Origin of the sequence: Mesorhizobium shangrilense, from assembly GCF_040537815.1 — a bacterium.
Taxonomy (GTDB): Bacteria; Pseudomonadota; Alphaproteobacteria; order Rhizobiales; family Rhizobiaceae; genus Mesorhizobium; species Mesorhizobium shangrilense.
Genome location: NZ_JBEWSZ010000005.1, coordinates 165,795 through 221,030, shown reverse-complemented (window position 1 = coordinate 221,030; position 55,236 = coordinate 165,795). Strand labels below are relative to the sequence as shown.

Below are 55,236 nucleotides of genomic sequence, written 5' to 3'. Positions count from 1 at the left end.
ATGGTGGCTGGCCTTCATCGCCTTCGTTGAAAGCTCGGTGTTCCTGGTGCCGGCCGACGTGCTCTATCTGCCGATGGCGCTGTCGCGGCCGGATCGCGCCTATCGCTATGCGCTGATCGCCACGGTCGCCTCCGTGCTGGGCGGCATCGCCGGCTGGTTCATCGGTCACTACGCCTATGACGCGGTGGCAAGGCCCATCCTCGAATTCTACGGCAAGTATGACGAGTTCGAGCAGCTGCGGGCTTCGGCGGGCGTAAGCATCGAGTTCATTATCCTGATGCTGATCACCTCGGGTGCCGCCCATCTGCCCCCGATCAAGGTGGTGACCATCCTGTCCGGCGCGCTTGGCGTCAATCTGGCGCTGTTCATCGTGCTGGCCATCATCGCGCGCGGCGGGCGCTTCCTACTGCTGGCTTGGTTGCTGCGCCGCTATGGCGAACCGATCCGAGAGTTCATCGAAAAACGCCTTGGCCTGATCGCGGGGGCGGCGGCCGCTGCCCTGATTTTGCTCTATATCCTCGTCAAATACGCCCTCTGAACACAGCCTATTTAGAGACGGACGGAGCAGATCGAATGACCGCGACCATGAATGCCGACACCGGACGCCAGCGCACACGGACGGCCTTGTTCCTCGCCGCCGCCATGGCCGCCACGGTCGGCTCCGCGCTCGGCTTCCAGCACATTGGCGGTTACATCCCCTGTCATCTCTGCCTGGAGCAGCGCACCCCCTATTATATCGGCGTGCCTTTGATGGTGCTGGCGGTGCTGGCATCGATGCTGAACGCACCCGCATGGATGACGCGCGGCCTGCTCGCCATCGGCGGCCTGCTGATGCTCTATGGCCTTTACCTGGGCGTCTACCATTCCGGCGTCGAATGGGCGTGGTGGCAAGGTCCGGCCGATTGCACGGCGGGTGCTGGCCCGGTCGACACCGGCGGCAAGGGCGTGCTCGACGCGCTCGACAAATTCGTGCCGCCGTCCTGCGACAAGGCAGCGCTGCGCATCCTCGGCCTGTCGCTGGCCGGTTGGAACGCCATCGCCAGCCTCATCCTGGCCGCCGTCGCCTTCCGCGGCGCGCTTTCCCGCGACTAAGCCGATTCGATTGAGCGGCACGGCGCAGAGTTCGAGCAAAAATTCGGTAGGCTGAGTCGCATGGCGCGGCTTTCGAGAACCGGAGCGGAGCGTACTTGAGTACGTGAGCACCGGAAGCGCAGAAAGCTGCGTCAGGCGGCCAGCATAGCGGATTTGTGCCGAACTCTATGGTTCGAGTTCGACATCCCAGTACAGATAATCCATCCAGCTTTCATGCAGATGGTTGGGCGGGAACAGGCGGCCGTTGTTGTGCAGGTCGTGCACCGTCGGCTGATAGGGTGTCTGCAGCGGCCACATCTTGGCATGCGCCGGCATCATGCCGCCCTTCCTGAGATTGCAGGGCGAGCAGGCGGCGACGACATTCTCCCACGTCGTCGCGCCGCCGCGATGGCGGGGGATGACATGGTCGAACGTCAGATCCTCGGGCGTACCGCAATACTGGCACTGGAAGCGGTCGCGCAGGAAGACGTTGAAGCGTGTGAAGGCCGGGTGCCTGGACGGCTTCACATAGGCCTTCAGGCTGACGACGCTTGGCAGCCTCATCGAGAAGGTTGGCGAAGAGACGGCATGCTCGTATTCGGCAACGATGTTCACCCGGTCGAGGAACACCGCCTTGATGGCGTCCTGCCAGGACCAGAGCGACAAAGGGTAATAGCTGAGCGGACGGTAATCCGCATTCAGCACCAGTGCAGGAAGCCCATCCGGAGATACGGCAACCGTCACGTGTTTACCTCCTTCGCCCAGTACATGACCCTGAAAACCGAATTCGATTTCGCAGGGCATCATGCGCAGATTCAAAAGTGCCACCGCGTCCTTTCGCATCTGACCGGATGCGTGGCGCGGTAGCCGAACGGTGCGGATACTGTAAGCCCGACATGACAGGGATGTGAAGCGGATTGTCGCTTGCCCGAAACGCCAAAAACGCATGATTTTTGTGCTTTTTAGCGAATTCAGGCCGGGGGCGCGGCGTCCCGCCCTCTGGTTTCACGATAATAGGACCAGAAAAGCCGCGATGCGACACCTCGCCACGGGCTCCATGATTCGGCCAAGGCGATCAGCTTTTTCTCTGGTGGACGCGGGTCGATGCCGAGCGCATGGCCGACCGCGCTCTGCAGCGCGACGTCGCGCGCCGGAAAAATGTCGGGATGCCCCGCCGCGAACAGCAGGTACACTTCCGCCGTCCACGGACCGATGCCGGGCACCGCCGTCATCGTCGTGATCGCCTGCTGGGCATCGAGCGAACAAAGGTGATGCAGGTCGAGCCCGTCGACCACGGCCTGGGCAACCGCGATGAGGCCGCGCTGCTTCGGTCGCGACAGTCCGGCTTCGCGAAACATGTCTTCGTTCGCGGCAAGGATGGCCTGCGGCGTCAGCGGATCGACGAGCTTGATCAGCCGGCCGAAGATGGCATCGGCGCTGGCGCGGGAAACCTGCTGCGAAACGATGATCGAGGCGAGGCTGCGGAACCCCGGCTCGGAGAGCCTGAGCGGCACCTCGCCGGCCATGCCCCGCACTTTCTCCAGACGCGGGTCGAGTCTGCAGAGCGCGTCGAGCCCTTGCGAAATATCGTCGAGCGTGGCGATGCGCTGCATGCTTGCTTGTTCCCTGATCAAGCGCAAGGTAGCAACCAGCCGAAGCCCCACACAATCCGATTGCCGCCGAAAGATGACACTCCTGACATTTCGCTTCGCACCAAGCCCCAATGGCGAACTGCATCTCGGCCACGCCTATTCGGCGCTGCTCAACCAGAAACTGGCGAAGGCGACAGCGGGCCGTCTCCTGCTGCGCATCGAGGATATCGACACGACCCGCTGCACGCCGGAATTCGAGGCCGGCATTTTCCGCGACCTGAGATGGCTGGGGCTGGATTGGGAAGAGCCGGTGCGCCGGCAATCCGAGCATTTTGACGTGTATGAAGCAGCGCTCGACCGCTTGATCCGGGAGGAACTGGTCTATCCTGCCTTCATGAGCCGCGGCGACATCCGGGCCTTCATCGCCGACAGCGAGAAGCGTGGTCGTCACTGGCCGCGCGACCCCGACGGAGTGCCGCACTATCCGGCGCAAGACAAGGCGTTGCCGATAAAGGAACGCAAGCGGCGGATCGCCGACAATGCACCTTTTGCCTGGCGGCTGGACGTCGAGGCGGCGGTGGCGCGGGCCGGCAAGCCGCTTGCCTGGGCGGAATTCACCGATGAAACGCTTGGCGCGATGCGTCCTGTCGAAGCCCGCCCGCGGGACTGGGGCGACGTGATCGTGGCGCGCCGCGAGATACCGACCAGCTACCATCTGGCCGTCGTTGTCGACGACGCCCTGCAGGGCATCAGCCGCGTCGTGCGGGGGCAGGATCTGTTTTCCGCAACGGGTGTGCAGCGCCTGCTGCAGGAAGTGCTCGGCCTTCCACAGTCAAGCTACTTCCACCATCGCCTCATCCTGGGTCCGGACGGGCGAAAATTATCGAAGAGCCTCGGCGACAGCGGCCTTGCCGCGCTGCGCGAGGCCGGCGTGCAACCAAACGAGATCAGCCGGCTGGTCGGTTTCTAGACCACACAGAAAAGTGAACCCGGTTGACTACCATCGGGCCAGTCCAGCCTTGATCAGCGCCAGGACGCTAATGAACGCAAAGGCCCCTCCCAGACCCCAGCCGACCGCGAGTTTGAGATCTTTCAGGTCGATGCCGTAGGAATTCGCGACCAGCACAGCCACGAAGAAGCCGAAGGTGAACAGCAGTGTGTTGCCGGTCGAGCCGAAGCCGTCATCCTGCATGATGGCATCGAGTATCGTACCGAAGAAGAAACCGAAGATCGCAACGCTCGCGACGGTCATCAGCAGCCAGCTTGTATCGAGACGCAACAGCATGCCCGCTTCCTCTCGAAGCCGAAACGCCATCTCGGATCAATCGATCTTCATCGTTTGCCCAGACGCCACCCCTTAAATTCGCTTGAGCTTATATACCAATTGTTTCGTTTTGCTTGTCGGGCCAAAGCGCATTAGAGCATTCGCGGTAATCAACCCTTCACCCAACACGCGACGGTCTCCCAAAATGCCAAGTTTAAAGCGGTTCATTCCCGCTTCCTTCGTCGTCCTGTGGGCGACGGGCTTCATCGGCGCACGCTATGCGATGCCGTGGGCGGAGCCCTTTACGTTCCTGGCCGCGCGCTTTGTCCTGGCGGCCGTTCTGCTGACGGTCGTGATGGCCGTGCTTGGCTCAAGGAGAGCCACCCGCAAGGAGGCGATGCATGCGGCGGGCGCCGGCATCCTGATGCATGGCGTCTATCTGGGCGGTGTGTTCTGGGCCATCCACAGGGGCATGCCGGCCGGGCTTTCGGCGCTGATCGTCGGGTTGCAGCCACTGATCACGGCGGTGCTTGCCGGCAAGTTCCTGCGCGAGGCCATCCTGCCGCGCCATTGGCTCGGTCTCGGCACGGGTCTGGTCGGTGTGATCATCGTGCTCTGGCCGAAGCTCGGAGCCATCGGCGGCGGCGTGACCGCGGAGACGCTCACCGCGTCGCTTGTCTCGGTGCTGGGCATGGCCGCAGGCACCATCTGGCAGAAGCGCTTCGCCTCCGGCGGCGACCTCGTCGCGGCAACCGCGTGGCAATATGTCGGCGGTGCCTCGCTGATGGCCCTGGCCTCGCTCGCTTTCGAAACACACACGGTCGTCATCAACGGCGAATTGATCTTCGCCATGGCCTGGCTGGTGCTGGTGCTGTCGCTCGGCGCCATCTTCCTGCTGATGATCATGATCCGCGATGGCGAGATGTCGAAGGTCGCGTCGCTGTTCTACCTGGTTCCAGCGGTCACCGCGGTGATGGCCTGGGCACTGTTTGGCGAACAGCTTAGCCTGATCCAGATTGCTGGCATGGCCATCACGACGCTCGGTGTTGGACTGGCGACCGCTCAGCCCACCCTCGCCCGCGCCTCAAGATAGCGGCTGATCGCGGCGTTGAGCTCACCACCAAGGATGAAGATCGCCGAGACGATATAGAGGAACACGACGGCAATCATGATCGAAGCCAGCCCCGCATAGGTCGTCACATAGGACGAGAAGTGGTCGAGATAGGTGGCAAACATCGTCGAGCCGATAAGCCATGCGGCCAGCGTGAAGACGATGCCCGGCACCAGCGAGATGAAGCGGCGCTTGCCGGCCGGCAGCCAATAATGCACCGCAAACAGCCCTCCGATGATGACGGTTGAGGCGATGACGTAGCGCCAAAGCGTGATCGTGCCGGTGTAGGGTCTGATCCATTGGAAATGGGCTTCCGCCAGCCGCGCCAGCAGCGGCGCGAAGACCAGCAGCACGCTGATCGCCAGGAACCCGGCGGTCGCGATCAGCACGAAGAAAATGCTCTGCACCCGGCGATAGATGATACCGCGCGTCTCCGTCACGCGATAGGCCCGGTTGAGCGACGTGCGCAGCGCTTCGATGCCGTTCGACGCAAAATAGGCGGCAAGCAGCACGCCGTAGGTCAACAGGTCGGTGCGCCTGACCGTCAGCACGTTCAGCACCTCGTGCGCGATCGGCTTGGCGATCTGATCCGGCCAGGTGTCGAAGACCAGATGCACGGCCGTGTCGGCAAAGGCCTGCGCCCCGAGAAAGCTGCCCAGCGTCGTGGCGAAGATCAGAAACGGAAACAGCGCCATCAGCGAGGTGATCGCCAGATGGCTGGCCATCGCCCAACCGTCATCGGTGTTGAAATGTCCGAGCGCGTCATAAAGAACACGCTTGAGGGCTACGATCTTCCGCATTGAGAGCCGCGTCCCTCCGATTGTCTCTGTGCCGGGAATATGGGAAGGGATTGCGGCAAATGGCAACCCTTCGCGAAACCACCATTCCTGCGGCAAAAGAGTTGCGCACCGTCATCGTCACCGGCGCGTCTTCCGGCATAGGCGCCTATTGCGCCCGCGCGTTGAGGGCCGAGGGCTGGCGGGTGTTCGCCACGGCGCGAAAACCTGAAGACATCGCCGCGCTCGAAGCCGGCGGCATCGAGGCGTTTTATCTGGACTATGGCGAGCCCGGCTCCATCGCGGCGCTGGTGGCTTCGGTGGTCGATCGCACCGGTGGGCGTATCGATGCCCTGTTCAACAACGGCGCCTACGCACAGGCCGGCGCGGTCGAGGACCTGCCGGTCGCGGCGTTGCGGGAACAGTTCGAGACGAATGTCTTTGGCTGGCATGACCTCACCTGCCGCATCGTGTCCTTGATGCGCCGCCAGGGGCATGGCCGCATCATCCATTGCTCCTCGATCCTCGGCCTGGTGCCGATGCCCTTTCGCGGCGCCTATTGCGCATCGAAACACGCACTCGAAGGTCTGATGCTCTGCATGCGCCAGGAACTGCACGGCAGCGGCGTTCATGTCTCGCTGATCGAGCCGGGACCGGTGATCTCGAAGATCGCAAGCAATGGCCTCCCGTGGTTTGTGAGGAACATCGACCACGAGAATTCCGTCCATCGTATCGACTACGCCGCACAGCTGGAGCGCTTGCGGGCTGGTGGCAGCAAGGCACCCGGCAAGCCTGGCCCGGAAGTGGTCTATGCCGCCTTGCGCCATGCACTTCTGTCGCGGCGCCCACGCCCGCACTATGTGGTAACAATGCCGGCCAGGATCGGCGTCATGCTGAAACGCATTCTGCCCGCATCGATGCTCTACCGCCTGCTTGCCAAACGCGCCTGAACGCAATCGAACTGGAACCTCACGATGGCAATCGTCTTTAAAATCCTCGCAGCCCTCGTGATGATCGCCGTGGTGATCGTCTTGATCCGCGGCCTCATCAACATGATGCGTGGCGGCTCGGGCATGACCTCGAACAAGCTGATGCAGGCGCGCGTGCTCCTGCAGTTCATGGCGGTGGTGCTGATCATGCTGGTCGTGTATTTCACACGCAAGTAACCACCGTTCTGGGGGCATTGCGTGGTCAAGCTCAACAAGATCTACACCCGCACGGGCGATGACGGCACCACCGGCCTTGGCACCGGCGAACGACGGCTGAAGTCCGATCTTCGCGTCGATGCCTACGGCACGGTCGACGAAGCCAATGCCTGTATCGGCCTAGCCCGGGTCCATACCGCCGTGACCGACCCGTCGATCGACGCGATGCTCGGCCGCGTCCAGAACGATCTATTCGACCTCGGCGCCGACCTTGCCGTGCCCGATGACGGCAAGCCGCTGGGATATGAGCCCTTGCGCATCACCGCCGCGCAGACCGACCGCGTGGAGAAGGACATCGACCTCCTCAACAAGGATCTTGAGCCGCTCAAATCCTTTGTGCTGAACGGCGGCACACCGGCGGCGGCGGCCCTTCATCTTGCCCGCACGGTGGCGCGGCGGGCCGAGCGGCTGATGGTGGCGCTGGCACAGGACCCGGGCGAGCACGTCAACCGCGACGGCCTGAAATACATCAACCGCGTATCGGATTTTCTGTTTGTCGCGGCCCGGGCGGTCAATGACAATGGAAATGCCGACGTGTTATGGGTTCCCGGCAAGAACCGCTGAATTTGCCGAGCGGGACAGGTCCTGGCACTCATGTTCATCCCGCTCTACGACAGCAACAGGCTTCGCCATATCAGGCTGCAATATGTGACGATCGGCCTGATCGCGCTCAACGTAGTCGTCTATCTCATCACATCGCTCAGCGGCGAGAATTTCACCAACGCGGCCGTACTCGGCCTGGGCTTCATTCCGTCCGTCGTCCACAACACCGCGGAACTGGATCCCCGCTTCGTGGTGATTCCCGAGCAGCTGAGCTACGTCACCTATGCGTTCCTGCACGCCGACATCTTCCACCTTGGCGGCAACATGCTGTTCCTGTGGGTGTTCGGCGACAATGTCGAGGATGCGCTCGGCCATATCCGCTATCTGATCTTCTATCTGCTGTGCGCCATCGCCGGCGCCCTGTTCCAGAGCCTTGTGGCGTGGGATTCGCAAGTACCGTTGATCGGCGCCTCGGGCGCCATCGCCGGTGTCGTCACCGCCTATCTGATCCTCTACCCGCGGGTAAAAGTGTGGGTTCTCGCCTTTGCCCGCATTCCCCTGCGCATTCCGGCCTTCATCCCCCTCATCCTCTGGGTCCTGTTCCAGGTCGTGATGTTCGCCCGCGGTGGCGAGGACCAGATCTCCTGGGCCTGCCATGTCGGCGGCATCATCGCCGGAGCCATTCTGGTGCTTGTCCTGCGCAGCCGCGGCGTGCCGCTTTTTGCTGCCGCTGACGAGGACGTCCCAACTGCAACGGTTGATCAGCGCCCTCCCGCCGCTGATCCGGCAACCGAACCGCCACCCGCCCCACCAGCGCCGCGCTGGGGCCGAGGAAGCATTCCAGGTCCTGACTGAACCGATTTGAGTCTTCTGGCTGTATTGACGTGCAGGATTGCCGCAACTACGGAAACGTCTCCGTCGCAGCCCAAGGCGGTCAAAGACCAGAATTTCCATCCGGAATGTCGGCTTTCGACAACTCAGAAGGGGCGCAGGCTGTTATAGCGCGCCCAACTATCGTGAAGAGGTGACAGGCAAATGAAGATCCTTGTGCCCGTGAAGCGGGTTGTGGATGCGAACGTCAAGGTTCGCGTGAAGGCTGACGGTTCGGCGGTTGAACTGGCCAATGTGAAGATGGCGATGAACCCGTTCGACGAGATCGCGGTCGAAGAGGCCATCCGGCTGAAGGAAGCCGGCAAGGCCGAAGAGATCATCGTCGTGTCGATCGGCCCGCAGCAGGCGCAGGAAACCCTGCGCACCGCGCTCGCCATGGGCGCCGACCGCGCCATCCTGGTCAAGACCGACGAACAGACCGAGCCGCTCGGCGTCGCCAAGGTGCTGAAGGGCGTCGTCGAGGCGGAGAAGCCCGGCCTCGTCATCCTCGGCAAGCAGGCGATCGACGATGATTCCAACCAGACCGGCCAGATGCTGGCAGCCCTTCTCGGCTGGGCGCAGGGAACCTTCGCCTCCAAGATCGTGCTCGACGGCGATCATGCCAAGGTGACGCGCGAAGTCGACGGCGGCCTGCAGACGGTGGAATTGAAGATGCCGGCGATCGTGACCGCCGACCTTCGCCTCAACCAGCCGCGCTATGCTTCTTTGCCCAACATCATGAAGGCCAAGAAGAAGCCGCTCGACGAGAAGAGCCCGGCCGACTACGGCGCCGACGTCAAGCCACGGCTGAAGGTGATCAAGACCGAGGAGCCGAGCGGCCGCAAGGCAGGCGTCAAGGTCAAGAGCGTCGCCGAGTTGGTCGACAAGCTCAAGAACGAAGCCGGCGTTTTGTAAGCGATCGGGAAAGGAACAGACAAATGGCAATTCTCCTTATCGCAGAACACGACAACGCAACGCTTTCGGACCAGACCGCCAAGGCGCTTTCGGCAGCACTGCAGATCGGCTCGGACGTCCATGTGCTGGTGGCCGGCAAGGGCGCCAAGGGCGCGGCCGATGCCGCCGCTAAGCTCAAGGGCGTGAGCAAGGTGCTACTCGCCGAAGCCGACGAACTCACCGAGCACCTCGCCGAGCCAATGGCAGCGCTCGTCGTTTCATTGGCCGGTGGCTATGACACGATCATCGCGCCGGCGACATCGTCGGGCAAGAACGTCGCGCCGCGCGTGGCCGCCCTGCTCGATGTGGCACAGGTCTCCGAGATCATCGAAGTGGTTTCGCCCGACACGTTCAAGCGGCCGATCTATGCCGGCAACGCCATCCAGACGGTGCAGTCGACCGACGCCAAGAAGGTGATCACCGTGCGCACGGCTTCCTTCCAGGCAGCCCCCGAGGGCGGTTCGGCTGCGGTCGAGACGGTTCAGGCCGCAGCCAATCCCGGCCTGTCGACCTTCGTCGAGAACAAGCTGTCGGAAACCGATCGTCCGGAACTGACCTCGGCCAAGATCATCATCTCGGGTGGCCGCGCGCTCGGCTCCTCGGAGAAGTTCCAGGAGGTCATCCTGCCGGTCGCCGACAAGCTCGGTGCCGCCGTCGGTGCAAGCCGCGCCGCCGTCGATGCCGGCTATGCGCCGAACGACTGGCAGGTCGGCCAGACCGGCAAGGTCGTCGCCCCCGATCTCTACATCGCGGTCGGCATCTCCGGCGCCATCCAGCACCTTGCCGGCATGAAGGATTCGAAGGTCATCGTCGCCATCAACAAGGACGAGGAGGCACCGATCTTCCAGGTCGCCGACTACGGCCTCGTCGGCGATCTCTTCGTCATCCTGCCGGAACTGCAAAAGGCGCTTTGACGCTTTCTGGCAAAGCGTATTAAATAGTGAAGGGTGGGGTAGACGAAGTCACCCCGCCCTTTTAGTTTGCACCGCACAAAAACAGGCCGCAAAGGCCCTTATGACGGGATCGGTGTAATGAGCAAGATCGAGACGATCGGCATTATCGGTGCGGGCCAGATGGGCGGCGGCATCGCCCATGTCTCCGCGCTGTCAGGCTACAAGGTGCTGATATACGATATTTCACCCGACCGCATCGAGAAGGGCATTGCCACGATCAGCGGCAACATGGCCCGTCAGGTCGGATCCGGGAAGCTCGAGGAAAAGGTGCGCAACGACGCGATCGCGCGCATTTCGGCGGCGCCCGCCATGGCCGACCTTGCCGGCGCCGACCTCGTGATCGAGGCAGCGACCGAGGACGAGACGGTCAAGCGCAAGATCTACGCGCAGCTTTGCCCGCAGCTCAATCCCGAAGCCATCCTGGCGACCAACACCTCGTCGATCTCGATCACGCGGCTCGCCGCCCAGACCGACAGGCCGGAACGGTTCATCGGCATACATTTCATGAACCCTGTGCCGCTGATGAAACTGGTCGAACTGGTGCGTGGCATCGCCACCGAAGACCAGACCTTCGAAGCGGCCAAGGCCTATGTCAAACAGCTCGACAAGACGATCACGGTTTCCGAGGATTTCCCGGCCTTCATCGTCAACCGCATCCTGCTGCCAATGATCAACGAGGCGATCTATACGCTCTACGAGGGTGTCGGCTCGGTCGATGCCATCGACACCGCGATGCGGCTCGGCGCCAACCATCCGATGGGACCGCTGCAACTGGCCGATTTCATCGGGCTGGACACCTGCCTGTCGATCATGCAGGTGCTGCATGATGGGCTGTCGGATTCGAAATACCGCCCCTGCCCGCTGCTGGTGAAATATGTCGAGGCTGGCTGGCTTGGCCGCAAGACCGGGCGCGGCTTCTACGATTATCGCGGCGAGCACCCCGTCCCGACGCGCTGAGCCATCAAGTCAGGCATAAACGGATTCCGCGAAATCAGGACGCCGCCGCCAGCGGCTTCGGCGTCTCTGAATTGCGGCTTGTATCATTCTCGTCCGGCGTCGCGAAAACGCATCCCCGGCCGGCGGCCTTGGCGGCATAGCAGGCCGCATCGGCCAGCGCGATGATCTCGTCGACTTCGCCGCAGCCGGCGCGGATCGCGGCCAGCCCGATGCTGGCGCCGATCTGATGGGGCCGGCCATCCCACACGAAGCCCAGACCCCGGATCGCATCGATGATCGACCGCGCGGCGATCTTGGCGCTCGCGGCCGAACCAGACTTCAGGATGACGGCGAATTCATCGCCGCCAAGACGGGCGACGATGTCGTCCGGACCGAGCGCGGCACGCATCGCACCCGCAACCAGCTTGAGCAAGGCATCACCCGCGGCATGGCCGCTCGTGTCGTTGACCAGTTTGAAATGGTCGAGGTCGACGAACATGAACTGATGCTCGGCGCCGGATCTGCGCGCCTGATCGACCAGATCCTCCATGGCGCGGATGAAGCTCGATCGGTTGGCGAGACCGGTCAATGCATCGTGGGCAGCGGCATAGGCGAGTTGGCGCTGCAGGGCACGCGCATCGGTAAAATCCTGGAAAACGATGACCAGCCCGCAGAACTCGCCGCGATCGTTGATGATCGGCGATACGACCTGACGGATGCTGCATCGCGTATCATCGCGCCGGATGAGCACCGCACGGCTGTTCGGGTCCGAGGGTGTGTTGCCACTGACTGAAGGCCGCGTCACGCCTATCCTTTGCCCCGTCTCCTCGTCGACCGCCCAGTAGACATGGCCAAGCATCTTGCCGAGGGCGTCGGAGCCCGCGACGCCGGTCAGCTTCTCGGCAACCGGATTCATGAAGGTTACGCGGTTTGCGGCATCCGTGCAGATGACGGCGTCGCCGATCGATTGAAGCGTTACCCGCAGCCGTTCCTTTTCACCGGCGAGCATCGCGGCGGACATAGCGAAGCTTTCCTCGGCCTGCTTGCGGCGTGTGATGTTGGTGAGGCTGCCGATGGCCCGGACTAACCGTCCTTCATCGTCACGTTCGATGGCCTTGCCACGGTCGAGAATCCATATCCAGTGGCCATCCTTGTGGCGCATCCTGAACTCGGCTTCGAAAAAGTCCGTCTCGCCCTCGATATGGGCCCGGTCGGCCTCGACGACCATTTCACGATCGTCGGGGTGGAGGATCGTCAGCCAGCGATCTGGGTCGCCGTCGAGCTCGCCCTCCGAATAGCCCAGCATCTTCACCCAGGTTCCGGAATAGGTCGTGCCGCCCTTGCGCCTGTCGAGATCCCAGACGCCTTGGCCAGCGCCCGCCAGGGCAAAGTTCCAGCGCGTCTCGGCTTCGGCTATCCGCGCCTCGGATTGTTTACGCGCGTCGATATCCTCGATCTGCGAGACGAGATAGAGCGGCCGGCCGCTGTCCGTATCGCGGATAACGGAGCCGGCAAGCTGGGCCCAGACAGACGTTCCATCCTTCCTGAGGTAGCGTTTTTCGAAGTGAAACGTATTGGCCGTTCCATCCGTCAGGCTCTCCATCGTTTCGCGTCCGGCCTGCACATGATCTGGATGCGTGATCCGCAGGACGGTCAGCGCCTCGATCTCCTCGCGGGTGTAGCCGAGCATGGTGGCGAAGGTGGAATTGGCCTTGAGAATGCGGCCATCGAGACCGACGACGGCGATGCCGATCGGTGAATCCTCCATCATCCGACGAAAGCGCTGCTCGCCCTCGGCGATCTGTCGGCGATCCAGGAAAATCCGTCGGGTGAACAAGGCTATAAGGATACCGGCGCCAGCGATCACCGCGAAGGATATTTGCAGGCAGAGTCTGAGGGTCTCGGCGCCGACGTCGAGGTGCCGCAACAGGACCAGCGCCAGGACAGCGATGAAGCTCGCCACCGGCAACGCCAGCAATGCCTGTCGGTCAGGCCTCAAGCCGAAGAGATGCCGCAATGTCACGATCCGAGCCACCCCAGCGCAATCGTATCTTCCGATAAAATCTTGACGGACCGATTTTAAGGAAATCTTGCGCCGTGGGTGTAAGCGGCACCACGAACCGGCAAACAATTGCCGGCATGATTAAGGATCGGTGTTTATTGGCCCCGATCCCCACCTGTCGCTACCAGCGCACGAAGAGGCGCCCCCCCAGCGCCCCTAGCGCGGCAAGGGCGCCGATTGCTATCGTGTACCAGGAGGCCACGAAAAGCGGCGAATCGTCGAAGCAGTGCGCGGCATAGAAGGTCGCCGCCAGCCCACCGGCAAGCAGGCCGGCAACAGCGCCGGCAAGCACCGGCCGTGTCGGTGCGCCGTAGCGCAGCATCCACAGGAAGATCGCAAGCGGGCCAATGCCGATCAGCGGAATGAAGGTCATGCAGATCATCATGTTGGTGCCGACAAGGCGCGTGCCCCAGTCGGCCGAGGGCACTGCGAACAGCTCCAGAATGACGGCCGCGGCCACGAGCAGCGGCGCGGCAATCATCCCCATGGCCGCTCGGCCCGTCGAGGCACCGGGTGTCGACAAGGCGCGGACCAGGGCAAAGGCGCTGATCGCAAGCACGATGGTGAAAACAAATTTGGAGAGGAAGCGCATCGTATGCGCTGCGGCCATGAAGTCCGGGCGCGGACCGATCGTCAGCAGGAAAACGACTGCCGCGATCACGGCCGCCGCGCCGGCCGCAATCCACCAGGCCGAGCGCAAAGGCATCGTCTTGCTGCGGGCATCGGCGTCCAGCGCCTTGATGAGATCGTCGGTCCTCATGTCATTCCCGCCCGAATCGCCCCTGTCCAAATCGCTTGGCAATGGCGGCGAGCCCGCGATGCAGCGACACGCGCACCGCCGTCTCGCTGATACCGAACTTGGCTGCCGTCTCGCCGATGGAACGGCCTTCCACCGACACCGCCGAGACCACCGATCGCTGCGCCGGCGACAGGCTGTCGAGCGCCCGGTTGATATCGCGTTCGCTGACGGTTTCCGCTTCCGGCTCGGCGAACGTCTCGGCGATATCGTCGACATCGATCTCGATGCGCCGTCCGCGCCGCCGGAACGCGTCGATCAGCTTGAAACGTGCAATGGCGTAGACCCAAGGCAACACCGGCGCATCCTGGCGCCAGGTATGCCGTTTCACATGAATGGCCAGCAAGGTTTCCTGCACGACATCCTCGGGGTCGACTCCGCCCTGCACGATCTTGCGCCGGGCAAAGCCCCGAACGAGCATGGCAACCCGGTGCAGAAAGTTGGCGTAAGCCCTTTCATCTCCCGCGATCGCGGCCCGCAGCAGCCGGGAAAGCTCGGCCTCGTCCTTGCCGGTCACAAGAGTCACTCCCCCGATTTTCGCGTCTCGGCGCTGATTTGTTACGTGGCCGGCGAAATAATGTCCAAGCCAAACTGCGGGCAAGTCACGAAAACCGCAGCTTCGGACAATTCCATGGTCGCGGCGTTCTCATCACGCTGAATTGTCCGCCGCCGCATCGCTCTTTCGCCCCGGCGACCGATTGAAGCAGCCTGCCAATGTTGACTATTGGTGTCATGTATTGATAGCTGCGGCCGTGCCAGACCCAAGACCATCAAGATCGAGGATTACGCAATGAAATATGCTCTTTCCACCCTTGCCGGCGCCACCGCGCTCGCAATCAGCCTGATCGTCGGTCCGGCGATGGCCGAAGATGCCGGCATCATCGTCTACAACGCCCAGCACGAGAGCCTGACCAAGGAATGGGCCGAAGGCTTCACCAAGGAAACGGGCATCAAGGTCACCGTGCGCAACGGTGGCGACAGCGATTTCTCCAACCAGATCGTCGCTGAAGGCGCTTCCTCGCCCGCTGACGTGTTCCTGACGGAAAACTCGCCGGCCATGGCGCTGGTCGAGAGCGCCGGCCTGTTCGCGCCGGTCGATGCCGACACGCTGGCCCAGGTCCCGCAGGACTTCCAGCCGGCAAGCGGCAAATGGGTGGGTGTGGCCGCGCGCAGCACCGTCTTTGCCTACAACAAGACCAAGCTCAACGCCGACCAGTTGCCGAAGTCGATGCTTGATCTCGCCGATCCGAGCTGGAAGGGCCGTTGGGCCGCCTCGCCGTCGGGCGCCGACTTCCAGGCGATCGTCAGCGCCCTGCTGCAGCTCAAGGGTGAAGCCGCCACGGCCGACTGGCTAAAGGCGATGAAGACGAATTTCACCGCCTATAAGGGCAACAGCACCGTGATGAAGGCGGTCAATGCCGGCGAGATCGATGGCGGCGTGATCTACCACTATTACTATTTCGGCGATCAGGCCAAGACCGGCGAAAACAGCAAGAACGTCGAGCTGCACTATTTCAAGAACCAGGATCCGGGCGCGTTCGTCTCGATTTCCGGTGGCGGCGTGCTGGCCTCGAGCAAGCATCCCAAGGAAGCACAGGCCTTCCTGAAGTGGGTTACCGGCAAGGGTGGCCAGGAGGTGCTGAAGACCGGCGATTCCTTCGAATACGCTGTCGGCAAGGGTGCCGAATCCAACCCCAAGCTGGTGCCGCTGGCCGACCTGCAGGCGCCGAAAGTCGATCCGACGACGCTGAACTCCAAGAAGGTCACCGATCTGATGACCGCGGCCGGCTTGCTTTAGCCAGCATACGTCCTAAAAGGGCAACGACTGCGCTCCCGCGGGATTTCGCTTTCCGCGGGAGCGCTCTGTTTTCGAGATGGCATTCGCCAAATGACGACACGCTGCGTTCCCAACCGCCTTGGCGGCATCGCGACCGTTTCCGCCACCGGGCGGCGGCGGAGCGTCTGAGCTGATGCAGTCCCCCGCCGATCTGGCACATTCAAGCCTGCCGTCGGGAACGGCGGACCGACGTCGCCGGCCGCTGTCGTGGATCGCGATCGTCGCCGCTTTCGTCTCGCTGTTCGCGCTGCTGCCCCTCGCCTTCATCATCTGGGTCGCCGTACAGACCGGCTGGGAAACCGTGGCGGCGCTGGTCTTCCGACCTCGCGTTGGCGAGCTCCTGGTCAACACCGTCCTGCTGGTCGTGTTGACCGTGCCGATCTCCATCGTTCTATCGGTGGCGCTGGCCTGGCTGACCGAGCGCAGCGACCTGCTGGGCGCCCGGATCTGGTCCTGGCTTTCAGTGGCGCCGCTTGCCATCCCCGCCTTCGTGCACAGCTACGCCTGGATCACCATGGTGCCCAGGATGCACGGCCTGTGGGCCGGCGTTCTGGTTTCCGTCATCGCCTATTTCCCGTTCCTCTATCTGCCGGTGTCGGCGGCCCTGCGCCGCCTCGACCCCGCCCTGGAGGATGCGGCGGCAGCGCTTGGCCTTGGGCCCCGGCGCGTGTTCTGGCGGGTCGTGCTGCCGCAACTTAGGCTCGCCATCTGTGGCGGCTCATTGCTGGTCGGCCTGCATCTCCTGGCCGAATACGGGCTCTACGTCTTCATCCGCTTCGACACCTTCACCACGGCAATCGTCGACCAGTTCCAGTCGACCTTCAACGGACCGGCGGCCAACATGCTGGCCGGCGTCCTGGTCACCTGCTGTTTCGTGTTGCTCGCACTGGAAGTCCTGGTGCGCGGCGAGGAGCGCTATGCGCGCGTCGGTTCCGGCGCGGCGCGCCAGCAGCAACGCACAAGACTCGGACGCGCCACAATCCTCTGCATGGCTCTGCCGATCATCACCTCGCTGCTGGCGCTTGGCGTGCCTTTCGTCACCATCGGCCGCTGGCTCGTGGCTGGCGGCGCCGATGTCTGGCGTTTCGACGAGATCGGCCTGGCGCTCGGCCAGACGCTGTTCCTGGCGCTTGCCGGTGCGCTGCTCGCCACCGTCGCCGCCATGCCGATGGCCTGGATATCGATCCGTGCCCCCAGCCGCCTGCAGCGCCTGCTGGAAGGCTGCAACTACATCGTCGGCTCGCTGCCGGGCGTCGTCGTGGCATTGGCCCTGGTCACCATCACCGTGCGCATTGCCATGCCGCTCTACCAGACACTGTTCACCATCCTGGTCGCCTACGCGCTGATGTTCCTGCCGCGTGCCCTGGTCAGCCTGCGGGCCTCGATCGCGCAGGCCCCGGTCGAACTCGAACGTGCCGCTTCCAGCCTTGGCCGGGCACCGCTCAAGGCTTTGTGGTCGACGACGATCCGCCTCTCGGCGCCGGGTGCCGCCGCCGGCATGGCGCTGGTGGCGCTCGGCATCATGAACGAGTTGACCGCGACCCAGATGCTGGCGCCCAACGGCACCCGCACGCTGGCGATGGCATTCTGGTCCTACAGCGGCGAGATCGACTATGCGTCGGCGGCGCCCTATGCCTTCATCATGGTGGCGATGTCGTTGCCCTTGACCTGGCTGCTCTATGTTCAATCGAAGCGGATGGCCGGGCGATGAGCTTTCTTGAACTCGAGGGCCTGAACAAGCATTACGGCCCGGTCGCCGCACTTGCCGGCGTCGACCTCAAGGTTTCCAGCGGCAGCCGCACCGCAATCGTTGGCCCGTCCGGCTGCGGCAAGACGACGTTGCTGCGGCTGATTGCCGGCTTCGAGGCGCCCGACCAGGGCCGCATCGTGCTCGATGGCGCGGTGCTGGCCAATGGCGGCAGCGCGGTGCCGGCGCATCGCCGTGGCGTCGGCGTGGTGGCGCAGGACGGCGCCCTGTTCCCGCATCTGACAATCTCCGACAATATCGGCTTCGGCATGGCGCGCGACGAGGACAAACGCGTGGAGCGCATCGCCGAACTCGCCTACACCGTCGGGCTCGACAAGGCGATCCTGAAACGCCATCCGCACGAACTCTCGGGCGGCCAGCAGCAGCGCGTGGCGCTGGCACGTGCCATGGCCATGAAACCCCGGCTGATGCTCCTCGACGAGCCGTTCTCGGCGCTGGATACCGGCCTGCGCGCCTCGATGCGCAAGGCCGTGGCCGAGCTCCTCGAGGCCGCCGGCATCACCACCATCCTGGTGACCCACGACCAGGCCGAGGCCCTGTCCTTCGCCAGCCAGGTGGCTGTTATGCGCGACGGCAAGTTCTCGCAGATCGGCACGCCGCGGGAACTCTATCTCAAGCCGAAGGACAGGATGGTCGCCGAGTTCCTTGGCGATGCCATCATCCTGCCGGCGAAGATATCCGACGGCTTTGCCAACTCGCCGCTCGGACGTATCGCCGTCGACACGAATGAGCATCGCGATGTCGCACGCATCATGCTGCGTCCCGAGCAGATAGGGCTGAAACGAACCTCGCGCGAGGGCATGTCGGGCACCCCGGACATGCTGTTCGGCGAGGTGACCGAGTCCGAATTCGCCGGCTCGATGTGCACGATCGCGGTGCGGCTTCTCAACAGCGCCGATCCCCCGGACGCCGCCGCGATCGGCAACACACCGTTGACCCTGCGCAAGCCCGGCATGGATGCACCGATGGTCGGCGAGATCGTCCGGCTGACCGTGTCCGGAAAGGCGCATGTTCTTGCCTGAACGCCGCGCGCGTTGCGCGATCAGAGTGCCGGTTCCAGCACCGAAGCCTTGAAGACATCGAGCCGGGCTCCGCTCGGCGACGCGAAGAAATGCATGTCGTCGGGCGAAAACTGAAGGCCGACCGCGGTACCAGGCTCGGGATGGATGGCCTCCGACGTCATGACCGAAAACGGTGCGCCGTCGAGATCGACATAGATGACCCGGCCCGCGCCCAGTTCCTCGACGAGGTCGACGGTCGCGTCGAGCGCGCCCGGCGTGCCCTGCGCGACCAGGCGCACGGCCTCCGGCCGGATGCCGACCGCGACCTCGGTGCCGACCGGCAGCCCGGCGCGCGGGATGGCCAGGCGCCGGCTGCCGCCCAGCAGCGAAAGTCCGTCGAGCGTGACCACGCCCTCCAGCATGTTCATCGCCGGCGCGCCGACGAAGGTCGCCACGAAGCGGCTGGCCGGGCGGGTGTAGACTTCGCCGGGTGTACCGACCTGCTCGACGCGGCCGCCATTCATGACGACAAGCCGATCGGCAAGCGTCATCGCCTCGACTTGGTCATGGGTGACGAAGACGGAGGTGACGCTGAGCCGGCGATGCAACTTGCGGATTTCAGAGCGCATCTGGACGCGCAGCTTGGCATCGAGATTGGAAAGCGGTTCGTCGAACAGGAAGACCTTGGGCTCGCGGATCATGGCGCGTCCCATGGCGACGCGCTGGCGCTGGCCACCCGAGAGAGCGGCGGGCTTGCGGTCGAGCAACGGTTCGAGCTCGAGGATGCGTGCCACGGCGCGGATGCGCTTCATGCGCTCCGCGCTGGGAATGCCCGCTACTTTCAGCGAGTAGCCGATGTTGTCGGCGACGCTCATATGCGGATAGAGCGCATAGTTCTGGAACACCATGGCGCAGCCACGCTCGCGCGGCTCGAGCTTGTTGACCACGGTGCCGTCGATAGCGATCGTGCCGCCGGAGATGTCTTCCAGCCCGGCGATCATGCGCAGCAGCGTGGACTTGCCGCAGCCGGACGGTCCCAGGATGACGACGAACTCGCCCGAGGCGAAGTCGAGGTCGACGCCGTGCACGACCTGCGTCTTGGCGTAATTCTTCTTGACGCCCCGAATGGTGATGGAGGCCATTTTTGTCTCCTGTTATTTCTCGGTGGCGACCAGGCCACGCACGATCCAGCGTTGCATGAGCACCACGACGACCAGCGGCGGCAGCATGACGATAAGCGTGCCAGCCATGGCAATGTGCCATTCCGGAGTGCCGCCGACATTGGGAATGAGAAACTTGAGCTCGGTGACCGCCATCGCATGTGACTGGTCGGTGGTGATGAGCAGCGGCCACAGATACTGGTTCCAGGCCCACAGGAACATGATGGTGCCGAGCGCCGCCATGTTGTTGCGCGAGAGCGGAATAAGGACATCGATGAAGAAACGCAGTGGCCCTGCACCGTCCATGCGCGCCGCCTCGGTCAGTTCATCCGGCACGGTGAGGAAGAACTGCCGGTACAGGAACGTGCCCGTGGCCGTGGCGACCAGCGGCAGGATCAGTCCGGGATAGGAATTGAGCAGCCCGAGGCTGAGCGAGACCTCCACGCCCGACACCTTCTCGATCAGCCAGCTCAAGCCTGTCACGTCGAGGATGGCCTGATAGGGCGACAGGACATTGGCGACGACCGCATAGGTCGGCACGATACGAACTTCCAGCGGCAGCATCAGGGTGACGAAGATCAGCCAGAAGATGAACATCCGGCAGGGAAAGCGGAAATAGACGATCGAGAAGGCCGTAAGCGCCGAAATGATCACTTTACCCGCCGCCACGCCGCCGGCGACGATGAAGCTGTTGAGCAGCTTGGGGCCGAGATCGGCCGTCACCCAGGCCGTCTTGATGTTGACCCAGAAGTCGCTGCCCGGCAGCAGCGACATCGGCACATCGTTGACATCCCTCAGATTGTGCGACGCGGCGATGGCGACGATCAGGAACGGCGCGACGCAGAAGACAAAGCCGATGAACAGGATCAGATGCGTGAAGAAATTGAGCAATGGGGTGCGCTCTACCATGTCATCCTCATCCGTAGTGCACGCGCCGCTCGATGAAGCGGAACTGGAAGATGGTGAGCACGATGATGAGCAGCATCAGGATAATGCTCTGCGCGGCGGCACCCGAATAATCCAAACCTTTGAAGCCGTCGGAATAGATCTTGTAGACCATCAGGTTGGTCGCGTTCGCCGGGCCGCCGGCCGTCATGATGTCGACGATGCCGAAGGAATCCTGGAAACTCTCGGTGATGTTGATGACCAGCAGGAAGAAAATCGTCGGCGTGATCAATGGGAACTGGATATCCCGGAAGCGTCTGAGGACGCCGGAGCCGTCCATTGCGGCGGCCTCGATCAGCGAGCGGGGTATGGCCTGGAACGCGGCGAGGAAGAAGATGAAGTTGTAGCCGACATATTTCCACGAGAAGGCGATGATGATCGATGCCATGGCATCCGCACCGTCGAGACCCGGATCCCAGATTCCCGGCCACATCCGGTTGATGACGGAAAGGAACCCCGCCTCCGGCGCCAGGATGAAGCGGAACGCCAGCGCCAGCGCGGGCGCCGCGATGCCATAGGGCCAGATCAGCACCACGCGATAGAGACGCGAGCCGGCGAGTTGTCGATCGGTCAAGGCGGCGAGCACGAGCGCGATGAACATCGCAAGCCCGGTGCTGATCCCGGCAAAGACAAGGCTGGCGGTGATCGAATTCCAGTAATCGGCACTGGACAGGATCGCGCGGAAATTCTCGAGCCCGACCCATATGTTGCCGCCGCCCCAGGGCTGCTGCAGCGTCAGCGACCAGTAAACGGCCTGGCCTGCCGGCCAGTAGAAGAACGTGAAGATCAGCAGCAATTGCGGCACCGCGAACAGGATGCCGATCGACCATTTGCTGAAGGTGACGCGCTTTTCCATTGGTCCGGTTTCCGCGAATATGAAACGGCCGCCCGCTGGGTGCCAGCGGGCGGCCCTGAAAACTCAGGCGATCAGGGCAGCGTCTTGCCCGGATAGGTCTGCTGGAAGCGGTCGAGGATCGCGTCGCCGTTCTTGACCAGCGTGTCGAGGCCTTCCTGGACGCTGACCTTGTTGGCGAAGATCGCCTGCATCTGCGTGCCGAACTCGGCGCGGATCTGGGTGAAATTGCCCAGACGGACACCGCGGGTGATGTCGGTCGGCTCGGACGCGGTCAGGCTGGCGATCGCGACTTCACGGCCCTTGTAAGGCGCCTTGTCGTAGAAGCCATCGGCCTTCATGTAGTCGAAGCCCGACTTGGTCACCGGGATGTAGCCGGTGTTGGTCGACCAGAACAAAGCGGTCTTGGGGTCGTGGATGAAGTTGAGGAACGCGGCCGCGCCCTTGTATTCCGCATTCGACTTGCCGGACAGGACCCAAAGCGAGGCGCCGCCGACCAGCGAATTCTTGCGCTCGGTGCCGGCATAGACAGGCAGTTCGGCGACATCCCAATGCATGCCTTCCTTCTGCGTCCTGGCAACCGAGCCATGGTCGCCGACCGAGGTCAGGATGATCTGGCAGGTGCCGGAAGCGAAAGCCTGGACCATGTCCTGGCCAAGATCCTTCGACTTGATCTTGATCAGGCCGGCGTCATACCACTTCTTCAGGTCGGTGACGTACTGGACGAACTTGGTCTTGTTGACTTCCAGGCGAGCGTCGAGCCCGTCATAGCCGTTGTTCTTGGTCGCGATCGGCTGGTTGTGGATAGCGGAGAACTGCTCCATCAGCTGCCAGCTTTCATTGGCGGAGATGTTGATCGCCATCGGGCATTCATAGCCAGCGTCCTTCATGGCCTGAAGGTCGGCGCCGACGTCTTCCCAGGTCTTCGGAGCCTCGGTCTTGCCGATCTTGGCGAATGCGTCCTTGTTCCAATACAGGAGCGCGGTCGAGGAGTTGAACGGGAAGGACAGCATCTCGCCCTTCGACGTCGCGTAGTAGCGTGCGATGCCGGGAAAATAGTCGTTGTAGTCGACCTTGTAGCCGTTTTCTTCCATCAGCTTGTCGGCGGGCTTGTAGGCGCCCGACAGCATCATGGTGGCGGTGCCGACGTCGTAGACCTGGACGACGGTGGGCTGCTTGCCAGCGCGGAAGGCGGCGATGGTGTTCTGCAGCGTGGCGTCATAATTGCCCTGGCTGGTGCAGACGACTTCGTAGTCCTTCTGCGACTCGTTGAAGTTCTTGCACATCGTGTCGACGACTCGGGCAAGATCGCCCGAAAGGCCGAACCAGAAATCGAACTTGGTGGGTGCGGCGGCGGCGGGCGACGCCAACGCAATCCCGATTGCGCCGGCGGCAAAGGCCGCAAGGCCGTGCTTGATGATCGACATGGGTTTCTTTCCCTCTTGAGTGGCTTTTGACAAGGGGCTCGCGCAAGTCCTTGCCCGCTCTCTTAGAGAAGGTATGTGACAGTTCTGCTGTGACTCTCCGGGCCTGTGGAGGTAGCCTAACCCGAGAGATGCAATGGCGTTTCGACAGACCTCGACGCCATCTCAAACGAGATCCAAGTCCTGCCTGTCCAAGCGACGTCGAAAACACAGTCCAGCCGGCATCGCGCAGAACAATGCGACCCTTTCCACCGCCTCCACAACCTGGAAAGCACGTTCAAGTTGCAACCGAATAACCAATTCTTCATCCGCCCGGTACTAATCAATTGTATTACCTTGATTTTCGCGGGCAGATCAGGTGAAGCAGAATGTTGACGGTTTATAATTGTATAATCCATGAGCATGATCTGAGATTGGTCGCTCTTGCTGCACTTATTTGCGGTATCTCTTCCTCTTCTGCGATTATTCTCCTTCGGCATATTGATAGATCGACCAATCGAAATCGCTATGCATGGCTGACTATTGCTGCGGCCTCGACCGGATTCGGGATCTGGGCGACCCACTTCATCGCGATGCTTGCGTTCTCGCCAGGCATACCAAACGCATACAATACGGAACTTTCGGTACTTTCACTTGCCGCCGCCATAGTCTTGACATTTGCGGGCATGTGGATCGCCACCTTGCGTGGTGGCATCGACCATTACCTTGTCGGCGGCGCGGTTCTCGGAGCCGGTATCGCGGCCATGCACTACACCGGCATGGCGGCATTCGAGGTACAGGGCCGGATCGTCTGGAACCAGCTGCTGGTCGCGGTCTCCCTGCTGGCAGGCATAACACTTGCCGCACTGGCGCTTCTTGTCGTGCTGCGCCGCCCGTCCACGCTGGGCACAATCTGCGCCGCCGTGCTGTTGACGCTGGCGATCTGCACCTTGCATTTCGTCGCCATGGCCGCGGTCTCCATATTCCCGGACTCCTCGATCGAGATATCGCAATACACGATCGAACCGGTGTCGCAGGCCTTTGCCGCCGCCGCCGCCAGTCTGGTTATCCTTGTGCTTTCGGCCGCGGCGCTATGGATCGACCTGCGATTCCGCCGCCACAAGGTCGAAGCCGAACGCATGCACGGCCTGGCGAACGCCGCGATCGAAGGCCTCATCGTCTGCGACGGCACCCGCATTGTCAGCGCCAATGACAGCATCGCGGCCCTGACCGGCATATCGGCCAACGCACTGAATGCGATGAGGCTTGGCGACCTTTTCGGCGAGCGTACGGCTTCCAACATGGCCGAGTTCGACGGGCAGGCACAGGAGGCTGAGCTCAGAAGCCGTGATGGAACCACGATCCCTGTCGAGTTGATCGCGAGAAGCATCGACTATTGCGGCAAACCGCATAGCGTGGTCGCCGTTCGCGACATCCGCGAGCGCAAGAAGGCGGAGCAGGAGATCCTTCGCCTCGCCCATTTCGATCCGCTCACCGGATTGGCCAATCGCCGGAGTTTTTCCGGTCGGCTCGACGCGGAAATCGCGGCCGTGGACCGGGGCGGGAGAGGTGGGCATCTTGCGCTGCTGCTGCTCGACCTCGACCGGTTCAAGGAGGTGAACGACATTTTCGGGCATGCCGCCGGCGACGCCATGCTGCAGAAGGTTGCACGCTGCGCGTCCAGCGCCTTGCGTCACGGCCAGATGCTCGCACGCCTTGGCGGCGACGAGTTCGCCGTCATCGCTCCGAACCTCCCCGACCCACAGGCCGCGGGCCGCATTGCACAGGCCGTGCTGGCGGCGATGCGCGAGGAGAACCGGCTTTCAGCCGGAGGCGGCCTCATGTCGGCCAGCATCGGCATCGCCCTCTACCCGCTGGACGCCGACGACCAGGCCGCGCTGATCAGCCACTGCGATACCGCGCTTTATCGCGCCAAGGCCGAGGGCAAGGACACTTACCGCTATTTCGAGGCTTCGATGGGCGCCGAGGCCCGCGACAAGCGGGTGATGGAGCATGATTTGCGCCAGGCGGTGGCACGCAACGAGTTTCGCCTCGTCTACCAGCCGCAAAAGGAAATCAGCACCGGCAAGATGATCGGGTTCGAAGCCTTGATCCGCTGGCGGCATCCGGAGCGCGGCGACGTGCCCCCGGCAGTGTTCATTCCGGTCGCTGAAGACAGCGGCGCCATCGTCCAGATCGGCGACTGGGTGATGGCGACGGCTTGTGAAGAAGCCGCCCGTTGGAAAAATCCCCTGACGATCGCGGTCAATGTCTCAGCGGTGCAGCTTCACAACCCGAATTTCAGCCGCAAGGTCCATGAGGTCCTGCTTCGGTCCGGCCTCGCGCCGGGCAGGCTCGAACTCGAAATCACCGAAACGGCGCTGGTGAAGGACATGCCGCGCGCATTGGCGACCTTGCGGCAGGTCAAGGCGCTAGGTGTGCGCGTGGCCATGGATGATTTCGGCACCGGCTACTCCTCGCTCTCCAATCTGCGCGCATTCCCCTTCGACAAGATCAAGATCGACGGATCCTTCATCAAGTCGGTGGACAGCAACGGCCAGGTCGCGGCCATCGTACGCGCCGTGCTGGGCCTGGGGCGCGGCCTCGGCCTGCCTGTCCTGGCGGAAGGCGTCGAGACCCTGGGCGAGCTGAAATTCCTCGATGCCGAGGCCTGTGAGATCGGGCAAGGCTACTATCTTGGCCGGCCGAGCCCGATTGAAACCTTCGGCGAACTGACCGGCGTGACGGCACCCGTGATCCAGGACGAAGATGCCAGGCATCGCAGCGGAAGCATCCTGATGCTGGAGCCAGCCGCCGCTTTGCGCTCAGCCTGATGGTGCGAGCGCCGCTTCCACCAGCCGCCGTGCGTCCGGCCCCGACCATTCGGCCGGGCCGTTCATATGGGCGATCAGGCAGCCCTCGCCATCGACCAGCATGGTGACTGGCAAGCCAAGCGCCAGGCCGCGCGTCTTGAGATCATTGAACAGCGCCATCGACGAATCGCGGTAGTAGCCGAGTGACTGGACGCCGGTGTCCTTGAGGAACTTCTTCGGCTTCACATCGTCGCCGGCATCGACATTGACGGCGACGACTTCGAACGCGTTGCTGCCTTTTTCCTTCTGCAGCGCGTCGAGCGCCGGCATCTCGGCACGGCACGGCGCGCACCATGTCGCCCACAGATTGAGCAGCACCGTCTTGCCGGCATGGTCGGCGATCGTCATCGGCTTGCCGTTGGGCCCGTTGAAGGCGAGGCGTCTCAACGATTGCGGCGGGTCGGCCGGCAAAAGTGCGGCGACCTGGCCGGTGGCGGAGGCGGCGACCTTCTTGGCGCGTTCGCTCTTGGCGGCGCAGGCGACATCGTCCTTGCTGTTGCCGACGGCGGCTTGCTGCGCCGGGGCGTTGTTGCCAGAACCGCTCTCCCTGACATATACCGCGACCGCGCCGGCAAGCACGCCCGCCACCAGGGCGGCAAGGATGAGGCGCGGGGCCGGGAAAAGTCTATTGCGGTCTGCCATTTCTGAAATTGCTCCGGGACACAGGTTTTATAGCGATGAACGACAAGAAGGCCAGCAACCAGATGTGGGGCGGACGTTTTGCCTCGGGTCCGACCGCGATCATGGAAGCCATCAACGCGTCGATCTCGTTCGACCGCAAACTCTACGCACAAGACATTCGCGGCTCGATCGCCCATAGCGAGATGTTGGCGCAAGCCGGCATTATTTTGGCGGCCGATCAAGAAAAAATCGCTGAAGGGCTGAACACGATCCTGAAGGAGATCGAAGCCGGCACGTTCGAGTTCTCGACCCGGCTGGAAGACATTCACATGAATGTCGAGGCCCGCCTCGCCGAGCTGATCGGCCCGGCCGCCGGACGGCTGCACACCGCCCGCTCGCGCAACGACCAGGTCGCCGTCGACCTCAGGCTCTGGGTCAAGGACGAGTGCTTTCGCGTCGCCGAGGCGCTGAAAGGTCTGATCGCGGCATTCCTGGAACGCGCCGAAGAGCACGCGGCAACCGTAATGCCCGGCTTCACCCATATGCAAACCGCGCAGCCGGTGACCTTCGGCCATCATTGCATGGCCTATGTCGAGATGTTCGGCCGCGACCTGTCGCGCGTCCGCGACGCCATCGAACGCATGGACGAAAGCCCGCTCGGTTCGGCGGCCCTTGCCGGCACCAGCTTCCCCATCGACCGGCACGCAACCGCGAAGGCACTCGGCTTCCGCGAGCCGATGCGCAATTCCCTCGACGGCGTTTCGGACCGCGATTTCGCGCTGGAATTCCTGGCCATGGCGGCGATCTGCGCGACGCATCTGTCGCGGCTGGCCGAGGAAATCATCATCTGGTCGACGCCGCAATTCGGCTTCATCAGGCTGTCGGACAGCTTCTCCACCGGCTCGTCGATCATGCCGCAGAAGAAGAACCCGGACGCCGCCGAACTGGTGCGCGGCAAGACCGGGCGCGTCAACGGCCATCTGGTCGGCCTGCTGACCGTGATGAAGGGCATGCCCCTGACCTATGGCAAGGACATGCAGGAGGACAAGGAATCGGTGTTCGACGCCGCCGAGACGCTAGACCTGATGCTGGCGGCGATGACCGGCATGGTCTCCGACATGACGGTGAACGCAACCGCGATGAAGAAGGCCGCCGGCTCCGGCTATTCGACGGCGACCGACCTTGCCGACTGGCTGGTGCGCACGCTTGGCCTGCCGTTTCGCGAGGCGCACCATGTCACCGGCCGCGCCGTGGCGCTGGCCGAGCAGAAGAAGGTGGCGCTGGACAAGCTGTCGCTCGAGGATATGCAATCCATTCATCCCGGCATCACCTCGGACATATTCTCGGTGCTCGCGGTGCAGAATTCGGTGAAGAGCCGCACAAGCTTCGGCGGCACCGCGCCATCGGAAGTGCGCAGGCAGATACGCTATTGGAAAAAGCGGCTAGCGAAGGCTTGAGCTAGGGTGCAATACACCGAAAACTCGGCTAAAAGCGGCGGCGGACAATAGTTTCGGACGGATGGATCGATGACCGGAAGCAGGATTTTGATGACGCTGACGCTTCTGGCAGCGATGGCCGCCGTGACGGCCTGCGGCAGGAAGGGCGGGCTCGACACGCCCTACGAGGCAGCCGTGCAGGCCCGCAAGGATGCCGAGAGGGCCAAGCAGCCCGTGCCGCCGGAGCCGGCAAAACCGGTCGAGGACAAGAAGTTCATTCTCGACCCGTTGATCTAGATTTCCGGAACCATTCTCGTGAACCATTTCGACTACCGCGACGGCGTGCTGCATGCCGAGGACGTGGCCATCCCCGATATCGCGGCCAGCGTCGGCACGCCCTTCTATTGTTATTCGACGGCGACCCTGACCAGGCATTTCCGCGTCTTCGCCCAGGCTTTTGCCGGGCTCGATGCGCTGGTCTGCTATGCCATGAAGGCCAATTCCAACCAGGCGGTGCTGAGGACGCTGGCAAAGCTCGGCGCCGGCGCCGACGTGGTGTCGGAAGGCGAATTGCGCCGCGCGCTGGCCGCCGGCATTCCTGCCGGCAAGATCCTGTTTTCGGGCGTCGGCAAGACCGCGCGTGAAATGGATTTTGCCCTCACCGCCGGCATCCTCTGCTTCAATGTCGAGTCGGAACCCGAACTCGAACTGCTGTCGGCCCGAGCCATGGCGTTGGGCAAGGTGGCGCCGATCTCGCTGCGTATCAATCCGGATGTCGATGCGAAGACCCACAAGAAGATCTCCACTGGCAAGGCCGAGAACAAGTTCGGCATTCCCTGGCAGAAGGCGCGGCAGGTCTATGCCCGTGCTGCACAACTTCCGGGCATCAAGGTCACCGGCATCGACACCCATATCGGCAGCCAGATCACCGAGCTGCAGCCCTTCGACGATGCCTTCGCCCTGCTGGTGGATCTGGTCGGCGCGCTGCGTGGCGACGGGCATGCCATCGACCATGTCGATCTCGGCGGCGGCCTGGGCATTCCCTACCGCGTCGACAACAACCCGCCTCCCCTGCCCGATGCCTATGCCCAGATCGTCAGGAAGCATGTCACCAAGCTTGGGCTGAAGGTGATGTTCGAGCCAGGCCGGCTGATCGTCGGCAATGCCGGTATCCTCGTCTCCGAGGTGATCTTCGTGAAGGAGGGCGACGCCAAGAATTTCCTCGTCGTCGATGCCGCCATGAACGACCTGATCCGGCCGACGCTCTATGACGCCTTTCACGACATCAAGCCGGTGGTGCAGCCGCCGGCCGAAACGCCGCGCATGATGGTCGATGTCGTCGGCCCGGTCTGCGAGACCGGAGACTATCTCGGCCTCGATCGCGACCTGCCCAGGCTGAAGTCCGGCGACCTGATTGCCGTGTCCACCGCCGGCGCCTACGGTGCGGTGCAGGCTGGCACCTACAACACGCGCCTGCTGGTGCCTGAAGTGCTGGTCGACGGCGACCGCTTCCACGTTGTGCGCCCGCGCCAGACCTATGACGACCTGATCGGATTGGATTCCATGCCCGACTGGCTTGCATAGTCTCGCGCAATCGGACCTGTCGGCTAAAGGGAGCAACCATGGCAGACGGAAACATGATCACACGCGAACGCATTGCCGCGATGGAACCGCGCATTCGTCCCTATGTGCGCCACACGCCGGTGTTGCGGGTCGACATGATGGATTTCGATCGTCCGCCGATGGCCTTGGATCTGAAGCTTGAATGCCTGCAGCATTCCGGCTCGTTCAAGGCGCGTGGCGCCTTCACCAATCTTCTCGAGCGGCCGGTCCCCAAGGCCGGCGTCGTCGCGGCATCGGGCGGCAATCATGGCGCGGCGGTCGCCTATGCGGCCATGCGGCTCGGCCACAAGGCGACGATCTTCGTTCCGGAAGTGAGCCCCGCGGCCAAGCTGGAACGGATTCGCAGCTATGGCGCCGAGCTGGTCGTCGGTGGCGCCCGCTATGCCGAGGCGCTCGCCGCCAGCGAGGCTTTCGCCGAGAAATCCGGCGCCCTGCAGATCCATGCCTTCAACCAGGAGGAAACGCTGGTCGGGCAAGGCACGCTCGGCCTTGAGATCGAAGCCGACCTGCCGGATATCGACACGCTCCTGGTCGCTGTCGGCGGTGGCGGCCTGATCGGCGGTATCGCCGCCTGGTTCGCCGGCCGCATCCGCATCATCGCCGTCGAGCCCGAGGGCGCACCGACACTTTATCGCGCCTTCGAGGCCGGTCATCCCGTCGACGCGCCCACGGAAGGGATCGCCGCCGATTCGCTGGCGCCAAAGCGCGTCGGCGAGATGATGTTCCCGATCGCCGAAGCCTTTGTCGAGCGCTCCATCCTGGTCAGCGACGACGACATCATCGCGGCGCAGAAGGCCCTGTGGAACAGGGTGCGGATCATCTCCGAGCCGGGCGGCGCGGCCGCTTTCGCAGCGATCCTGTCCGGCCGTTACGCGCCGGAACCCGGCGAGCGTGTCGCCGTGCTGGTCTGCGGCGCCAACGCAAACCCCGCCACGTTCTGACTACAACGCCTCGCGTTGACCTCGCGTTTTTTCGAACTGCCTCGCCTTTGCCGTGTTTGCTGGTATTCTTTGAGTCGTGAGGCGCGGGGTATCCTGCCCGCCCCATGAAAGGGCCGATGACAGAACGACCCACCCTCAGCAGCGACAAACGCCTGGCCGGACGCCTTGCCCTGAGCCGGCTGGCGACCCGCGCCGCGATTGTGGTCGAGCGCGGCTGGCCGTTGCTGCTTCCTCTCGTCATCGTCACCAGCCTGTTCATCAGCGCTTCGTGGCTCGGCATCTTCCACCGGCTGCCGGACATGGCACGCATCGGTCTTGTCGCCGCCTTCGGCATCGCCGCCCTTGCCGCACTCTATCCGCTGCGCTTCTTCCGCATGCCCACCGCCGCCGAGGTCGATCGTCGCATCGAGGCCGCCAATGATCTGCGGCACAGCCCTGTGCTGGTGCAGACCGACCGGCCGAGCGGCAGCGAAACCAGCTTTTCGCAAGCGCTCTGGCGCGAGCACCAGAGGCGCATGGCCGACCAGCTCGGCAGCCTCGGTGCCGACATGCCACGCGCCCGCGTGCCCGAGCGCGATCCATGGGGCTTGCGTGCCGTGGCTGCACTTTTGCTCGTCACCGCCTTTGCCTTTTCCTTCGGGCCAACCGGCGGCAAGATCGCCGACGGCTTCAATGAGCATGGCGTGGCGGATACCGTGCCGCCGCGCATCGACGCCTGGGTGACGCCGCCCGCCTATACCGGCAAGCCGCCGATCTTCCTCACTGCAGATGCCAACCAGGCGACGGCCACGTTCAGCGTTCCCGAAGGCAGCGACGTGTCGCTGCGCGTCACCGGCGGTTCGGGCGAGGAAACGCTTGCCTATGCCGACAAGGGAGGCACTGCCCGCGCTATCGACCCGACCGGCGTCCAGGCTGCCGCTGGGGCCAAGCCGGCGTCGGCAACGCCCTCGCCGGTTCGGCAATTCAGCGGCAAGCTGACCAACGACGGCACGCTGACGCTGAAATCGGGCGAGGACGAAATTGGCCGCTGGGCTTTCGCTGTCATCCCCGACAAGCCGCCGCAAATCCGCTTCGTCGGCGAGCCCAAGCGCGCCGCCAATGGCACCTTCGAACTGAACTACCAGATCGACGATGATTACGGCGCGGCCTCCGCCACTGCTGTTTTCGCGCTGGCCGATCCGCAGGCGCCGAATGCGCATCCGCTCTATGGCGCCCCCGAAATGCCGCTGGCGCTGCCACGGCGCGGCGGCAAGACCAACGCCGCCAAGACGACCAAGGACCTGACCGAGCACGTCTGGGCCGGCGCCAGCATCAAGCTGACGCTGACCGCGACCGATGACGCCGGGCACAAGGCGACAAGCGAAACCAAGACGCTGGTCATGCCGGAGCGGCCCTTCTCCAATCCGCTGGCGCGAGCGCTGATCGAGCAGCGACGCATGCTGGCGCTCGACGCCAACGCCAAGGGCCGCGTGCTCGACCTGATGGACGCAATCACGCTGCGGCCAGAGGACACGTTCAGCAACATGTCGCATTACCTTGCGATCATGAGCGCCCGCAGCCGGCTGAAGCTCGCTCAAAATGACGATCAGTTGCGCAACGAGGTAGCCTATCTGTGGGAAATCGCCCTCGGCATCGAGGAGGGCAATCTCTCGGCCGCCGAAAAGCGGTTGCGCCAGGCACAGCAGGCCCTGCAGGACGCCATCAAGAACGGCGCCAGCGACCAGGACATCGAAAAGGCGATGAAGGAGCTGCGCGAGGCGATGAACCAGTTCCTGCAGGAGTTCGCGGAACGCGCCAAGCAGAATCCCAATGCGCCGCAGATGCAGCAGAATGGCCAGGAACTGCGCCAGAGCGACGTCAACCGCATGATGGACCAGATCGAGAACCTGGCGAAATCAGGCGATCGCGACAAGGCGCAGCAGCTGCTTTCGCAACTGCAGGATATGATGAACAATCTCCAGGCCGGACGCGACCAGAAGGGTGGTGGCCAGCAGGACGGCGAGATGAAGCAGAAGATGGACAAGCTGGGCGACATCATGCGGCGCCAGCAGGAGATGATGAACGAGACCTTCCGCATGGATCAGATGCGGCGCGGCGACCAGCAGACCGATGAAAACGGACAGCCGCAGCCGGGCGACCAGGGCAAGCCGGGACCGGGTGACGACCGCGATCCGCTCGGCCGGCCGAAGCCGATGACGCCGCAGGAATTCGCCGACGCGATGAAGCAGCTGCAGGAAGGCCAGGGCCAGCTGCAGAAAGACCTCGATCAGCTGAAGAAGGGGCTCGAAGGCATGGGGCTGGAGCCCAGCCCAGGCTTTGGCGAAGCCGGCAAATCCATGGGCGATGCCGAGCAGGCGCTTGGCGACGGCGAAGGCGACCGCGCCGTCGGCGATCAGGGCCGGGCGCTGGAAGCGCTGCGCAAGGGCGCCAAGGACATGATGAAGCAGCTGCAGGCCATACAAGGCGACCAGGGTGGCAGTGAGCCGGGCGGCCGCCAGCAGAATGCCGACCGTGACCCGCTCGGCCGGCCACGCGCCACCGAAGGACCCGATGACGGAAGCTCGGTCAAGGTGCCCGACGAGATCGACGTGCAGCGTGCCCGCCAGATCCTGGAGGCCATCCGCAAGCGGCTTGGCAACGCGCTGAGCCCCGACATCGAGCGCAGCTATCTCGAGCGCCTGCTGGAGCTGAAATAGTTGTTATACCGGCAGTGCGGCATCGCTCAGACGACTGATTGATTGGGCACGGCAATGTGCTGGCCGGAGTCGTGACGCCAAACTAGATTCGGCGCGCTGAAGCTCAGTGGCTGCCGACCATGCCAGCCGCCTGCGCCTTCTCATATTCCCTGCGCGAATAGCGCTGGAATGCCGGACGGGCGGCGAGGCGATCGAGATAGGCTGTGAATACCGGATTCTCCGGCAACACCCGCAAGACATTGGTCGCGTAGTGAATGCCGCTACCGATTTGCGTGTCGGCGGCGGTAAAGCGATCGCCAACGATATAGGGTTGGGCCGACAACGCCTTCTCCAGATTGGCGACCATTTCGGAGAACGAGCCGTAGGAATAACGCGGCCCCATGAACTCGATGCCGTGGGCCTTTGCCGCCACCACCGGGTCGAGGACGGAATCACAATAGACCAACCATGTCAGGTACCGCGCACGCGCGCTGTCGCCCAGCGCCGGCGCAAGTCCGGCACCGGAAAAGGTATCGGCGAGGTAGATGGTGATCGCGGCCCGCTCGGTGACGACCGTGCCATCATGATCGATGGCCGGCACTTTCTTGTTTGGCTGGATTGACCGATAGGCCTCGGGGACGCCTCCCTGGGCTCGGATATTCACCGGCGAGAATTCGAACGGCACGCCCAGTTCCTCCAGCAGCCAGTGGACACTGGAAGCGCGCGACCATGGCGCGTGGTAGAAGGTGATCATCTCGTTTGTCCTCCCGTTGAATGCCACCTCTATCGAACTGCTGCTGACAGCTTTGTGTCAGGAGCCTTGGCGACAGGGATCGGCTTTCCGATACAGCAGCACTCCAATTCGAGCTGGACCGCTACCGGTTGACGAACGCCTCGCGGATCGCTTCTTCCATGCCGTCGATCGCCTCGCCGGAAGCGTTCGGGTTGCGGTGCATCACGACATTCGAGGCATCGATGTCGCCAAACCCGTCGGCAGCCGTCAACTCGCGGCAGTCGGCCGGAATGTTGCTGCGCGAGATCGGCGCGATCGCCAGCCCGGAGGTGACGGCGAGCCGCAAGCCACCATTGGTGTCGCTGGTATAGGCGACACGATAGGCGAGGCCGCGCTGCTCCAGCGATTTTATGGCGAAGTCCTGGCACCAGCCGGCGCGGTTGTAGAGCGCGATCGGCACCGGGCGCTCCTCATGCATCTGGTGCAGGTTGGACGTCACCCACACGGTCGGGTCGCGCATCAGCACCTCGCCGCCGGAACGGTCCTGCCATTCGAAGACAACAGCCAGATCGAGCTCGTCGGCGGCAAGCGCTGCTATTTGTGCGCCCGAATGCGCGTAACGGACGGTGACTTCGACCTTGGCATGGCGCTTGGAAAAGGCGCCGAGCGCGCGTGACAGGATCGCGTGGCCATATTCCTCCGGAATGCCGATGCGCACCGGCCCGCCAAGCGGCGGCGCGGCCATCGACGCCGCTGTTTCGTCAAGCAGGGAAACGATGCGCCTGGCGTTGCCGATCAGTTCGCCGCCGCGCCGCGTCAGCGCCACGCCGCGCGAGCCGCGTTCGAACAGGCTGTTGCCGACCATCTCCTCGAGCTTCTTCATCTGCATCGAGACGGCCGACTGCGTACGACCCGCCCGTTCCGCCGCCTTGGTGAAATTGCCGGTGTCCGCTACCGCGACGAAGGTGCGCAGAAGGTCGCTGTCGAGGTTGGGTTTCATGGCGCTCATCATAAGAGAATTTGATTGCTGGCATCATTCCAATTCGTTTGCAACATGTCAAACGCCAGACGATAGTCAGGCTACCCATTGGATATGCGGCCGCGAAACCGGCTGCGGACCAATCTGAAGAGTCCTCACTCGTGCCCGCTGCCCGAAACGGTGGCGGGTTCTTTTTAACCGCATCCACATTGGCCACGGCCGCACACGGAGACCAGAAACGCCCATGCAGAACCGGATCGTGCTCGGTATGCTGAGCCTCTGCCTTGGCGTGCTGGTCTTTTCGCTGCAGGACCCATTGGTGAAAGCCGTTTCCAGCACCTATCCGGTGACGGAGGTTATGGCGATCCGCTCTGTCGTCGCTCTGCCGATCCTCATTTTTCTCGTCCACGCCGACGTTGGACTGCGGGCAATCGCCTCGAAGCGCTTTGCCATGTTGACGATGCGCGCCTTCACCCAGTTCGCCTCCTACACCATCTACTATCTGGCGATCGCCGCCCTGCCCCTGGCCGACGCGGTGGCGCTCTATTTCATGGCGCCGCTTTTCATCATGGCGCTGGCCGGGCCTTATCTGGGGGAACGCGTGTCCTGGCAGACACTGGCCACAGTGCTGCTCGGACTGGTCGGCGTTCTCGTGATGTTGCGCCCGGGCGCCGGGCTGTTCGACTGGGCGGCCCTGCTGTCGCTGGGCTCTGCCGCCCTCTACGGCTTTTCACAACTGATGGCGCGCAAGATCGGCGACACCGAATCATCAACCGTCATGGCGTTCTACCAGAACGGCGCCTATCTCGTTGGCGCGGCCGTGGTCGCCGGCGCATTTCATCTGGCCGGCATAACCCATGCAGTTCATCCAAGCATCGAATTCCTGGTGCGACCATGGCTTTGGCCGACAACATCGGATTTCCTGAAGATGGCATCCTGTGGCTTCATCGCCTCGGCCGGCATGATCCTGTTGTCGCAGGCCTATCGGCTGGCGCCCGCCAACCGCGTCGCCACCTTCGAGTATACCGGTATCCTGTGGTCACCCTTGTGGGGCTTCCTGTTTTTCGCCGAGGTGCCGCGATTGACGACAGTGATTGGCGCGGCCTTGATCATTGGGGCTGGCCTGTTGGCGCTGAACCTCAGCAGACGCCCTGTCGCGGGGCCAGCAATCACGGCCAGATACGATCCGGCCTGACGAAAGTCAGACCAGACAGGCTGGAATCAGACCAGGCAAACGAGCGCCCGTTCGACCCGCGAGCGGATTTCAGCCAGCGTGAAGGGTTTCTGCACGACATCGAGAATGATGCCGTCGAGTTCCTCGGCGCGCTCACGCTGGTCGGCATAACCGGTCATCAGCATGATCTTCATCGCTGGAAACTGGGCGGCGGCGGCAATGGCCATCTCGATGCCATCCATTTCCGGCATGCGGATGTCGGAGACGACGAGATCGTAGCGGCCTTGTGCCGCCTGGATCATCGACAGACCCTGCGCCCCATCGGCGGCAATGTCGATCATATGCCCGGCGCGTTCGAGCGCGCGGGCTGCGAGGGTACGGACGGACTCATCGTCCTCAACAATCAGGAGCTTTGCCATGGACGGCATATTTGGCGGCGAAAAGTTGACTTTTCCTGAACCGCAAACAGCCTTGCAGAGAAATTAAACGTCGCCCTTGACGATGCCCACAAACGGCAGTTCACGAAAGGCGTGGGCGACATCCATGCCATAGCCGACGACGAAATAATCGGGGCAATCGAAGCCGACATAGTCGGCATTGAGTTCCGTCTGGCGGCGCATGCGCTTGTCGAGCAGCACGGCGATAGCGCAGCTCTTGGCGCCGCGCGACAGCATCAGGTCGCGGGTGAAGGTCAACGTCTTGCCTGATTCGAGGATGTCGTCGATCAGCAGCACATCGCGGCCGGCGACCTCATTGTCGATATCGCGCAACACCCGCACCTCGCCGCTGCTGGTGCCGGCGCCATAGCTGGAGATGAAGATGAACTCGACCTCCGGGGACAGGCCGACATCATGCATGGCGCGGATGAGATCGGCGGCGAAGATGAACGACCCCTTCAGCACCGAAATCACCAGCAGGTCGTGGTAGTCGTGCTCGGCGATTTCCTTGGCGAGTTCGAGATTGCGCCGCGCGATGGCGGAGGCCGAAAACAGGACTTCGATGTCCTTCCCACGTACAACTGGCATTTCTCGCCCTTTCAAGGTGCTCGCCCATGACGCCCAAGGGTGTATTGAGATTCGGGCCAGGCCGAGTCAAAAATGTCGGCTTCCGAGAACCGGAGCGGAGCGTACTTTTCGTACGTGCACACCGGAAGCGCGGGAAGCCGCCATTTGCAGGCCGGCATCACCCGAATATCAATGCACCCTACTCGGCGAAGGTGACCGACACGGTCTTCACGCCGTTTCTAGGCACCTCGAGCCGGCTGGCAAAGCCAAATCTTTCGCCGGCGGCCAGCGGCCGGCTGGATGTCCCCAACGTATATCGGGTTGTGAGCCCGTCATTGCCGGTAACCCGGATCTCCAAGGACGGCAGCGGTGTCGACGCGCTCCCGTCATTGGCGGCTTCTCCATCAACGAAGAGCACGGGCTTTTCACCCGACGCGTCGACGCGCGACGTCACGCCTGAGATGCTGAATGCGCGCCCCGAGTCCTGCACGGCAAGGAAAGGCACCTGGCGCAGCAGCGCGTGGCCGCCAGAGATCCAGAATGCCGCCAGTGCCGCGCCAACGCCGGCAATCCAGAAGATCGGTCCGCCGCGCGATGCCGGCGGGCGTTCCGCGGCGGTTTCGGGCTTGCGCAGCATGTCCATGCCCTCGATCGACGGCGTGGCAATGACGCGCGGCAGCGGGGCCGCAGCGTCCGTTCGGGAGCCTAGGCGAGGCAGGATCTCATAATCGGCATCGACGACGTCGGGCGCCGAACCACGCATGATGCGTTCCGGCGCGGGAATTGCTGCCGGATCGGTCATGATTTCGCCGAAAACCGGGCGCGCGGTTCGATCCTCAGCCATCATGGCCCCAGTACTGCAGCACGTATCGCTTTTCGTTTCTTTTTCGTAAACGCAAATGGTTAACGCTTCCCCACCGGAGCTCCTGTGATCAGTCTAAAATGCCCAGCAATTAACCAACGGTTAACCATGCCGGCCGATGGTCGTCTCACACAATGGGCTGGCGAAGCGCCGCCGCAAGTTTCAGGTCGTCGAAATTGATCCGCTTCGAAAATGTCGGCCTCCGCTATGGCATGGGTCCGGAAATCCTCCGCGACATTTCCCTGCATATTCCGGAGCGCTCCTTCCAGTTCCTGAGCGGACCGTCAGGCGCCGGCAAGACGACGTTGCTGCGCCTGCTGTTCATGTCGCTGAAGCCAACGCGCGGGCTGATCACCATCTTCGGCAAGGACCGCTCGCGCATCTCGCGCACCGAACTGCCGCATCTGAGACGGCGCATCGGCGTGGTGTTCCAGGACTTTCGGCTGCTTGACCACATGACCACTTATGAAAATGTGGCGCTGCCGCTGCGCGTGCGCGGGCGCGAGGAGGCGAGCTACCGCACCGACGTGACGGAGCTGTTGAAATGGGTTGGCCTCGGCGAGCGCATGCACGTGCTGCCGCCCGTGCTCTCGGGTGGTGAAAAGCAGCGCGCCGCGATCGCCCGTGCGCTGATCGAGCAGCCGGAGATCCTGCTTGCCGACGAGCCGACCGGCAATGTCGATCCGCCGCTGGCGCGACGCCTGCTGCGGCTGTTCATCGAGCTCAACCGGCTGGGCACGGCGGTGGTGATCGCCACCCATGATCTCGGCCTGATGGAACAGGTCGATGCACGGCGCCTGATCCTGGCCGGCGGAAGGCTGGATATCTATGACTGATCTATCCGCTGAACATATTGAAGACCACGACGCCGAGGAGGCCGTGGCGAAGCCGCGCGCCCAGCGCAAGATGGCGCCGATCGTGCCGGCGCAGAACATTGCCGGTCGGGCGCTGGTGCTGGTCATTGCCATCATGACCTTCCTGTCGTGCCTCACCTTTGGCGCGGTGACGCTCGTGCGTGACACCGCCTCGGTCTGGGAGAACCAAATCTCGCGCGAGGCGACCATCCAGATCAAGCCGGTCGACGGCCTCGACATGGAGGCGGCCCTTGTCCAGGCATCGCAGATCGCCGGCGAGTTTCCGGGCGTGAAAGGCACCAAGATCATCGACCGCGAGGCGACGGCGCGGCTGCTGGAACCATGGCTGGGTTCGGGTCTCAACATCGACGACCTGCCGGTGCCGCGTCTCATCATAGTCACCATCGACGAAAACAGCCCACCCGATTTCGCCGCAATGCGCGCGGCGATCACGCCCAAGCTGCCGAGCGCATCGCTGGACGATCACCGCACCTGGGTCGACCGCCTGGTCGCCATGGCCCGCACCACCGTCACCATCGGCATCGCCGTGCTGGCGCTGATGCTTTCGGCGACGGTGCTGACGGTGGTCTTTGCAACGCGCGGCGCCATGGCCGGCAACGGACACATCATCGAAGTGCTGCATTTCGTCGGCGCTGAGGCGCGCTTCATCGCGCGCGAGTTCCGCCGGCATTTTCTGGTCACCGGCATGAAAGGCGCGGCGGCGGGCGGAGCAGCAGCCGTCGCGGTCTTCATCGTCTTCTCGTGGTGGTCGTCACGCAACATGGCCACGCCGCAAGCCGACCAGGCGACTGCCCTGTTTGGCAACTTCGCCATAGGCTCGGCAGGCTATTTCGGTGTCGTCCTCATGGTGCTGGTCATCGGCGCGCTCACCGCCGCAACCTCCCATGCCACTGTTGTCGCCTATCTCAGCGACATCGATGTCCGCCAACCGGACGCCGGCTAAAGGTCAGGATCGATCACAGATGAAGAACCGCCGTAACGCAAAGTGCGCTTTTCTGCTACCAAAGGCCATATTTCGGGATTAACCATGGCATGATGGACGCGCGGGATTCGACCAATACGGCTGGATGCACGCCAGTGCTGGTTGCGCGTTCCCATGCGCACCGCAAGCCGGGTCGTTTGACCGCCGCGCTGCGCGTGTGTTCCTTCGTTCTGCTTGCCTTTGTCGTGCTGTTTGCCGGCGGTTTCGGCTGGTTCGCAAACAAGGTCAGCCATCTCACCACGCCCACCAATCCCGCGAAGGCCGACGCGATCATCGTGCTGACCGGCGGCCAGTCGCGCCTCGATGCCGCGATGGATCTTCTGGCGTCCGGCAAGGGCGAGCGGCTTTTGATCAGCGGCGTGCATCCTTCCGCCAGCCGCCGGCAGCTTCAGGCCGCGATTGGTGGCGACAAGCACCTGTTCTCCTGCTGCGTCGACATCGACCGCGCCGCGCTCGACACGATCGGCAATGCCGAGGAAAGCGCCAAATGGGTCGAGAGCCATGCCTATGGCACGGTGATCCTCGTCACCAACAACTATCACATGCCGCGCAGCCTGCTGGAGATGGGACGGCTGCTGCACAACGCCAAGCTCGAACCCTATCCGGTGGTCAATACCAACCTCGACAATGGCGGCTGGCTGACCAAGCCGGAAGCGTTGCGCGTGCTGTTCACCGAATACAACAAATACCTGCTGGCGCTGGCGCGCGGCATCGTGCCGGTAAAGCCGACGCCCGATGGTATCGCACTGGCCGACACCTCGGCCGGCGGATGAGGTCCGTTCACTCCCTGGCCATCACGCCTGGGCTTCCCTCAAGCGCACTATCTCCTGCTCGAGGCGTTCGATGCGCTTGTCCCGCTCGGCCAGCGCGGCGGCCACATCTGCTGCTTCGAAGCGCTGCGGAATGTGCTGCGGGCAATTGGCGTCCCACGCGGCGACGGTGAACAGGATGACCTGCTCGGGCCGCGCCCTGTAATCCCCCGGCATCAGCTTCGCCATCAACTCGCCATCGTCCTCGACAATGCGCGCCGTGCCCCAGATCTTGATGCGCTGGCGGTGAGCATAGTCGATCAGGAACAGGAATGCCCTCGGATTGTCCTGCAGATTGCCCTGGGTGATGAACTGCCTGTTGCCGGAAAAATCCGCAAAACCGATCGTGTGTTCGTCGAGCACCTTGAGAAAACCGGCAGGCCCGCCGCGATGCTGGATATAGGGCTGACCAGCACCATTGGCCGTCGACAGGAAAACGCTGGTCTGCGCTTCGATGAAGGCGGCGAGATCGGGCGTGATCACGGACTGCCAGCCACCACGCTCCTCTACGCGGGCGTAAGACTGGCGCGAGCCCTTGCGGGCCTGGATCGCCTTGACTGTCGGCGTGAAGGCAACGTCGCTGGTGAAAGCATGGGCATTCATGGAACGCTCCCTCCGAGGCCGGGCCGCTATGACCACGTAACAGATATAGGCCTTCCACATTTCAAATGCAGATGGCATATCTGCAACCTATCCTTCCATTTCTCGGAAGATTTATGGACCGTCTCGAATCCATGTCCCTGTTCGCCGCCGCGGCGGAGGCCGGCAGCCTCTCCGCGGCAGGCCGCCGACTGGGCATTCCCCTGGCGACGATCAGTCGAAAGATTTCCGAACTCGAGGCGCACCTGAAAACGCGCCTGCTCAATCGCTCGGCGCGGCGGCTGTCGCTGACCGATGCGGGACACGCCTATCTGGCCGCCTGCCGCCGCATCCTCGATGATGTCGGCGAGGCCGAGCGCACGGCCGCCGGTGAATACAACACTCCGACCGGCGAGTTGATCATAACCGCGCCGATCGTCTTTGGCCGGCTGCATGTGCTGCCGGTCATCATCGCCTTCCTCGCTGTCTATCCCGAGGTGGACGTTCGCCTGACGCTGACGGACCGGATAACGCAGTTGATCGATGAACACATCGATCTCGCCGTCCGCATCGGCCAACTCCCCGATTCCAACATGGTCGCCATCCGCATTGGTTCGATCCGTCACGTCGTTTGCGCGAGCCCTGCCTATCTGGCCGAACACGGCACGCCAGAGTCTCCCGAAGACCTTGCAGCGCACCGCTGCATCACATTTGAAGGGGCCTTGGCCACCTGGAGCTTCGGCAACGGCAAGGCCGAATTCGCTGTTCCCGTCCACTCACGGCTTCGGGTCAACACCGCCGAGGCAGCCATGGATGCCGCGATCGCCGGGGTGGGCATGACAAGGGTGCTTTCCTACCAGATTGCCGAGGCCGTTCGCTCAGGCACGCTCCGCCCCGTGCTGCAGGCATTCGAGCCGGAGCCTTGGCCTGTCAGCCTCGTCCATGCCGGCCATGGCCTGCTGCCGGTGAAACTGCGGGCATTCCTCGACTTCGCCGCGCCGCGAATAAGGGAGAGGCTGATGAACTCAAGCTGGTGAAGCGGGCCGGCCCGAGCGCATCTTGCCTTGGCCGCTCGTGGAGTGCATCCGGCCCGCCGCTCGTTTGGCCGACTTCCTGCCAATCGCGGCGTTTCCTTTTTGCCCGCGCTTGGTGTAACCAACGCACACTTCCCTCACCGGACCCCCCACATGCTCTACATCCGCTCGCTGGCGTTCAACTTCGTTTTCTACGTCAACTTGATCGTCCAGATGATCGTCTGGACCCCCTATTATTTCCTGTCGCCTCGCGACCGGGCATGGTTCGTGCCGAAATTCTGGTCGCGCACCTGCATGTGGCTCTACGACAAGGTCGCCGGCACGAAAAGCGAGATCACCGGCCAGGAAAACCTTCCCGAGGGCTCTTTCATCCTGGCTCCGAAGCATCAATCCTTCTGGGACGCGATCGCTTTTTTTCCATTCCTCAAGGACCCGCTCTACATCCTGAAGCGGGAGCTGACCTGGATCCCGTTCTTCGGCTGGTACATCATGAAGATGCGCATGATCCCAGTCGACCGGGGCAGCCGCTCCAAGGCGCTGAAGGCGGTTGTCGCCGCGACCAAGGCGGAGATGGCGCGCAATCCCCGCCAGCTCATCATCTACCCGGAAGGCACAAGGCGCGCACCGGGCGACGAGCCGGCCTACAAATACGGCATTGTCGAAATCTATACGCAGCTCGGCGTTCCGGTGGTGCCTGTCGCCCATGTCGCAGGCCTGTATTGGCCGCGCAGAAAGTTCCTACGCTATCCCGGCACGATCAAGGCACGCTTCCTGCCGCCGATCCCGCCCGGCTTGAGCAAGGACGAATTCATGGCGCGGCTGATCGGCGACACGGAAGCCGCCTGCGACCAGTTCCTGATCGAGGCCGCCCGGGCGCCAAACCCACCGGCCATGCCGCCATCGGCCGTGAAGCGGCTGCGCGAATTGGGCGGCGCCGCCAAGGCCTGACACGAATTCAGGAAAACATGGCCAGCGCGGTGGTCAGAACCAGCGCTGCGGCAAAGACAAGATTGATGATCCGCGATGCCACCGGCTGGCGCAGGAAGCGTGCGAACGCCGCCCCCGCGAGAAGCCAGACGGCATGGATAACGACGATCATCAGCGCGAGGACCGCCAGCTTGAACCCGACGCCGAGCTCGCCGGCGCCGGACACCGACGAAGCGCCGGCAAATACCGCGGCAATCGCCACATAGGCCTTGGGATTGGCGATGGCCAAAAGGAACCCGCCCAGGAATGTCGGCCGCGCGGCTTGGTCGGGATAGGCGGCCAGGGGCGGCGCCGTCGCGATCTTGAACGCCAGGTAGAGAATATAGGCACCGGATGCGACGGCCAGTACCGGTGTGAGCGCAGGCACGGAGGCAACCATCGCCAAGAGCCCCATGGCCACGACCAGCAGCACGGCGATCGTGCCAAGAACGATCCCCGAAGTGTATGCGAGCGAACCGCTCAGACCGAACGCAGCGCCAACGGCGGTGACGCTGATCGTCGCCGGTCCCGGGCTGCCCATGACAACCGTGGCCATAAGCACGAGCCCGAGCAACTGCCGCCATGTTTCCGGATCGGAAAGCGTCTGCCCGGCCATCTTGGATCACCCTGCCTTGCCCATGCGGATGACGGTATCGCGAGGCCGGCGGACGGTCTTGGACGATCGTGCGAAAAGTCCGCCGGGTCGACCGGCGGACTTCAATGCGGGGGTGGCTGCTTGCCTGGATGGCGCTCTGCGGGCAGCCGGCTTCAGACAGCGGTTAGGTGCTTGCCTTGTCGAGCGCCGCGATATCGTCCGTGCTAAGCTTCAGCGAAACCGCCTTGATCAGGCTGTCCATCTGCGAGGGCTTGGTGGCGCTGGCGATCGGCGCGGTGACGCCCGGACGTGCGATCACCCAGGCAAGCGCCACTTCGGCCGGTTTGGCCGAATGCCTCGCGGATACCGCGTCAAGGGCGGCCAGGATGCGCATGCCGCGATCGTTCAGGTAGCTGGCGACGTCTTCGCCGCGCTCGCTCTGGCCAAGATCGGCCTTGCCGCGATATTTGCCGCTGAGAAACCCCTTGGCCAGGCTGAAATAGGTGATGACGCCGATATCCTCGGCGATGCACAGGTCGCGCAGCGGTCCGTCGAAGGACGAGCGGTCGTAGAGATTGTATTCCGGCTGCAGCACCTCGTAACGCGGCAGGCTGCGCAGGCTTGCCACGTTGAGCGCGGCGCGCAACTGGCTGGCATCGAGGTTGGAGCAGCCCGCATAGCGGATCTTGCCCTTGGCCAGCAGCTTCTCATAGGCGCCGAGCGTCTCCTCGTAGGGTGTGGCCGGATCCGGCCAATGCGACAGATAGAGGTCGATGGCATCGATCTGCAGCCGCTTCAGCGATGCGTCGACGGCCTTCTCGATATAGGCGGCGGAAAGATCCTTCTTGCCTTGTCCCATGTCCGAGCCGACCTTGGTGATGACCACGATCTTGTCGCGGTTGCCGCGGCTCTTCATCCATTTGCCGATGATATCTTCCGATTCGCCGCCCTTGTTGCCGGGAGCCCAGCGCGAATAGACATCCGCCGTGTCGATGGCATTGAGGCCGGCTTCGGCAAAGCGGTCGAGCAGATCGAAGGAAGTTGCTTCGTCGGCGGTCCAGCCGAAGACGTTGCCGCCCAGGACCAGCGGCGCGATGGAAAGGTCGGTGCGACCGAGGCGGCGTTTTTGCAAGACGGATCTCCATGATGAATTGATGGGCGCGGGCGCCCGCTGATTTTGAGGCTCGCACTAACCTAGGTCCTGAAGCGGCGAGGTCAAAGGGCTGGTTGTCTTTTCCGGCCGGCTGGCACAAGCCTCAGGCTGGTGTCATCCGTCCAGCCACCTCCTCCAGCCAATGGTCGCGAATGCCCAGCGCTTCAAGGTGTTTCAGCGTGCTGAGCACGTAGTCCTCGTTGTTTCCGGACTGGCCGACAGCGCCGCGCACGACGGATGCCGCATGAGCTGCATCGAGCCCGCCGGCATATTGCTCATGGTCGCGGTCGACAATGTAGGCCACGGCCTCGACCATCGCACCGTTGTCGAGGCGAACCTTGAGCGTGCGCTCGAGATAGACGCTGGTGACCAGCTCGCGATCGCGCAGATAGGCAATGACCTCGTCGCGCAGATCGCCGGGGACGCGGAATGCCAGCCCGACGCAGGAACCGCCACGGTCGAGGCCGAGCACCAGGCCCGGCCGCTCGCGCGTGCCGCGATGCACGAAGGAGTAGACGCAGAGCGACCGGCGATAGCCATGCAGGCGCGCCCGCTGCGTCTCGACATGCGCGAAACCCGGCCGCCATATCAGCGAGCCGTAGCCAAAAACCCAAAAATCGCCCATATCGCCGAGCCTGAATGCAAAAGAGTGATGGCACCGCACCGAAGCCGGTGTTTTTTAAGTCCGTCCCTACCTATTGTCGTTGGAAACGAGTCTCCCTCGTCGACAACACCCCATGCGTTAACGAGAGCCGCAGCATGACGTCAAGTGACGAGCTTCAGCCGAACCGCAGCCGCCGCCTCTGGTGGCTCGTCGCCTTCATTGTCGTGCTGTTCGCCATCTACAGCGCCGGGTGGTTCTATCTGGCGAACAAGGTCCAGAGCGAAGCCGACACGGCGGTCGAGACACTGAAGAGCCAGGGCATCGTGGCGGGGTGCAGCAATCTCGCGGTGAGTGGTTACCCGCTCAGCTTCGTCATTTCCTGCGACACCCTTGGCTATCAGGACGACGCTAGGAACATCGCGGCCTCCGCCGGCACCTTCAGTGCCGTCGCGCAGATCACCCAACCCCTGTCACCCGTCGCCGACCTGCGCGGGCCGCTGAGAACCTCCATCCCGGGAATGCTGCCGCTGTGGATCGACTGGGAGACCCTGCAGGCAAAGGCAAAACTGTCCTGGCCCTTGCCCCGGCACATCACGCTGGAGGCCAATGGCCTGTCTGGCCAGACCGACCCGACGGATGACACCGACCCGGTCGAGCTGTTCTACGCACGCACGGCAACGGGACAGCTGCGTCCGAACGGAACGGACGTCAACTATGTGGGAAGTTTCACCGACCTGGAGATCGACGCCAACGCAATTGGCGGACGCGTGCTGCCGGCACTCGACGGCAGTGGCGACGTGACGCTGAAGAACGGCCTGACCCTGCTCGAAACCGAGGCGAAGAGCCTTCGCGGCCAGTCGATCTACATCGCCCAGCTCGGCTTGTCATCGGGGACGGCGCACATCTCTGTTGCCGGGACGGTGTCGGTGGACGCCGAAGGCCTGATCGACGCCGACCTGACGATCTGGCTCAAGGATCCCAAGGCCGTGGCGGCGATCCTCGGCACTGCCATTCCCGAGCAGAAGAGCCAGATCGAGCAAGGCTTTGCCGGGTTGGCAATGCTCGGCAACGAGCCGTCATTGCCGCTGAAGATCGTCAAGAGCAAGGCTTCGATCGGCTTCATCCCGTTGGGCAGGATCAAGCCGGTCCAGTAGGCGGCCATGAAGAAGCCGGTCAAGCTCCTCAGCGTCGGCGCCCTGACGCTCGACACCATCCTTCGGGTGGACCAGCTTCCCACGCATCAGGGGAAATTCATCGCGTCAGACGGCGTCCAGATCGCCTCCGGCATGGCCACGAGCGCGGCATGCGCCGCGCGCCGGCTGGGTGCTCAGGTATCGCTCTGGGCAAGCGCGGGTGACGATTCGGTCGGCGATCAGCTGATCGCCGGGATCGAGGCGGAGGGTGTCGACTGCGGTTTCGTCCGGCGCGTCAGTGGCGCCCGTTCGGCACTGGCCTCGATCCTGGTCGACGCCCATGGCGAGCGCATCATCGTGCCCTTCTACGACAGCCGGGCCCAGGCCGACCCCGAAGCGTTGCCGGCCGCCGATCTCACGGCGTTCGATGCGGTACTGGTCGACGTCCGTTGGCCGGGTGCGGCGGCACTTGCCTTGAAGGCGGCGCACGCCATCAGTCGGCCGGCGATCCTCGATGCCGATACCGCGCCACTCGCGGTGCTGGAGCGGCTGTTGCCGCTGGCTTCCCACATCGTCGCCTCCGAACCGGCCGCCCGCATCATCTGCGGTCAGGCACTGGATCTGGAGACTACCTGCACCGACCTGGCGTCCCGCACCGACGCCTTCGTCGCGGTCACTGGCGGCTCGGCAGGAACCTGGTGGTTTGATCGGACGGCAGGCTCATCCCGCCATGTAGCGGCGCCACGGATCAAGGCCGTGGACACGCTGGCAGCCGGTGACGTGTTTCACGGCGCCTTTGCCGTCGGGCTGGCGGAAGCCATGCCGGTCGAGCAGGCATTGCGTTTCGCCAGCGCCGCCGCCGCGCTCAAATGCCTGCGTTTCGGCGGCAGGCTGGGCGCACCGGACAGGGCCGAGACGCTGGCGATGGTCGACGCGCATTGGCCTGCTGGACAGGCCTAGCTCTTGGCTGGGTGTTCGACCGCCTGGCGGCCGAAATCGGGGACGTCGATGTCCTGGCCCGCATCGATGATCGACCGGCGTATCGCACGGGTGCGCGTGAACAGGTCGAACAGCTTCTCGCCGTCGCCCCAGCGGATCGCCCGCTGCAGCGAAGCCAGGTCTTCCGAGAACCGCGCCAGCATTTCGAGGATGGCGTCCTTGTTGTGCAGGCAGACGTCGCGCCACATCGTCGGATCCGAGGCAGCGAGACGGGTGAAGTCACGGAAACCGGAAGCCGAGTATTTGATGACTTCGGACTTGGTCACCGACTCCAGATCGTCAGCCGTGCCGACGATATTGTAGGCGATGATATGCGGCAGGTGCGAGACGATGGCCAGCGTCATGTCGTGGTGCTGGGGGTCCATCGTGTCGATGTTGGAGCCGCAGCGGCGCCAGAACTCCGACAGCCGTTCGAGCGCTTCCGGATCGGTGCCGGGCAGCGGCGTGAAGATGCACCAGCGATTGTCGAAAAGATCGGCGAAGCCGGCGTCAGGGCCTGATTTTTCCGTACCCGCCAGCGGATGCCCCGGGATGAAATGCACACCGGCAGGCACATACGGCTGCATCTGCGCGATAACCGACGCCTTGGTCGAGCCAACATCGGTGAGAATGGCGCCGGGCTTCAGCGCCGGTGCGATTTCCTCAGCCACCGCGCCAGACGATCCGACCGGTACCGAGACGATGATCAGGTCGGCATCAACTACCGCTTCCCTTGCATCCGTGGTGTAGGAATCACCCAGCCCGAGTTCTTCCGCCCGCGCCAGCGTCGCGGCACTGCGCGTGGAAATGGCGACATGACGGGCAAGGCCCTCGCGGCGGATGACCCGCGCCAGCGACGAGCCGATCAGGCCGATGCCGACCAGAGCTATCTTTTCAAACATCGGTGATGTCATTTTTCTAGCTTTTCAGGAATGTCGTGAGAGCGGTGACAACGCCGCGATTGGCCTCTTCGGTGCCGACGGTCATGCGCAGCGCGTTGGGAAAGCCGTAGCCGGAAACGCGCCGCAAGATATAGCCGCGCGCGGTCAGATAATCGTCCGCCAACGCTGCCGAATGCTTCTGGTCATCGGGAAAATGAATGAGGATGAAATTGCCGACGCTGGGAGTCACCCGCAGCCCAAGCTTCGTCAGTTCCTCGCTTAGCCAGGCCAGCCAGGTCTCGTTGTGCGCCACGCTGCGTTCGACATGGGCGCGGTCGCGGATCGCTGCGATGCCGGCCTCGATCGCCGTCGCATTGACATTGAAAGGCCCGCGAACGCGATTGATGGCGTCGACGATGTGCATCGGCGCATACATCCAGCCGATCCGCGCGCCGCCCAGTCCGATCTTGGAGAAAGTACGCGTCATCACCACGTTCTCGGCGCCACCGACCAGCTCGATGCCGGCCTCATAGTCGTTGCGGCGGACATATTCGGCATAGGCGGCGTCCAGTACCAGCAGCACATGCCTGGGCAGGCCGGCATGCAGGCGGCGCACCTCCTGGAACGGCACATAGGTGCCGGTCGGATTGTTGGGATTGGCGAGAAACACGATCTTTGTGCGTGGCGTGACAGCAGCCAGGATCGCGTCTATGTCGGCCCGTTCGTCGGTCTCCTTGACCGCGACCGGCTTCGCACCGGCCGACTGGACGTAGATCTTGTAGACCATGAAGGCGTGTTCGGTGAAGATAGCTTCGTCGCCCGGCGCGAGATAGGTCTGCGCCAGCAGGCCCAGGATCTCGTCGGAACCGTTGGAGCAGATGATGTTCTGCGCGTTGAGGCCATGCACTTCGGCTATCGCTTCGCGGAGCCGCCTGGCGGTGCCGTCCGGGTAGATGTCGAGCTTCCCGGCAATCTCGCGCGCGGCCTCGATCGCCTTCGGCGAGGGGCCGAGCGGATTCTCGTTCGACGACAGCTTGAAGACCTTGGCGACGCCGGCCGGCGCGGCACTCTTGCCGGGCACATAGGCCTCGATATCCATGATTCCCGCGCGAGGCGTTGGACGTGCCTGATCCGGTGTCTGGCTCATGTTACAAAATCCGTCGAGAACGCTTCCGACTGGAAGCCGCAGCGGAAATACAAGCCATGGCCCGCAATGTCGAGAGGTGGCAGTGGTGCCAGCGGCCCGGCATTGACGGCAAGGCGGGCGAGTTCTAGAAGGGCAATGAGATTCCGTGGTGATTTGGCCGGTCGGCTTGCAGCCACGTTAAACAACTTGCTAAAGGGCCGTTTGCATCCTGTAACCGGCTTTGCGACGGCAATGCCGGTTTTTTGTTGTCCGCGCCGGCCGGACACTGCATCGGCCCAGAAAAGCCGATGTGGATTCAAAGTGTGAGATGGATGCGATGGCCGTTCTGCGCGCTGGAAAAACCAACAACGAGGCCGACCAGCCGTCAAGCCCGGTGTTGCGCTTCGGCCCGGACAAGCCGCTCAAGCTCGACGCCGGCAGCGTGCTGTCGCCGTTCCAGATAGCCTACCAGACCTACGGTACGCTCAACGACGCCCGCTCCAACGCCATTCTCGTCTGCCATGCGCTGACCGGCGACCAGCATGTCGCCAACACCAATCCGGTGACAGGCAAGCCCGGCTGGTGGGAGGTCCTGATCGGCCCCGGCAAGATCATCGACACCAATCGCTTCTTCATCATCTGCTCCAACGTCATCGGCGGCTGCCTCGGCTCCACCGGACCGGCCTCGACCAACCCGGCCACCGGCAAGCCCTACGGGCTCGACCTGCCGATCATCACCATCCCTGACATGGTGCGCGCGCAGCTGATGCTGGTCGACCATTTCGGCATCGAAAAACTGTTTTGCGTGCTCGGCGGCTCGATGGGCGGCATGCAGGTGCTGGAATGGGCATCGAGCTATCCGGAGCGGGTTTTCTCAGCGCTGCCGATCGCCACTGGCGCGCGGCATTCGTCACAGAACATCGCCTTCCACGAGGTCGGCAGGCAGGCCGTGATGGCCGATCCGGAATGGCACGGCGGCAAATATTTCGACTATGGCAAGCGACCGGAAAAGGGCCTGGCCGTGGCGCGCATGGCCGCCCACATCACCTATCTGTCGGAAGCCGCCCTGCACCGGAAGTTCGGCCGCAATCTGCAGGACCGCGATGCGCTCACTTTCGGCTTCGACGCCGACTTCCAGATCGAAAGCTATCTGCGCCACCAGGGCATGACCTTCGTCGACCGCTTCGACGCCAATTCCTACCTCTACATGACGCGGGCCATGGACTATTTCGACCTCGCCGCCGACCATGGCGGCAGGCTGGCCGATGCCTTTGCCGGCACGAAAACCCGCTTCTGTCTTGTCTCGTTCACCAGTGACTGGCTGTTTCCGACCGAGGAGAGCCGATCGATCGTCCATGCGCTCAACGCCGCCGGCGCCTCCGTCTCCTTCGTCGAGATCGAAACCGACCGGGGCCACGACGCCTTCCTGCTCGACGAGCCGGAACTCTTCGCCGCCATCAACGGCTTCATCGGCTCGGCTGCGCGCGCCAGGGGGCTGGGCGCATGACCCGGGAAAGTTTCAGGCTTTCCCGACAGGGATCATGCGCCAAGAGAGAAGGTAAGCCATGAGCGTCAACGACACGCAGCGCGTCGACCTCGAGGTCGTCGCCAACCTCATCCCCTCGCAGTCGCGGGTGCTCGACGTCGGCTCCGGCGACGGGTCGCTGCTGGAACTGCTGCAGGACACCAAGCAGGTCGATGGTCGCGGCCTGGAACTGTCGCAGCGCGGCGTCAACGAATGCGTGGCGCGCGGCCTGTCGGTCATCCAGGGTGACGCCGACAAGGACCTGGAATTCTATCCCGACAAGGGCTTTGATTTCGTCGTGCTGTCACAGACGCTGCAGGCAACCCGCAATCCGAAGCTGGTTCTCGACGAATTGCTCCGGATCGGCGAGCGCGCCATCGTCTCCTTCCCCAATTTCGGCCATTGGCGGGTGCGCCTGTCGCTGTTCGTCCAGGGCCGCATGCCGGTGACCAAGGACCTGCCCTACTCCTGGTACGACACGCCCAACATCCACTTCTGCACCATCCGCGATTTCGTCAATCTGTGCGACGAGCTCGGCGCCACCGTGGAAAAGGCGACCGCACTCGACGCCAACGGCCAGAAGATCGGCCTATCGATGCCGTGGTGGTTCTGGAATTTCTTCGGCCAGCAGGCGGTGTTTTTGCTGAGGCGATAAACGGCCTGCTGTCGGCCCCGCGTCTACCCAAGGACGTCCGTCGCCTTGTGCGGATGGCTAACGCCATCGGCGAAGACAACGTCTGACTGGGAGTTGCCTGTGCGCAGCGCCAGGATCTCCTGGTAGGCGGGCGAATGATACCATCCGCGCACATGATCCCGGTCGGGAAATTCGATGACGATCAGATGCCCCGGCCAACTGTTTTCGACCACTTCGACGTCGCCGCCATGGACGATAAAGCGACCGCCGAAGGGTTCGAGCGTGGCATCGATCTTCTGCAGATATTCGACGATCCGCGGCCCCGGCGAGACCTGGCGCATATGGGCAACGGCGTAAGCTGTCATGATTGGCTCCGTGATGTATCGAAGCCGTATCGCCGGCCTCATGGAGCAATCTGCCGAACCACCATGCACCGGTCGATTACTTGACAGGTAATCGGGATATTATGTTGACAGCGACGATGGACGCCGGCCTGTCGGAAAAGGAGGCCGTCCCGCTTCGATCGGCCTTTGTGTGGCCATTTGGGCGCAAAGCCTGGGAAATCGGCAATCCACAAGTATATATCCGATATACGTTGGGTGACACGGGTGCATTCGCTTCGTAGCCTGATAACGGTATCGTCGATACGTGATCCTGGGGGCGGGGCATGATGGGCAGACAGCGGATTTCTTCGATTCTGGCGCGGCAGGGGGCGTAGCGGCGGCATGTCCAGAAAAGCGGACGCCGCGCCTCTCATCACCGTTGTTACGCCAACCCACAACCGTCGCGACAAGGTCCTGCGTGCGGTGGAGAGCGTACTCTCCCAAAGCGCTACCCGGTTCGAGCACATTGTTGTCGACGACGGCTCGACCGACGGGACGGAAGCAGCGCTGGCCCGCATAAACGATCCGCGCCTGATCTATGTCGGCGCGAAATGGCGAGGCGCCAACGCCGCCAGGAATGCGGGCATCGAGAGGGCACGGACGCCCATCGTGACCTTCCTTGATTCAGATGACGTCTATCTGCCAGATCGGATTGAACGAACCTTGGCTCGGTTCGACCAAAACCCGGCGCTCGAAGTCCTAATCAGCTCGTTCGTGTCCCTCAAAGGCGGCCGCGCCTCCAACTGCATCAACCACGATGCATTCCTTCCTCCCAAGATGCTGGAAAGAGCGCTGGTCGCGCAGACGATCTTCATTGCCGGATCGGCGATAACAGCGCGGCGCGACGCTTTGCTGGCCATCGGCGGCTATGACAGCGATGTCGCCCGAATGCAGGATCGGGAGTTGCTGTTGCGTTTTGCCCGCCGCCATGGCGCGCATCTGTCCGAACATGTCGACTGGACCAAGTACAATTCGGAGAATTCGATTTCGGGTCGTCGCGATGGCTATGTTGCGGCCTATGCGAACCTGATGTGCAAACATCCGCACATCGCCCACGCTTACCCCGACATTCCACCCTACATGATCGCACGCCAGATCATCGCCGATATCATCAAGGGTAGGCTTCCGCAGGCATTTGCAGGCTATATGGCCAACCGGTCATCGAAAGACCTCGGCTATTCGCTGCCGGAATTGCTGCGCGGCTATGTCTGTGGCCGGCGTTGGCGACGCAATTTTTCCGAAGAGCTCCGCGCCAGGTTTGGCGCGCGGCCGGCCTGAGGCTTCCGCTATTTCTTGCGACGGACAGACGCGATGCGAGGCGGCGGTTCGATGGCGCCTGCCCTGACGCGGACAGGCTTCAGCGCTGGCGACCCGGCATCTTTCGCGATGGTCAGCGCACGCGGGAAGAACTGGTTGTTGTGCTGGCCACGACCGATGTTGAGGATCGCGGCATCCGGCAAACGCTTCTCCAGCATCGCCAGCACGCGCCGCAGGGAGGGTCCGTCGAACGCATCCATCGCCTCGTCGATAATCACCCATTTCGGCTGCCGCAAGGCGAGCCTGGCGAAGGCCAGCGAGCGCTGTTCGTCGTCGCCCAGCTCATGGTCCCAGCGCCCGGCGCGGTCGAGCGATGACGACAGCCGTTGAAGGCCGACCTCGGCAAGCACCGCCGAGATGTCGGCATCACTCGCCGGCGCGGCTCCGGTCGGATGATCGAGGACCTCGCGCAACGTACCGGCAGGGAAATAAGGAACGCGCGGCACGAATATGAGGGTTTCTCCCTCAGGCATGCCGATCCGCCCGCTTCCCCACGGCCACAGCCCGGCTATGGCGCGAAAGAACAGCGTCTTGCCGGCGCCCGGCTCGCCGGTGATCATGACGCGTTCGCCAGCACGGATTTCGACATGCTGGTCGGCGAGCTTGGTGCACCCTTCCCGCGAAGCCACGAGAAGCTTCTCGAAAGTCAGGCTGCCGTTCTTGTTCTCACCGAACTCGATGCGCCTTTCCTTGTCGTGGAGCACATCCGTCTCATCAAGCGCGATGCGGAAATCGGCGACGCGCATCAGCGTGGCGCGCCAATCGGCGATGCTGCCGATGTTGTTGACGAACCAGCGCAACGAGGAATGGACCTGGTTGAAGGCGCCAACCGCCATCATCAGCCCGCCGAAGCTGATATCTCCGGCGAAATAGACCGGCGAAGCGACCAGGATGGGTGCAACAACCGTGATCCAGCCATAGGTGTCGGTCACCCAGGAAAGATTGATCTGGGCGGTGTAGATGCGCCGCATGGCGCCCAGCACCGTACCGAGGTCGAGTTCGAGCCGTCGCCTGGCATCGGCCTCGCCATGGTACAGCGCAATGGCATCGACATTCTCATTGACGCGCACCATCGACGAGCGCAGCTCCGCCTCCCGCGTGTAGCGGTCGCTGTTGAGGCGGATCAGCGGTCGCCCGACCAGCCAGCTCAGCCACGAGGCCGTGCCGGCGTAGAGGAACGCGGCCCAGACCATGTAGCCGGGTATAGCCAGCGACCAGCCACCGATGTGGAACGCGAAGCCCGAAGACAGTTGCCACAGCACGCCGACGAAGGACACGAGCAGGATGAACGACTGCAGCAGACCGACACCAAGATCCGTCGAAAGATCGGAAAGATGCGCTGCATCCTGCTGCATGCGCTGATCGGGATTGACGCCGATGGCGCCGGCATTGGCGAGCCGGAACGCGCGCGCCGGCCGCATCCACTGGTCGATCAGGTCCAGCGTCAACGCCTCGCGCAGCTTCAGACGGAACATCTGGTTGAGCCAGGTCTGGCCGATGTTGAGCACCAGCAGCCCGCCTGCGATCATCGCAAAGACGAGAAGCTGGTGCAGGAAAGCCGCCATGTCGCGGCGCGCGAGCGCATCGTAGAACGGCTGGTTCCAGCTGTTGAGCAGAACCTGCCCGATCGACGTCGCGACA

The 55,236-nt window shown here is 63.3% G+C and carries 56 protein-coding genes and 1 riboswitch (2 of these 57 running past the window's edge); of the genes, 31 read left to right on the top strand and 25 right to left on the bottom strand.

The annotated features are described in order from the left end of the window. Positions 1 to 538 carry the 3' portion of a YqaA family protein gene (locus ABVQ20_RS33295; RefSeq protein WP_227345133.1) on the top strand. 56 nt of this gene lie to the left of the window's left edge, so 538 of the gene's 594 nt are visible here — the last part of the coding sequence; its start codon lies off the left edge, out of view; it ends in the stop codon at positions 536 to 538. Positions 539 to 573: 35 nt separating this feature from the next. Next, positions 574 to 1,092: a disulfide bond formation protein B gene (locus ABVQ20_RS33290; RefSeq protein WP_354464065.1), complete on the top strand. Its 519-nt coding sequence runs from the start codon at positions 574 to 576 to the stop codon at positions 1,090 to 1,092. A gap of 165 nt (positions 1,093 to 1,257) precedes the next feature. On the opposite strand, the gene ABVQ20_RS33285 is transcribed toward ABVQ20_RS33290, so the two are convergent. Both ABVQ20_RS33285 and ABVQ20_RS33280 read right to left on the bottom strand, forming a co-directional pair. Next, positions 1,258 to 1,815 carry an HNH endonuclease gene (locus tag ABVQ20_RS33285; RefSeq protein ID WP_227345131.1) on the bottom strand — a complete coding sequence of 186 codons (558 nt, stop codon included), beginning with the start codon at positions 1,813 to 1,815 and terminating at the stop codon, positions 1,258 to 1,260. Positions 1,816 to 2,042: 227 nt separating this feature from the next. Further along, positions 2,043 to 2,684: a DNA-3-methyladenine glycosylase family protein gene (locus ABVQ20_RS33280; protein ID WP_354464064.1), complete on the bottom strand. Its 642-nt coding sequence runs from the start codon at positions 2,682 to 2,684 to the stop codon at positions 2,043 to 2,045. 73 nt (positions 2,685 to 2,757) lie between these two features. Here ABVQ20_RS33280 and gluQRS point away from each other — a divergent pair, with 73 nt between their 5' ends. Continuing rightward, the gene (gluQRS, locus tag ABVQ20_RS33275; protein ID WP_354464063.1) at positions 2,758 to 3,633 is read left to right on the top strand and encodes a tRNA glutamyl-Q(34) synthetase GluQRS; all 876 of its coding nucleotides are present in this window, start codon (positions 2,758 to 2,760) and stop codon (positions 3,631 to 3,633) included. A 27-nt stretch (positions 3,634 to 3,660) separates the two neighbouring features. Here the strand turns inward: gluQRS and ABVQ20_RS33270 are convergent, their stop codons facing one another. Beyond that, positions 3,661 to 3,948, bottom strand: coding sequence for a hypothetical protein (locus ABVQ20_RS33270; protein WP_354464062.1), 288 nt, complete (start codon positions 3,946 to 3,948; stop codon positions 3,661 to 3,663). 184 nt (positions 3,949 to 4,132) lie between these two features. On the opposite strand from ABVQ20_RS33270, the gene ABVQ20_RS33265 reads away from it, so the two are divergent. Beyond that, positions 4,133 to 5,020, top strand: a complete 888-nt coding sequence (locus tag ABVQ20_RS33265) for a DMT family transporter (RefSeq protein ID WP_354464060.1) — start codon at positions 4,133 to 4,135, stop codon at positions 5,018 to 5,020. Here the strand turns inward: ABVQ20_RS33265 and ABVQ20_RS33260 are convergent. Next, the gene (locus ABVQ20_RS33260) at positions 4,990 to 5,838 is read right to left on the bottom strand and encodes a YihY/virulence factor BrkB family protein (protein ID WP_354464058.1); all 849 of its coding nucleotides are present in this window, start codon (positions 5,836 to 5,838) and stop codon (positions 4,990 to 4,992) included. The two genes, ABVQ20_RS33265 and ABVQ20_RS33260, sit on opposite strands and share 31 nt — an antisense overlap. Positions 5,839 to 5,897: 59 nt before the next feature. Between ABVQ20_RS33260 and ABVQ20_RS33255 the strand changes: the two genes are divergently transcribed. The 7 genes from ABVQ20_RS33255 to ABVQ20_RS33225 all read left to right on the top strand — a co-directional run bounded on the left by ABVQ20_RS33255 (position 5,898) and on the right by ABVQ20_RS33225 (position 11,296). Continuing rightward, positions 5,898 to 6,764, top strand: a complete 867-nt coding sequence (locus ABVQ20_RS33255; protein WP_354464056.1) for an SDR family oxidoreductase — start codon at positions 5,898 to 5,900, stop codon at positions 6,762 to 6,764. A gap of 24 nt (positions 6,765 to 6,788) precedes the next feature. Next, positions 6,789 to 6,980 (top strand): twin transmembrane helix small protein, encoded by a 192-nt coding sequence (locus ABVQ20_RS33250; protein ID WP_354464054.1) that lies wholly within the window; start codon positions 6,789 to 6,791, stop codon positions 6,978 to 6,980. A gap of 21 nt (positions 6,981 to 7,001) precedes the next feature. Further along, positions 7,002 to 7,583, top strand: coding sequence for a cob(I)yrinic acid a,c-diamide adenosyltransferase (locus ABVQ20_RS33245; RefSeq protein WP_354464052.1), 582 nt, complete (start codon positions 7,002 to 7,004; stop codon positions 7,581 to 7,583). A gap of 30 nt (positions 7,584 to 7,613) precedes the next feature. Further along, positions 7,614 to 8,417 carry a rhomboid family intramembrane serine protease gene (locus ABVQ20_RS33240; protein ID WP_354464050.1) on the top strand — a complete coding sequence of 268 codons (804 nt, stop codon included), beginning with the start codon at positions 7,614 to 7,616 and terminating at the stop codon, positions 8,415 to 8,417. Between the two features lie 180 nt (positions 8,418 to 8,597). Beyond that, positions 8,598 to 9,347 carry an electron transfer flavoprotein subunit beta/FixA family protein gene (locus ABVQ20_RS33235; protein ID WP_354464048.1) on the top strand — a complete coding sequence of 250 codons (750 nt, stop codon included), beginning with the start codon at positions 8,598 to 8,600 and terminating at the stop codon, positions 9,345 to 9,347. Positions 9,348 to 9,370: 23 nt separating this feature from the next. Further along, a complete protein-coding gene (locus ABVQ20_RS33230) occupies positions 9,371 to 10,300 on the top strand; it encodes an electron transfer flavoprotein subunit alpha/FixB family protein (RefSeq protein WP_354464046.1) in 930 nt (309 codons plus the stop codon). A gap of 117 nt (positions 10,301 to 10,417) precedes the next feature. Next, positions 10,418 to 11,296, top strand: coding sequence for a 3-hydroxybutyryl-CoA dehydrogenase (locus ABVQ20_RS33225; protein ID WP_354464044.1), 879 nt, complete (start codon positions 10,418 to 10,420; stop codon positions 11,294 to 11,296). Between the two features lie 34 nt (positions 11,297 to 11,330). Here the strand turns inward: ABVQ20_RS33225 and ABVQ20_RS33220 are convergent, their stop codons facing one another. The 3 genes from ABVQ20_RS33220 to ABVQ20_RS33210 form a co-directional block, all read right to left on the bottom strand. Then, positions 11,331 to 13,298 carry a PAS domain S-box protein gene (locus ABVQ20_RS33220; protein ID WP_354464042.1) on the bottom strand — a complete coding sequence of 656 codons (1,968 nt, stop codon included), beginning with the start codon at positions 13,296 to 13,298 and terminating at the stop codon, positions 11,331 to 11,333. 160 nt (positions 13,299 to 13,458) lie between these two features. Next, complete coding sequence (locus ABVQ20_RS33215; RefSeq protein WP_354464040.1) at positions 13,459 to 14,097, bottom strand: NrsF family protein; 639 nt, start codon at positions 14,095 to 14,097, stop codon at positions 13,459 to 13,461. A 1-nt stretch (position 14,098) separates the two neighbouring features. Then, complete coding sequence (locus ABVQ20_RS33210) at positions 14,099 to 14,650, bottom strand: sigma-70 family RNA polymerase sigma factor (protein ID WP_354464038.1); 552 nt, start codon at positions 14,648 to 14,650, stop codon at positions 14,099 to 14,101. Between the two features lie 273 nt (positions 14,651 to 14,923). Between ABVQ20_RS33210 and ABVQ20_RS33205 the strand changes: the two genes are divergently transcribed. The 3 genes from ABVQ20_RS33205 (at position 14,924) to ABVQ20_RS33195 (ending at position 18,760) form a co-directional block, all read left to right on the top strand. After that, positions 14,924 to 15,931 carry an iron ABC transporter substrate-binding protein gene (locus tag ABVQ20_RS33205; protein WP_354464036.1) on the top strand — a complete coding sequence of 336 codons (1,008 nt, stop codon included), beginning with the start codon at positions 14,924 to 14,926 and terminating at the stop codon, positions 15,929 to 15,931. 172 nt (positions 15,932 to 16,103) lie between these two features. After that, positions 16,104 to 17,681, top strand: coding sequence for an ABC transporter permease (locus ABVQ20_RS33200; protein ID WP_354464034.1), 1,578 nt, complete (start codon positions 16,104 to 16,106; stop codon positions 17,679 to 17,681). Further along, complete coding sequence (locus tag ABVQ20_RS33195; protein ID WP_354464032.1) at positions 17,678 to 18,760, top strand: ABC transporter ATP-binding protein; 1,083 nt, start codon at positions 17,678 to 17,680, stop codon at positions 18,758 to 18,760. Before ABVQ20_RS33200 ends, ABVQ20_RS33195 begins: the two co-directional genes overlap by 4 nt. Positions 18,761 to 18,780: 20 nt before the next feature. On the opposite strand, the gene ugpC is transcribed toward ABVQ20_RS33195, so the two are convergent. The 4 genes from ugpC to ABVQ20_RS33175 form a co-directional block, all read right to left on the bottom strand. Continuing rightward, positions 18,781 to 19,881 carry a sn-glycerol-3-phosphate ABC transporter ATP-binding protein UgpC gene (gene ugpC, locus ABVQ20_RS33190; protein ID WP_354464030.1) on the bottom strand — a complete coding sequence of 367 codons (1,101 nt, stop codon included), beginning with the start codon at positions 19,879 to 19,881 and terminating at the stop codon, positions 18,781 to 18,783. Positions 19,882 to 19,893: 12 nt separating this feature from the next. After that, positions 19,894 to 20,808: an ABC transporter permease subunit gene (locus ABVQ20_RS33185; protein WP_354464028.1), complete on the bottom strand. Its 915-nt coding sequence runs from the start codon at positions 20,806 to 20,808 to the stop codon at positions 19,894 to 19,896. A gap of 7 nt (positions 20,809 to 20,815) precedes the next feature. Then, positions 20,816 to 21,700: a carbohydrate ABC transporter permease gene (locus ABVQ20_RS33180; RefSeq protein WP_354464026.1), complete on the bottom strand. Its 885-nt coding sequence runs from the start codon at positions 21,698 to 21,700 to the stop codon at positions 20,816 to 20,818. 71 nt (positions 21,701 to 21,771) lie between these two features. Beyond that, complete coding sequence (locus tag ABVQ20_RS33175; protein ID WP_354464024.1) at positions 21,772 to 23,124, bottom strand: extracellular solute-binding protein; 1,353 nt, start codon at positions 23,122 to 23,124, stop codon at positions 21,772 to 21,774. Positions 23,125 to 23,489: 365 nt separating this feature from the next. Here ABVQ20_RS33175 and ABVQ20_RS33170 point away from each other — a divergent pair, with 365 nt between their 5' ends. Beyond that, a complete protein-coding gene (locus ABVQ20_RS33170) occupies positions 23,490 to 25,934 on the top strand; it encodes an EAL domain-containing protein (protein ID WP_354464022.1) in 2,445 nt (814 codons plus the stop codon). On the opposite strand, the gene tlpA is transcribed toward ABVQ20_RS33170, so the two are convergent. After that, positions 25,926 to 26,615: a thiol:disulfide interchange protein TlpA gene (tlpA, locus tag ABVQ20_RS33165; protein WP_354464020.1), complete on the bottom strand. Its 690-nt coding sequence runs from the start codon at positions 26,613 to 26,615 to the stop codon at positions 25,926 to 25,928. The genes ABVQ20_RS33170 and tlpA overlap by 9 nt on opposite strands. A 35-nt stretch (positions 26,616 to 26,650) precedes the next feature. Here tlpA and argH point away from each other — a divergent pair, with 35 nt between their 5' ends. From argH to ABVQ20_RS33140, 5 genes are all read left to right on the top strand, one after another. Next, complete coding sequence (gene argH / locus ABVQ20_RS33160) at positions 26,651 to 28,051, top strand: argininosuccinate lyase (RefSeq protein ID WP_354464018.1); 1,401 nt, start codon at positions 26,651 to 26,653, stop codon at positions 28,049 to 28,051. Between the two features lie 69 nt (positions 28,052 to 28,120). Next, entirely contained in the window at positions 28,121 to 28,327 is a 207-nt protein-coding gene (gene lptM / locus ABVQ20_RS33155; RefSeq protein ID WP_354464016.1) for an LPS translocon maturation chaperone LptM, read from the top strand. Positions 28,328 to 28,345: 18 nt separating this feature from the next. After that, positions 28,346 to 29,614 (top strand): diaminopimelate decarboxylase, encoded by a 1,269-nt coding sequence (gene lysA, locus ABVQ20_RS33150; RefSeq protein ID WP_354464015.1) that lies wholly within the window; start codon positions 28,346 to 28,348, stop codon positions 29,612 to 29,614. A 38-nt stretch (positions 29,615 to 29,652) separates the two neighbouring features. After that, positions 29,653 to 30,594: a threonine/serine dehydratase gene (locus ABVQ20_RS33145; RefSeq protein ID WP_354464014.1), complete on the top strand. Its 942-nt coding sequence runs from the start codon at positions 29,653 to 29,655 to the stop codon at positions 30,592 to 30,594. A gap of 116 nt (positions 30,595 to 30,710) precedes the next feature. Further along, positions 30,711 to 33,290: a TIGR02302 family protein gene (locus ABVQ20_RS33140; protein ID WP_354464012.1), complete on the top strand. Its 2,580-nt coding sequence runs from the start codon at positions 30,711 to 30,713 to the stop codon at positions 33,288 to 33,290. A gap of 103 nt (positions 33,291 to 33,393) precedes the next feature. Here ABVQ20_RS33140 and ABVQ20_RS33135 read toward each other — a convergent pair whose 3' ends face one another. Further along, complete coding sequence (locus tag ABVQ20_RS33135) at positions 33,394 to 34,023, bottom strand: glutathione S-transferase family protein (protein WP_354464011.1); 630 nt, start codon at positions 34,021 to 34,023, stop codon at positions 33,394 to 33,396. A 121-nt stretch (positions 34,024 to 34,144) separates the two neighbouring features. Continuing rightward, positions 34,145 to 35,002, bottom strand: a complete 858-nt coding sequence (locus tag ABVQ20_RS33130) for a LysR substrate-binding domain-containing protein (RefSeq protein ID WP_354464010.1) — start codon at positions 35,000 to 35,002, stop codon at positions 34,145 to 34,147. 223 nt (positions 35,003 to 35,225) lie between these two features. Between ABVQ20_RS33130 and ABVQ20_RS33125 the strand changes: the two genes are divergently transcribed. Beyond that, positions 35,226 to 36,176, top strand: a complete 951-nt coding sequence (locus tag ABVQ20_RS33125) for a DMT family transporter (RefSeq protein ID WP_354464008.1) — start codon at positions 35,226 to 35,228, stop codon at positions 36,174 to 36,176. A gap of 26 nt (positions 36,177 to 36,202) precedes the next feature. Here the strand turns inward: ABVQ20_RS33125 and ABVQ20_RS33120 are convergent, their stop codons facing one another. The 3 genes from ABVQ20_RS33120 to ABVQ20_RS33110 all read right to left on the bottom strand — a co-directional run bounded on the left by ABVQ20_RS33120 (position 36,203) and on the right by ABVQ20_RS33110 (position 38,006). After that, positions 36,203 to 36,574, bottom strand: coding sequence for a response regulator (locus ABVQ20_RS33120; RefSeq protein ID WP_354464006.1), 372 nt, complete (start codon positions 36,572 to 36,574; stop codon positions 36,203 to 36,205). Between the two features lie 63 nt (positions 36,575 to 36,637). Then, entirely contained in the window at positions 36,638 to 37,180 is a 543-nt protein-coding gene (gene hpt / locus ABVQ20_RS33115) for a hypoxanthine phosphoribosyltransferase (RefSeq protein WP_354464005.1), read from the bottom strand. A gap of 178 nt (positions 37,181 to 37,358) precedes the next feature. Continuing rightward, positions 37,359 to 38,006: a hypothetical protein gene (locus ABVQ20_RS33110; RefSeq protein WP_354464003.1), complete on the bottom strand. Its 648-nt coding sequence runs from the start codon at positions 38,004 to 38,006 to the stop codon at positions 37,359 to 37,361. Between the two features lie 191 nt (positions 38,007 to 38,197). Between ABVQ20_RS33110 and ftsE the strand changes: the two genes are divergently transcribed. From ftsE to ABVQ20_RS33095, 3 genes are all read left to right on the top strand, one after another. Further along, the gene (gene ftsE / locus ABVQ20_RS33105) at positions 38,198 to 38,857 is read left to right on the top strand and encodes a cell division ATP-binding protein FtsE (RefSeq protein ID WP_195178105.1); all 660 of its coding nucleotides are present in this window, start codon (positions 38,198 to 38,200) and stop codon (positions 38,855 to 38,857) included. Beyond that, positions 38,850 to 39,839, top strand: a complete 990-nt coding sequence (locus tag ABVQ20_RS33100) for a cell division protein FtsX (protein ID WP_354464001.1) — start codon at positions 38,850 to 38,852, stop codon at positions 39,837 to 39,839. The genes ftsE and ABVQ20_RS33100 overlap by 8 nt, the downstream gene beginning before the upstream one ends. An 89-nt stretch (positions 39,840 to 39,928) precedes the next feature. Then, the gene (locus ABVQ20_RS33095; RefSeq protein WP_354463999.1) at positions 39,929 to 40,651 is read left to right on the top strand and encodes a YdcF family protein; all 723 of its coding nucleotides are present in this window, start codon (positions 39,929 to 39,931) and stop codon (positions 40,649 to 40,651) included. 21 nt (positions 40,652 to 40,672) lie between these two features. On the opposite strand, the gene ABVQ20_RS33090 is transcribed toward ABVQ20_RS33095, so the two are convergent. Further along, positions 40,673 to 41,290 carry a pyridoxamine 5'-phosphate oxidase family protein gene (locus ABVQ20_RS33090; protein ID WP_354463997.1) on the bottom strand — a complete coding sequence of 206 codons (618 nt, stop codon included), beginning with the start codon at positions 41,288 to 41,290 and terminating at the stop codon, positions 40,673 to 40,675. Positions 41,291 to 41,403: 113 nt separating this feature from the next. Between ABVQ20_RS33090 and ABVQ20_RS33085 the strand changes: the two genes are divergently transcribed. Together ABVQ20_RS33085 and ABVQ20_RS33080 are read left to right on the top strand one after the other, a co-directional pair. Continuing rightward, positions 41,404 to 42,303, top strand: coding sequence for a LysR family transcriptional regulator (locus tag ABVQ20_RS33085; protein ID WP_354463995.1), 900 nt, complete (start codon positions 41,404 to 41,406; stop codon positions 42,301 to 42,303). Between the two features lie 150 nt (positions 42,304 to 42,453). Next, on the top strand, positions 42,454 to 43,248 hold the full coding sequence (locus ABVQ20_RS33080; RefSeq protein WP_354463993.1) for a lysophospholipid acyltransferase family protein: 795 nt from the start codon (positions 42,454 to 42,456) through the stop codon (positions 43,246 to 43,248). A 7-nt stretch (positions 43,249 to 43,255) separates the two neighbouring features. On the opposite strand, the gene ABVQ20_RS33075 is transcribed toward ABVQ20_RS33080, so the two are convergent. The 3 genes from ABVQ20_RS33075 to ABVQ20_RS33065 all read right to left on the bottom strand — a co-directional run bounded on the left by ABVQ20_RS33075 (position 43,256) and on the right by ABVQ20_RS33065 (position 45,639). Beyond that, complete coding sequence (locus tag ABVQ20_RS33075; protein WP_354463992.1) at positions 43,256 to 43,882, bottom strand: LysE family translocator; 627 nt, start codon at positions 43,880 to 43,882, stop codon at positions 43,256 to 43,258. Positions 43,883 to 44,045: 163 nt separating this feature from the next. Beyond that, on the bottom strand, positions 44,046 to 44,993 hold the full coding sequence (locus tag ABVQ20_RS33070) for an aldo/keto reductase (protein WP_354463990.1): 948 nt from the start codon (positions 44,991 to 44,993) through the stop codon (positions 44,046 to 44,048). 124 nt (positions 44,994 to 45,117) lie between these two features. After that, positions 45,118 to 45,639, bottom strand: a complete 522-nt coding sequence (locus ABVQ20_RS33065) for a gamma-glutamylcyclotransferase (protein WP_354463988.1) — start codon at positions 45,637 to 45,639, stop codon at positions 45,118 to 45,120. A gap of 134 nt (positions 45,640 to 45,773) precedes the next feature. Between ABVQ20_RS33065 and ABVQ20_RS33060 the strand changes: the two genes are divergently transcribed. Together ABVQ20_RS33060 and ABVQ20_RS33055 are read left to right on the top strand one after the other, a co-directional pair. Continuing rightward, entirely contained in the window at positions 45,774 to 46,772 is a 999-nt protein-coding gene (locus ABVQ20_RS33060; protein ID WP_354463987.1) for a DUF2125 domain-containing protein, read from the top strand. Between the two features lie 6 nt (positions 46,773 to 46,778). Beyond that, a complete protein-coding gene (locus ABVQ20_RS33055) occupies positions 46,779 to 47,711 on the top strand; it encodes a sugar kinase (RefSeq protein ID WP_354463986.1) in 933 nt (310 codons plus the stop codon). Here ABVQ20_RS33055 and ABVQ20_RS33050 read toward each other — a convergent pair. Then, positions 47,708 to 48,643, bottom strand: a complete 936-nt coding sequence (locus ABVQ20_RS33050; protein ID WP_354463984.1) for a prephenate/arogenate dehydrogenase family protein — start codon at positions 48,641 to 48,643, stop codon at positions 47,708 to 47,710. The genes ABVQ20_RS33055 and ABVQ20_RS33050 overlap by 4 nt on opposite strands. 4 nt (positions 48,644 to 48,647) lie before the next feature. Continuing rightward, positions 48,648 to 49,757, bottom strand: a complete 1,110-nt coding sequence (gene hisC / locus ABVQ20_RS33045; protein ID WP_354463983.1) for a histidinol-phosphate transaminase — start codon at positions 49,755 to 49,757, stop codon at positions 48,648 to 48,650. 135 nt (positions 49,758 to 49,892) lie between these two features. Then, a riboswitch (SAM riboswitch) is annotated at positions 49,893 to 49,970 on the top strand. Positions 49,971 to 50,073: 103 nt separating this feature from the next. Between hisC and metX the strand changes: the two genes are divergently transcribed. Next, on the top strand, positions 50,074 to 51,243 hold the full coding sequence (gene metX / locus ABVQ20_RS33040; RefSeq protein WP_354463981.1) for a homoserine O-acetyltransferase MetX: 1,170 nt from the start codon (positions 50,074 to 50,076) through the stop codon (positions 51,241 to 51,243). A 58-nt stretch (positions 51,244 to 51,301) separates the two neighbouring features. Further along, positions 51,302 to 51,916 carry a methionine biosynthesis protein MetW gene (metW, locus tag ABVQ20_RS33035; protein ID WP_354463979.1) on the top strand — a complete coding sequence of 205 codons (615 nt, stop codon included), beginning with the start codon at positions 51,302 to 51,304 and terminating at the stop codon, positions 51,914 to 51,916. Between the two features lie 23 nt (positions 51,917 to 51,939). On the opposite strand, the gene ABVQ20_RS33030 is transcribed toward metW, so the two are convergent. Further along, on the bottom strand, positions 51,940 to 52,260 hold the full coding sequence (locus tag ABVQ20_RS33030; protein WP_354463977.1) for a DUF1330 domain-containing protein: 321 nt from the start codon (positions 52,258 to 52,260) through the stop codon (positions 51,940 to 51,942). A gap of 360 nt (positions 52,261 to 52,620) precedes the next feature. On the opposite strand from ABVQ20_RS33030, the gene ABVQ20_RS33025 reads away from it, so the two are divergent. Then, positions 52,621 to 53,556: a glycosyltransferase family 2 protein gene (locus ABVQ20_RS33025; RefSeq protein ID WP_354463975.1), complete on the top strand. Its 936-nt coding sequence runs from the start codon at positions 52,621 to 52,623 to the stop codon at positions 53,554 to 53,556. A gap of 8 nt (positions 53,557 to 53,564) precedes the next feature. Here the strand turns inward: ABVQ20_RS33025 and ABVQ20_RS33020 are convergent, their stop codons facing one another. Then, positions 53,565 to 55,236: the 3' portion of an ABC transporter ATP-binding protein/permease gene (locus ABVQ20_RS33020; RefSeq protein ID WP_354463973.1), read on the bottom strand. Its footprint extends 155 nt past the window's final position; 1,672 of the gene's 1,827 nt are visible here — the last part of the coding sequence; its start codon lies beyond the right edge, outside the window; its stop codon occupies positions 53,565 to 53,567.

Bases quoted from the DNA above. Each gene is read 5' to 3' on its own strand.
- ABVQ20_RS33090 (WP_354463997.1), bottom strand. From the start codon at position 41,290: ATGAATGCCCATGCTTTCACCAGCGACGTTGCCTTCACGCCGACAGTC.
- ugpC (WP_354464030.1), bottom strand. From the start codon at position 19,881: ATGGCCTCCATCACCATTCGGGGCGTCAAGAAGAATTACGCCAAGACG.
- ABVQ20_RS33055 (WP_354463986.1), top strand. From the start codon at position 46,779: ATGAAGAAGCCGGTCAAGCTCCTCAGCGTCGGCGCCCTGACGCTCGAC.
- metW (WP_354463979.1), top strand. From the start codon at position 51,302: ATGAGCGTCAACGACACGCAGCGCGTCGACCTCGAGGTCGTCGCCAAC.
- ABVQ20_RS33170 (WP_354464022.1), top strand. From the start codon at position 23,490: ATGTTGACGGTTTATAATTGTATAATCCATGAGCATGATCTGAGATTG.
- ABVQ20_RS33235 (WP_354464048.1), top strand. From the start codon at position 8,598: ATGAAGATCCTTGTGCCCGTGAAGCGGGTTGTGGATGCGAACGTCAAG.
- ABVQ20_RS33095 (WP_354463999.1), top strand. From the start codon at position 39,929: ATGATGGACGCGCGGGATTCGACCAATACGGCTGGATGCACGCCAGTG.
- ABVQ20_RS33110 (WP_354464003.1), bottom strand. From the start codon at position 38,006: ATGATGGCTGAGGATCGAACCGCGCGCCCGGTTTTCGGCGAAATCATG.
- ABVQ20_RS33030 (WP_354463977.1), bottom strand. From the start codon at position 52,260: ATGACAGCTTACGCCGTTGCCCATATGCGCCAGGTCTCGCCGGGGCCG.
- ABVQ20_RS33145 (WP_354464014.1), top strand. From the start codon at position 29,653: ATGGCAGACGGAAACATGATCACACGCGAACGCATTGCCGCGATGGAA.
- ABVQ20_RS33140 (WP_354464012.1), top strand. From the start codon at position 30,711: ATGACAGAACGACCCACCCTCAGCAGCGACAAACGCCTGGCCGGACGC.
- ABVQ20_RS33290 (WP_354464065.1), top strand. From the start codon at position 574: ATGACCGCGACCATGAATGCCGACACCGGACGCCAGCGCACACGGACG.
- ABVQ20_RS33265 (WP_354464060.1), top strand. From the start codon at position 4,133: ATGCCAAGTTTAAAGCGGTTCATTCCCGCTTCCTTCGTCGTCCTGTGG.
- ABVQ20_RS33050 (WP_354463984.1), bottom strand. From the start codon at position 48,643: ATGACATCACCGATGTTTGAAAAGATAGCTCTGGTCGGCATCGGCCTG.
- ABVQ20_RS33085 (WP_354463995.1), top strand. From the start codon at position 41,404: ATGGACCGTCTCGAATCCATGTCCCTGTTCGCCGCCGCGGCGGAGGCC.
- ABVQ20_RS33120 (WP_354464006.1), bottom strand. From the start codon at position 36,574: ATGGCAAAGCTCCTGATTGTTGAGGACGATGAGTCCGTCCGTACCCTC.
- gluQRS (WP_354464063.1), top strand. From the start codon at position 2,758: ATGACACTCCTGACATTTCGCTTCGCACCAAGCCCCAATGGCGAACTG.
- ABVQ20_RS33185 (WP_354464028.1), bottom strand. From the start codon at position 20,808: ATGGTAGAGCGCACCCCATTGCTCAATTTCTTCACGCATCTGATCCTG.
- ABVQ20_RS33200 (WP_354464034.1), top strand. From the start codon at position 16,104: ATGCAGTCCCCCGCCGATCTGGCACATTCAAGCCTGCCGTCGGGAACG.
- ABVQ20_RS33060 (WP_354463987.1), top strand. From the start codon at position 45,774: ATGACGTCAAGTGACGAGCTTCAGCCGAACCGCAGCCGCCGCCTCTGG.
- ABVQ20_RS33255 (WP_354464056.1), top strand. From the start codon at position 5,898: ATGGCAACCCTTCGCGAAACCACCATTCCTGCGGCAAAAGAGTTGCGC.
- ABVQ20_RS33125 (WP_354464008.1), top strand. From the start codon at position 35,226: ATGCAGAACCGGATCGTGCTCGGTATGCTGAGCCTCTGCCTTGGCGTG.
- hpt (WP_354464005.1), bottom strand. From the start codon at position 37,180: ATGCCAGTTGTACGTGGGAAGGACATCGAAGTCCTGTTTTCGGCCTCC.
- ABVQ20_RS33250 (WP_354464054.1), top strand. From the start codon at position 6,789: ATGGCAATCGTCTTTAAAATCCTCGCAGCCCTCGTGATGATCGCCGTG.
- ABVQ20_RS33130 (WP_354464010.1), bottom strand. From the start codon at position 35,002: ATGAAACCCAACCTCGACAGCGACCTTCTGCGCACCTTCGTCGCGGTA.
- ABVQ20_RS33240 (WP_354464050.1), top strand. From the start codon at position 7,614: ATGTTCATCCCGCTCTACGACAGCAACAGGCTTCGCCATATCAGGCTG.
- ABVQ20_RS33280 (WP_354464064.1), bottom strand. From the start codon at position 2,684: ATGCAGCGCATCGCCACGCTCGACGATATTTCGCAAGGGCTCGACGCG.
- ABVQ20_RS33075 (WP_354463992.1), bottom strand. From the start codon at position 43,882: ATGGCCGGGCAGACGCTTTCCGATCCGGAAACATGGCGGCAGTTGCTC.
- hisC (WP_354463983.1), bottom strand. From the start codon at position 49,757: ATGAGCCAGACACCGGATCAGGCACGTCCAACGCCTCGCGCGGGAATC.
- ABVQ20_RS33065 (WP_354463988.1), bottom strand. From the start codon at position 45,639: ATGGGCGATTTTTGGGTTTTTGGCTACGGCTCGCTGATATGGCGGCCG.
- ABVQ20_RS33175 (WP_354464024.1), bottom strand. From the start codon at position 23,124: ATGTCGATCATCAAGCACGGCCTTGCGGCCTTTGCCGCCGGCGCAATC.
- metX (WP_354463981.1), top strand. From the start codon at position 50,074: ATGGCCGTTCTGCGCGCTGGAAAAACCAACAACGAGGCCGACCAGCCG.
- ABVQ20_RS33270 (WP_354464062.1), bottom strand. From the start codon at position 3,948: ATGCTGTTGCGTCTCGATACAAGCTGGCTGCTGATGACCGTCGCGAGC.
- ABVQ20_RS33100 (WP_354464001.1), top strand. From the start codon at position 38,850: ATGACTGATCTATCCGCTGAACATATTGAAGACCACGACGCCGAGGAG.
- ABVQ20_RS33135 (WP_354464011.1), bottom strand. From the start codon at position 34,023: ATGATCACCTTCTACCACGCGCCATGGTCGCGCGCTTCCAGTGTCCAC.
- ABVQ20_RS33205 (WP_354464036.1), top strand. From the start codon at position 14,924: ATGAAATATGCTCTTTCCACCCTTGCCGGCGCCACCGCGCTCGCAATC.
- ABVQ20_RS33195 (WP_354464032.1), top strand. From the start codon at position 17,678: ATGAGCTTTCTTGAACTCGAGGGCCTGAACAAGCATTACGGCCCGGTC.
- lptM (WP_354464016.1), top strand. From the start codon at position 28,121: ATGACCGGAAGCAGGATTTTGATGACGCTGACGCTTCTGGCAGCGATG.
- ABVQ20_RS33180 (WP_354464026.1), bottom strand. From the start codon at position 21,700: ATGGAAAAGCGCGTCACCTTCAGCAAATGGTCGATCGGCATCCTGTTC.
- ABVQ20_RS33260 (WP_354464058.1), bottom strand. From the start codon at position 5,838: ATGCGGAAGATCGTAGCCCTCAAGCGTGTTCTTTATGACGCGCTCGGA.
- tlpA (WP_354464020.1), bottom strand. From the start codon at position 26,615: ATGGCAGACCGCAATAGACTTTTCCCGGCCCCGCGCCTCATCCTTGCC.
- argH (WP_354464018.1), top strand. From the start codon at position 26,651: ATGAACGACAAGAAGGCCAGCAACCAGATGTGGGGCGGACGTTTTGCC.
- ABVQ20_RS33225 (WP_354464044.1), top strand. From the start codon at position 10,418: ATGAGCAAGATCGAGACGATCGGCATTATCGGTGCGGGCCAGATGGGC.
- ABVQ20_RS33080 (WP_354463993.1), top strand. From the start codon at position 42,454: ATGCTCTACATCCGCTCGCTGGCGTTCAACTTCGTTTTCTACGTCAAC.
- ABVQ20_RS33230 (WP_354464046.1), top strand. From the start codon at position 9,371: ATGGCAATTCTCCTTATCGCAGAACACGACAACGCAACGCTTTCGGAC.
- ABVQ20_RS33025 (WP_354463975.1), top strand. From the start codon at position 52,621: ATGTCCAGAAAAGCGGACGCCGCGCCTCTCATCACCGTTGTTACGCCA.
- ABVQ20_RS33215 (WP_354464040.1), bottom strand. From the start codon at position 14,097: ATGAGGACCGACGATCTCATCAAGGCGCTGGACGCCGATGCCCGCAGC.